Source organism: Pseudomonas sp. LFS044, assembly GCF_047978245.1.
Lineage (GTDB): Bacteria > Pseudomonadota > Gammaproteobacteria > Pseudomonadales > Pseudomonadaceae > Aquipseudomonas.
Genome location: NZ_JBFPFX010000029.1, coordinates 1 through 53,495 on the forward strand (window position 1 = coordinate 1; position 53,495 = coordinate 53,495).

Annotated in this window: 59 protein-coding genes and 3 tRNA genes (1 of these 62 running past the window's edge); 34 read left to right on the forward strand and 28 right to left on the reverse strand. The window is 62.5% G+C overall.

What is annotated here, in order from left to right:
- Nucleotides 1-86: 86 nt before the first annotated feature.
- The 7 genes from ahpF to ACNQPL_RS21220 all read right to left on the reverse strand — a co-directional run bounded on the left by ahpF (nucleotide 87) and on the right by ACNQPL_RS21220 (nucleotide 7,141).
- Nucleotides 87-1,649: an alkyl hydroperoxide reductase subunit F gene (ahpF, locus tag ACNQPL_RS21190; protein WP_416467830.1), complete on the reverse strand. Its 1,563-nt coding sequence runs from the start codon at nucleotides 1,647-1,649 to the stop codon at nucleotides 87-89.
- 124 nt (nucleotides 1,650-1,773) lie between these two features.
- Complete coding sequence (ahpC, locus tag ACNQPL_RS21195) at nucleotides 1,774-2,337, reverse strand: alkyl hydroperoxide reductase subunit C (protein ID WP_033696855.1); 564 nt, start codon at nucleotides 2,335-2,337, stop codon at nucleotides 1,774-1,776.
- Between the two features lie 269 nt (nucleotides 2,338-2,606).
- Entirely contained in the window at nucleotides 2,607-3,962 is a 1,356-nt protein-coding gene (gorA, locus tag ACNQPL_RS21200) for a glutathione-disulfide reductase (protein WP_416467831.1), read from the reverse strand.
- 98 nt (nucleotides 3,963-4,060) lie between these two features.
- Nucleotides 4,061-4,900: a UTP--glucose-1-phosphate uridylyltransferase GalU gene (galU, locus tag ACNQPL_RS21205; protein WP_012315035.1), complete on the reverse strand. Its 840-nt coding sequence runs from the start codon at nucleotides 4,898-4,900 to the stop codon at nucleotides 4,061-4,063.
- A 174-nt stretch (nucleotides 4,901-5,074) separates the two neighbouring features.
- A complete protein-coding gene (locus tag ACNQPL_RS21210; protein WP_416467832.1) occupies nucleotides 5,075-5,989 on the reverse strand; it encodes a c-type cytochrome in 915 nt (304 codons plus the stop codon).
- Nucleotides 5,986-6,636 (reverse strand): c-type cytochrome, encoded by a 651-nt coding sequence (locus ACNQPL_RS21215; RefSeq protein ID WP_416467833.1) that lies wholly within the window; start codon nucleotides 6,634-6,636, stop codon nucleotides 5,986-5,988. Before ACNQPL_RS21215 ends, ACNQPL_RS21210 begins: the two co-directional genes overlap by 4 nt.
- A gap of 145 nt (nucleotides 6,637-6,781) precedes the next feature.
- Nucleotides 6,782-7,141, reverse strand: coding sequence for a hypothetical protein (locus tag ACNQPL_RS21220; protein ID WP_346612170.1), 360 nt, complete (start codon nucleotides 7,139-7,141; stop codon nucleotides 6,782-6,784).
- Nucleotides 7,142-7,301: 160 nt separating this feature from the next.
- Here ACNQPL_RS21220 and ACNQPL_RS21225 point away from each other — a divergent pair, with 160 nt between their 5' ends.
- The 8 genes from ACNQPL_RS21225 to csrA all read left to right on the forward strand — a co-directional run bounded on the left by ACNQPL_RS21225 (nucleotide 7,302) and on the right by csrA (nucleotide 13,030).
- The gene (locus tag ACNQPL_RS21225) at nucleotides 7,302-7,604 is read left to right on the forward strand and encodes a DUF1883 domain-containing protein (RefSeq protein ID WP_016487931.1); all 303 of its coding nucleotides are present in this window, start codon (nucleotides 7,302-7,304) and stop codon (nucleotides 7,602-7,604) included.
- Nucleotides 7,605-7,611: 7 nt separating this feature from the next.
- On the forward strand, nucleotides 7,612-7,782 hold the full coding sequence (locus tag ACNQPL_RS21230; protein WP_095115567.1) for a hypothetical protein: 171 nt from the start codon (nucleotides 7,612-7,614) through the stop codon (nucleotides 7,780-7,782).
- A gap of 23 nt (nucleotides 7,783-7,805) precedes the next feature.
- A complete protein-coding gene (locus ACNQPL_RS21235; protein ID WP_346612169.1) occupies nucleotides 7,806-8,882 on the forward strand; it encodes a nitronate monooxygenase in 1,077 nt (358 codons plus the stop codon).
- A gap of 88 nt (nucleotides 8,883-8,970) precedes the next feature.
- A complete protein-coding gene (gene modA / locus ACNQPL_RS21240; RefSeq protein ID WP_416467834.1) occupies nucleotides 8,971-9,729 on the forward strand; it encodes a molybdate ABC transporter substrate-binding protein in 759 nt (252 codons plus the stop codon).
- Nucleotides 9,729-10,409 (forward strand): molybdate ABC transporter permease subunit, encoded by a 681-nt coding sequence (gene modB, locus ACNQPL_RS21245; RefSeq protein ID WP_346612167.1) that lies wholly within the window; start codon nucleotides 9,729-9,731, stop codon nucleotides 10,407-10,409. Before modA ends, modB begins: the two co-directional genes overlap by 1 nt.
- Before the next feature lies 1 nt (nucleotide 10,410).
- The gene (modC, locus tag ACNQPL_RS21250; RefSeq protein ID WP_416467835.1) at nucleotides 10,411-11,502 is read left to right on the forward strand and encodes a molybdenum ABC transporter ATP-binding protein; all 1,092 of its coding nucleotides are present in this window, start codon (nucleotides 10,411-10,413) and stop codon (nucleotides 11,500-11,502) included.
- 56 nt (nucleotides 11,503-11,558) lie between these two features.
- Nucleotides 11,559-12,581, forward strand: a complete 1,023-nt coding sequence (locus ACNQPL_RS21255; RefSeq protein ID WP_416467836.1) for a DNA topoisomerase IB — start codon at nucleotides 11,559-11,561, stop codon at nucleotides 12,579-12,581.
- Nucleotides 12,582-12,832: 251 nt separating this feature from the next.
- Nucleotides 12,833-13,030, forward strand: a complete 198-nt coding sequence (csrA, locus tag ACNQPL_RS21260; protein ID WP_012315047.1) for a carbon storage regulator CsrA — start codon at nucleotides 12,833-12,835, stop codon at nucleotides 13,028-13,030.
- 65 nt (nucleotides 13,031-13,095) lie between these two features.
- Here the strand turns inward: csrA and ACNQPL_RS21265 are convergent, their stop codons facing one another.
- From ACNQPL_RS21265 to ACNQPL_RS21280, 4 genes are all read right to left on the reverse strand, one after another.
- Nucleotides 13,096-13,449 (reverse strand): response regulator, encoded by a 354-nt coding sequence (locus tag ACNQPL_RS21265; protein ID WP_346612164.1) that lies wholly within the window; start codon nucleotides 13,447-13,449, stop codon nucleotides 13,096-13,098.
- A gap of 12 nt (nucleotides 13,450-13,461) precedes the next feature.
- Nucleotides 13,462-14,907, reverse strand: a complete 1,446-nt coding sequence (locus ACNQPL_RS21270) for an ATPase domain-containing protein (protein ID WP_416467837.1) — start codon at nucleotides 14,905-14,907, stop codon at nucleotides 13,462-13,464.
- A gap of 5 nt (nucleotides 14,908-14,912) precedes the next feature.
- The gene (locus ACNQPL_RS21275; RefSeq protein ID WP_416467838.1) at nucleotides 14,913-16,073 is read right to left on the reverse strand and encodes a two-component system sensor histidine kinase NtrB; all 1,161 of its coding nucleotides are present in this window, start codon (nucleotides 16,071-16,073) and stop codon (nucleotides 14,913-14,915) included.
- A gap of 83 nt (nucleotides 16,074-16,156) precedes the next feature.
- Nucleotides 16,157-16,441, reverse strand: coding sequence for a hypothetical protein (locus ACNQPL_RS21280; RefSeq protein ID WP_346612161.1), 285 nt, complete (start codon nucleotides 16,439-16,441; stop codon nucleotides 16,157-16,159).
- 203 nt (nucleotides 16,442-16,644) lie between these two features.
- Between ACNQPL_RS21280 and ACNQPL_RS21285 the strand changes: the two genes are divergently transcribed.
- Both ACNQPL_RS21285 and ACNQPL_RS21290 read left to right on the forward strand, forming a co-directional pair.
- A tRNA-Leu gene (locus tag ACNQPL_RS21285) sits at nucleotides 16,645-16,729 on the forward strand.
- Nucleotides 16,730-16,832: 103 nt separating this feature from the next.
- A complete protein-coding gene (locus ACNQPL_RS21290) occupies nucleotides 16,833-17,246 on the forward strand; it encodes a DoxX family protein (RefSeq protein WP_416467839.1) in 414 nt (137 codons plus the stop codon).
- Between the two features lies 1 nt (nucleotide 17,247).
- Here ACNQPL_RS21290 and ACNQPL_RS21295 read toward each other — a convergent pair whose 3' ends face one another.
- Entirely contained in the window at nucleotides 17,248-17,442 is a 195-nt protein-coding gene (locus tag ACNQPL_RS21295) for a hypothetical protein (protein WP_416467840.1), read from the reverse strand.
- Nucleotides 17,443-17,856: 414 nt separating this feature from the next.
- On the opposite strand from ACNQPL_RS21295, the gene ACNQPL_RS21300 reads away from it, so the two are divergent.
- The gene (locus ACNQPL_RS21300; protein ID WP_416467841.1) at nucleotides 17,857-18,582 is read left to right on the forward strand and encodes a hypothetical protein; all 726 of its coding nucleotides are present in this window, start codon (nucleotides 17,857-17,859) and stop codon (nucleotides 18,580-18,582) included.
- A gap of 255 nt (nucleotides 18,583-18,837) precedes the next feature.
- On the opposite strand, the gene ACNQPL_RS21305 is transcribed toward ACNQPL_RS21300, so the two are convergent.
- Together ACNQPL_RS21305 and sohB are read right to left on the reverse strand one after the other, a co-directional pair.
- A tRNA-Cys gene (locus ACNQPL_RS21305) sits at nucleotides 18,838-18,911 on the reverse strand.
- Between the two features lie 152 nt (nucleotides 18,912-19,063).
- A complete protein-coding gene (gene sohB, locus ACNQPL_RS21310) occupies nucleotides 19,064-20,083 on the reverse strand; it encodes a protease SohB (RefSeq protein WP_346612157.1) in 1,020 nt (339 codons plus the stop codon).
- Nucleotides 20,084-20,281: 198 nt separating this feature from the next.
- On the opposite strand from sohB, the gene ACNQPL_RS21315 reads away from it, so the two are divergent.
- From ACNQPL_RS21315 to ACNQPL_RS21330, 4 genes are all read left to right on the forward strand, one after another.
- Nucleotides 20,282-20,992 carry a histidine phosphatase family protein gene (locus tag ACNQPL_RS21315; RefSeq protein ID WP_416467842.1) on the forward strand — a complete coding sequence of 237 codons (711 nt, stop codon included), beginning with the start codon at nucleotides 20,282-20,284 and terminating at the stop codon, nucleotides 20,990-20,992.
- Nucleotides 20,993-21,048: 56 nt separating this feature from the next.
- Nucleotides 21,049-21,366 (forward strand): SCP2 sterol-binding domain-containing protein, encoded by a 318-nt coding sequence (locus tag ACNQPL_RS21320; protein ID WP_346612155.1) that lies wholly within the window; start codon nucleotides 21,049-21,051, stop codon nucleotides 21,364-21,366.
- A gap of 192 nt (nucleotides 21,367-21,558) precedes the next feature.
- Nucleotides 21,559-22,626, forward strand: coding sequence for a phosphotransferase family protein (locus tag ACNQPL_RS21325; protein WP_346612154.1), 1,068 nt, complete (start codon nucleotides 21,559-21,561; stop codon nucleotides 22,624-22,626).
- A gap of 23 nt (nucleotides 22,627-22,649) precedes the next feature.
- Nucleotides 22,650-23,417 (forward strand): SDR family oxidoreductase, encoded by a 768-nt coding sequence (locus ACNQPL_RS21330; RefSeq protein ID WP_416467843.1) that lies wholly within the window; start codon nucleotides 22,650-22,652, stop codon nucleotides 23,415-23,417.
- A gap of 97 nt (nucleotides 23,418-23,514) precedes the next feature.
- On the opposite strand, the gene ACNQPL_RS21335 is transcribed toward ACNQPL_RS21330, so the two are convergent.
- Nucleotides 23,515-23,865 carry a hypothetical protein gene (locus tag ACNQPL_RS21335; RefSeq protein WP_416467844.1) on the reverse strand — a complete coding sequence of 117 codons (351 nt, stop codon included), beginning with the start codon at nucleotides 23,863-23,865 and terminating at the stop codon, nucleotides 23,515-23,517.
- 113 nt (nucleotides 23,866-23,978) lie between these two features.
- Here ACNQPL_RS21335 and ACNQPL_RS21340 point away from each other — a divergent pair, with 113 nt between their 5' ends.
- Complete coding sequence (locus ACNQPL_RS21340; protein WP_416467845.1) at nucleotides 23,979-24,281, forward strand: RcnB family protein; 303 nt, start codon at nucleotides 23,979-23,981, stop codon at nucleotides 24,279-24,281.
- A gap of 1 nt (nucleotide 24,282) precedes the next feature.
- Here ACNQPL_RS21340 and ACNQPL_RS21345 read toward each other — a convergent pair whose 3' ends face one another.
- Nucleotides 24,283-25,443 carry a GGDEF domain-containing protein gene (locus ACNQPL_RS21345; protein ID WP_416467867.1) on the reverse strand — a complete coding sequence of 387 codons (1,161 nt, stop codon included), beginning with the start codon at nucleotides 25,441-25,443 and terminating at the stop codon, nucleotides 24,283-24,285.
- A 224-nt stretch (nucleotides 25,444-25,667) separates the two neighbouring features.
- Between ACNQPL_RS21345 and ACNQPL_RS21350 the strand changes: the two genes are divergently transcribed.
- The 4 genes from ACNQPL_RS21350 (at nucleotide 25,668) to ACNQPL_RS21365 (ending at nucleotide 29,827) form a co-directional block, all read left to right on the forward strand.
- A complete protein-coding gene (locus ACNQPL_RS21350) occupies nucleotides 25,668-25,847 on the forward strand; it encodes a hypothetical protein (RefSeq protein ID WP_416467846.1) in 180 nt (59 codons plus the stop codon).
- Nucleotides 25,848-25,898: 51 nt separating this feature from the next.
- Complete coding sequence (locus ACNQPL_RS21355) at nucleotides 25,899-26,285, forward strand: glycine zipper domain-containing protein (protein WP_346612149.1); 387 nt, start codon at nucleotides 25,899-25,901, stop codon at nucleotides 26,283-26,285.
- A 149-nt stretch (nucleotides 26,286-26,434) separates the two neighbouring features.
- The gene (locus ACNQPL_RS21360) at nucleotides 26,435-28,264 is read left to right on the forward strand and encodes an SLC13 family permease (RefSeq protein ID WP_416467847.1); all 1,830 of its coding nucleotides are present in this window, start codon (nucleotides 26,435-26,437) and stop codon (nucleotides 28,262-28,264) included.
- A 138-nt stretch (nucleotides 28,265-28,402) separates the two neighbouring features.
- Complete coding sequence (locus ACNQPL_RS21365; RefSeq protein WP_416467848.1) at nucleotides 28,403-29,827, forward strand: diguanylate cyclase; 1,425 nt, start codon at nucleotides 28,403-28,405, stop codon at nucleotides 29,825-29,827.
- Between the two features lies 1 nt (nucleotide 29,828).
- On the opposite strand, the gene ACNQPL_RS21370 is transcribed toward ACNQPL_RS21365, so the two are convergent.
- On the reverse strand, nucleotides 29,829-30,590 hold the full coding sequence (locus tag ACNQPL_RS21370; RefSeq protein ID WP_346612146.1) for a sulfite exporter TauE/SafE family protein: 762 nt from the start codon (nucleotides 30,588-30,590) through the stop codon (nucleotides 29,829-29,831).
- A 99-nt stretch (nucleotides 30,591-30,689) separates the two neighbouring features.
- Here ACNQPL_RS21370 and ACNQPL_RS21375 point away from each other — a divergent pair, with 99 nt between their 5' ends.
- Entirely contained in the window at nucleotides 30,690-31,610 is a 921-nt protein-coding gene (locus ACNQPL_RS21375) for a LysR substrate-binding domain-containing protein (RefSeq protein WP_416467849.1), read from the forward strand.
- A gap of 116 nt (nucleotides 31,611-31,726) precedes the next feature.
- On the opposite strand, the gene ACNQPL_RS21380 is transcribed toward ACNQPL_RS21375, so the two are convergent.
- Together ACNQPL_RS21380 and ACNQPL_RS21385 are read right to left on the reverse strand one after the other, a co-directional pair.
- A complete protein-coding gene (locus ACNQPL_RS21380) occupies nucleotides 31,727-31,921 on the reverse strand; it encodes a hypothetical protein (protein WP_346612144.1) in 195 nt (64 codons plus the stop codon).
- A gap of 382 nt (nucleotides 31,922-32,303) precedes the next feature.
- Nucleotides 32,304-32,657 carry an SH3 domain-containing protein gene (locus ACNQPL_RS21385; protein WP_346612143.1) on the reverse strand — a complete coding sequence of 118 codons (354 nt, stop codon included), beginning with the start codon at nucleotides 32,655-32,657 and terminating at the stop codon, nucleotides 32,304-32,306.
- A gap of 462 nt (nucleotides 32,658-33,119) precedes the next feature.
- On the opposite strand from ACNQPL_RS21385, the gene ACNQPL_RS21390 reads away from it, so the two are divergent.
- Nucleotides 33,120-33,305, forward strand: a complete 186-nt coding sequence (locus ACNQPL_RS21390) for a hypothetical protein (protein WP_346612142.1) — start codon at nucleotides 33,120-33,122, stop codon at nucleotides 33,303-33,305.
- A gap of 27 nt (nucleotides 33,306-33,332) precedes the next feature.
- Here ACNQPL_RS21390 and ACNQPL_RS21395 read toward each other — a convergent pair whose 3' ends face one another.
- The gene (locus tag ACNQPL_RS21395; RefSeq protein WP_416467850.1) at nucleotides 33,333-34,487 is read right to left on the reverse strand and encodes an MFS transporter; all 1,155 of its coding nucleotides are present in this window, start codon (nucleotides 34,485-34,487) and stop codon (nucleotides 33,333-33,335) included.
- Nucleotides 34,488-34,752: 265 nt separating this feature from the next.
- Between ACNQPL_RS21395 and ACNQPL_RS21400 the strand changes: the two genes are divergently transcribed.
- The gene (locus ACNQPL_RS21400) at nucleotides 34,753-35,970 is read left to right on the forward strand and encodes an amidohydrolase family protein (protein WP_416467851.1); all 1,218 of its coding nucleotides are present in this window, start codon (nucleotides 34,753-34,755) and stop codon (nucleotides 35,968-35,970) included.
- Between the two features lie 153 nt (nucleotides 35,971-36,123).
- Here the strand turns inward: ACNQPL_RS21400 and ACNQPL_RS21405 are convergent, their stop codons facing one another.
- Together ACNQPL_RS21405 and ACNQPL_RS21410 are read right to left on the reverse strand one after the other, a co-directional pair.
- Nucleotides 36,124-37,002, reverse strand: a complete 879-nt coding sequence (locus ACNQPL_RS21405; RefSeq protein WP_416467852.1) for a LysR substrate-binding domain-containing protein — start codon at nucleotides 37,000-37,002, stop codon at nucleotides 36,124-36,126.
- Nucleotides 37,003-37,298: 296 nt separating this feature from the next.
- Nucleotides 37,299-37,386: transfer RNA gene (locus ACNQPL_RS21410), tRNA-Ser, on the reverse strand.
- A gap of 134 nt (nucleotides 37,387-37,520) precedes the next feature.
- On the opposite strand from ACNQPL_RS21410, the gene ACNQPL_RS21415 reads away from it, so the two are divergent.
- The 8 genes from ACNQPL_RS21415 to ACNQPL_RS21450 all read left to right on the forward strand — a co-directional run bounded on the left by ACNQPL_RS21415 (nucleotide 37,521) and on the right by ACNQPL_RS21450 (nucleotide 43,616).
- Entirely contained in the window at nucleotides 37,521-38,192 is a 672-nt protein-coding gene (locus tag ACNQPL_RS21415) for a Bax inhibitor-1/YccA family protein (RefSeq protein WP_346612138.1), read from the forward strand.
- A 399-nt stretch (nucleotides 38,193-38,591) separates the two neighbouring features.
- On the forward strand, nucleotides 38,592-39,971 hold the full coding sequence (locus ACNQPL_RS21420) for a nucleobase:cation symporter-2 family protein (protein ID WP_346612137.1): 1,380 nt from the start codon (nucleotides 38,592-38,594) through the stop codon (nucleotides 39,969-39,971).
- A gap of 210 nt (nucleotides 39,972-40,181) precedes the next feature.
- Nucleotides 40,182-40,574, forward strand: coding sequence for a sulfurtransferase complex subunit TusD (gene tusD, locus ACNQPL_RS21425; protein ID WP_346612136.1), 393 nt, complete (start codon nucleotides 40,182-40,184; stop codon nucleotides 40,572-40,574).
- Between the two features lies 1 nt (nucleotide 40,575).
- Nucleotides 40,576-40,935, forward strand: a complete 360-nt coding sequence (gene tusC / locus ACNQPL_RS21430; protein ID WP_416467853.1) for a sulfurtransferase complex subunit TusC — start codon at nucleotides 40,576-40,578, stop codon at nucleotides 40,933-40,935.
- Nucleotides 40,935-41,231 carry a sulfurtransferase complex subunit TusB gene (gene tusB / locus ACNQPL_RS21435; protein ID WP_346612134.1) on the forward strand — a complete coding sequence of 99 codons (297 nt, stop codon included), beginning with the start codon at nucleotides 40,935-40,937 and terminating at the stop codon, nucleotides 41,229-41,231. The genes tusC and tusB overlap by 1 nt, the downstream gene beginning before the upstream one ends.
- Nucleotides 41,228-41,563 carry a TusE/DsrC/DsvC family sulfur relay protein gene (locus tag ACNQPL_RS21440; protein ID WP_346612133.1) on the forward strand — a complete coding sequence of 112 codons (336 nt, stop codon included), beginning with the start codon at nucleotides 41,228-41,230 and terminating at the stop codon, nucleotides 41,561-41,563. Before tusB ends, ACNQPL_RS21440 begins: the two co-directional genes overlap by 4 nt.
- A gap of 14 nt (nucleotides 41,564-41,577) precedes the next feature.
- On the forward strand, nucleotides 41,578-42,564 hold the full coding sequence (locus ACNQPL_RS21445) for a glycosyl transferase family protein (RefSeq protein ID WP_346612525.1): 987 nt from the start codon (nucleotides 41,578-41,580) through the stop codon (nucleotides 42,562-42,564).
- A 92-nt stretch (nucleotides 42,565-42,656) separates the two neighbouring features.
- The gene (locus ACNQPL_RS21450; protein WP_346612132.1) at nucleotides 42,657-43,616 is read left to right on the forward strand and encodes a glutathione S-transferase family protein; all 960 of its coding nucleotides are present in this window, start codon (nucleotides 42,657-42,659) and stop codon (nucleotides 43,614-43,616) included.
- 255 nt (nucleotides 43,617-43,871) lie between these two features.
- On the opposite strand, the gene cysG is transcribed toward ACNQPL_RS21450, so the two are convergent.
- The 6 genes from cysG to ACNQPL_RS21480 all read right to left on the reverse strand — a co-directional run bounded on the left by cysG (nucleotide 43,872) and on the right by ACNQPL_RS21480 (nucleotide 51,425).
- Nucleotides 43,872-45,263 carry a siroheme synthase CysG gene (gene cysG / locus ACNQPL_RS21455; RefSeq protein WP_387526586.1) on the reverse strand — a complete coding sequence of 464 codons (1,392 nt, stop codon included), beginning with the start codon at nucleotides 45,261-45,263 and terminating at the stop codon, nucleotides 43,872-43,874.
- Nucleotides 45,264-46,544, reverse strand: a complete 1,281-nt coding sequence (gene serS, locus ACNQPL_RS21460; RefSeq protein ID WP_346612130.1) for a serine--tRNA ligase — start codon at nucleotides 46,542-46,544, stop codon at nucleotides 45,264-45,266.
- Nucleotides 46,545-46,574: 30 nt separating this feature from the next.
- Nucleotides 46,575-46,949, reverse strand: coding sequence for a fluoride efflux transporter CrcB (gene crcB, locus ACNQPL_RS21465; RefSeq protein ID WP_416467854.1), 375 nt, complete (start codon nucleotides 46,947-46,949; stop codon nucleotides 46,575-46,577).
- Nucleotides 46,946-48,271: a replication-associated recombination protein A gene (locus ACNQPL_RS21470; protein WP_346612128.1), complete on the reverse strand. Its 1,326-nt coding sequence runs from the start codon at nucleotides 48,269-48,271 to the stop codon at nucleotides 46,946-46,948. Before ACNQPL_RS21470 ends, crcB begins: the two co-directional genes overlap by 4 nt.
- A gap of 12 nt (nucleotides 48,272-48,283) precedes the next feature.
- A complete protein-coding gene (gene lolA, locus ACNQPL_RS21475; RefSeq protein ID WP_346612127.1) occupies nucleotides 48,284-48,907 on the reverse strand; it encodes an outer membrane lipoprotein chaperone LolA in 624 nt (207 codons plus the stop codon).
- A gap of 61 nt (nucleotides 48,908-48,968) precedes the next feature.
- Nucleotides 48,969-51,425: a DNA translocase FtsK gene (locus ACNQPL_RS21480; protein ID WP_416467855.1), complete on the reverse strand. Its 2,457-nt coding sequence runs from the start codon at nucleotides 51,423-51,425 to the stop codon at nucleotides 48,969-48,971.
- 383 nt (nucleotides 51,426-51,808) lie between these two features.
- Here ACNQPL_RS21480 and aat point away from each other — a divergent pair, with 383 nt between their 5' ends.
- From aat to infA, 3 genes are all read left to right on the forward strand, one after another.
- Nucleotides 51,809-52,489 carry a leucyl/phenylalanyl-tRNA--protein transferase gene (gene aat / locus ACNQPL_RS21485; protein ID WP_416467856.1) on the forward strand — a complete coding sequence of 227 codons (681 nt, stop codon included), beginning with the start codon at nucleotides 51,809-51,811 and terminating at the stop codon, nucleotides 52,487-52,489.
- Between the two features lie 56 nt (nucleotides 52,490-52,545).
- Nucleotides 52,546-53,253 carry an arginyltransferase gene (locus ACNQPL_RS21490; protein WP_416467857.1) on the forward strand — a complete coding sequence of 236 codons (708 nt, stop codon included), beginning with the start codon at nucleotides 52,546-52,548 and terminating at the stop codon, nucleotides 53,251-53,253.
- 102 nt (nucleotides 53,254-53,355) lie between these two features.
- Nucleotides 53,356-53,495, forward strand: partial view of a translation initiation factor IF-1 gene (infA, locus tag ACNQPL_RS21495; RefSeq protein ID WP_002553999.1) — the 5' portion only. It continues 79 nt past the right edge of the window; 140 of the gene's 219 nt are visible here — the first part of the coding sequence; the start codon lies at nucleotides 53,356-53,358; its stop codon lies off the right edge, out of view.

A 53,495-nucleotide genomic window follows, 5' to 3' on the forward strand; every position in this document is an offset into this window, starting at 1 on the left:
AGCCCGCTCCTACACGTACGATACGGTACCTGTAGGAGCGGGCTTGCCCGCGATGAGGCCGGTCCAGCTTACGCAGCTTACGCAGCTTACGCCGGCGCCGAGGTGCGGATGAGGTGGTCGAAGGCCGACAGCGAGGCCTTGGCGCCCTCGCCCACGGCAATGACGATCTGCTTGTACGGCACCGTGGTCACATCACCAGCCGCGAACACGCCCGGCACATTGGTCGCGCCCTTGGCGTCGACGATGATCTCGCCACGCGGTGACAACTCGACCGTACCCTTGAGCCAATCGGTGTTCGGCAGCAGGCCGATCTGCACGAAGATGCCTTCCAGCGCCAGGTCATGCAGCTCGTCGCTGGTGCGGTCCTTGTAGCGCAGGCCGGTGACTTTTTCGCCGTTGCCCAGCACTTCGGTGGTCAGCGCACTGGTGATCACCTTGACGTTCGGCAGGCTGTGCAACTTGCGCTGCAGCACGGCGTCGGCGCGCAGCTGGCTGTCGAACTCGATAAGCGTCACCTGGGCGACGATGCCGGCCAGGTCGATAGCCGCTTCCACGCCCGAGTTGCCGCCACCGATTACCGCCACGCGCTTGCCCTTGAACAGCGGGCCGTCGCAGTGCGGGCAGTAGGCCACGCCACGGGAACGGTACTCCTGCTCGCCTGGCACGTTCATTTCGCGCCAGCGGGCACCGGTGGCGAGGATCACGGTCTTGGCCTTGAGCGAGGCGCCGCCGGCCAGGCGCACTTCATGCAGGCCGCCGTCGGTGGCCGGGATCAGCGCTTCGCCGCGCTGCAGGTTCATGATGTCGACGTCGTACTGCTTGACGTGCTCTTCCAGCGCTGTGGCCAGCTTCGGCCCTTCGGTTTCCTGCACCGAGATGAAGTTCTCGATGGCCAGGGTATCGAGCACCTGGCCGCCAAAGCGCTCGGCGGCGACACCGGTGCGGATGCCTTTGCGCGCGGCATAGATGGCCGCCGATGCACCGGCCGGGCCACCGCCGACCACCAGCACGTCGAAGGCGTCCTTGGCGTTGATCTTCTCGGCCTGACGGGCGCCAGCGCTGGTGTCGATCTTGCCGAGGATTTCTTCCAGACCCATGCGGCCCTGGCCGAACACTTCACCGTTCAGGTAGATGCTCGGTACCGCCATGACCTTGCGCGACTCGACTTCATCCTGGAACAGCGCACCATCGATGGCCACGTGGCGCACGTTAGGGTTGAGCACCGCCATCAGGTTCAGCGCCTGCACCACGTCAGGGCAGTTCTGGCACGACAGCGAAAAGTAGGTTTCGAAGGTGAACTCGCCTTCCAGCGCCTGGATCTGTTCGATCACTTCGGCACTGGCCTTGGACGGATGGCCGCCGACTTGCAGCAGTGCCAGCACCAGGGAAGTGAATTCGTGGCCCATGGGGATGCCGGCAAACCGCAGGCTGATGTCCGCCCCCGGGCGATTGAGCGAGAATGAAGGGCGACGGCTGTCGGTGCCGTCCGCGCTCAAGGTAATAAGGTTCGACAGGCCGGCGATTTCCACCAGCAGGTCGTGCAATTCGCGGGACTTCGCGCCGTCGTCGAGGGAAGCTACGATCTCGATCGGCTGGGTGACCCGCTCCAGGTAGGTTTTCAGTTGCGATTTAAGCGTGGCGTCCAACATACGGGCGATTCCTTATTCAAACTTCGGATACAAAAACGCCCAGGCAATAGCGCCCGGGCGTTTGGCGGGGCAGTGAGAAGGTCAGCTTTGGCGGCTGCTCACCGCCCACGATTGACGCATGGCCTTAGATCTTGCCGACCAGGTCCAGCGATGGCGCCAGAGTGGCTTCGCCTTCTTTCCACTTGGCCGGGCAGACTTCGCCTGGGTGAGCGGCAACGTACTGGGCAGCTTTGACCTTGCGCAGCAGCTCGCTGGCGTCACGGCCTACACCACCGTCGTTGATTTCGACGATCTTGATCTGGCCTTCCGGGTTGATCACGAAGGTACCGCGATCGGCCAGGCCGGCTTCTTCGATCAGCACGTCGAAGTTGCGCGAGATGACGTGGGTTGGGTCACCGATCAGCGGGTACTTGATCTTGCCGATGGTTTCCGAAGTGTCGTGCCAGGCTTTGTGGGTGAAGTGGGTGTCGGTGGACACGCCGTAGATTTCCACGCCCAGCTTCTGGAACTCGGCGTAGTTGTCAGCAAGGTCACCCAGCTCGGTCGGGCAAACGAAGGTGAAGTCGGCCGGGTAGAAGAACACGACAGACCACTTGCCTTTCAGGTCGGCTTCGCTTACCTGAACGAATTCGCCGTTATGGAAGGCGGTGGCGTTGAACGGTTTGACCTGGCTGTTGATGATAGGCATGAGAGACGCTCCTTCATGGGGTTGGAATCAGTTGATGGATAGAATCCTAACTAATCATTGCGCTGAAGGCTCATTGGCAAAGCTCATGCTTGCGATTGGTTTTGGCTATAAGCAGGGTTTATTAATAGAAGGGATTGGGCTGAGCAAAGGATTGCGCTGGATTCATTGGCCCCATCGCCGGCAAGCCAGCTCCCACAGGTACAGCGCAGGCCCATGGACTTGTCCAATACCTGTGGGAGCCGGCTTGCCGGCGATAGGGCCGGTGAGGTTTAACGCGTGACGGTGCGCATGGTGACGAACTCTTCGGCGGCCGTCGGGTGCACGCCGATCGTGTCGTCGAACTGCTGCTTGGTGGCGCCTGCTTTCAGCGCGATACCCAGGCCCTGAATGATCTCGCCGGCGTCAGGGCCGACCATATGGCAGCCGAGTACTTTGTCGGTTTCGGCATCCACCACCAGCTTCATCAGGGTCTTTTCCTGAATATCGGTGAGGGTGAGCTTCATGGCGCGGAAGCGGCTTTCGAAGATCTGCACCTTGTGCCCGGCCTCCAGCGCCTGTTCCTCGGTCAGGCCCACGGTGCCGATCGGTGGCTGGCTGAACACCGCCGTTGGGATGTTCTGGTAATCCACCGGGCGGTACTGCTCGGGTTTGAACAGGCGACGTGCAACCGCCATGCCTTCGGCCAGGGCAACAGGGGTGAGCTGCACCCGGCCGATTACGTCGCCGATGGCGAGGATCGACGGCGCGGTGGTCTGGTACTGCTCGTCAACGCGGATGAAGCCCCGTGGGTCAAGCTCCACGCCGGTGTTTTCCAGGCCCAGATTGTCGAGCATCGGGCGCCGGCCGGTGGCGTAGAACACGCAGTCGGCTAGCAGCTCGCGGCCGTCCTTGAGGGTGGCCTTGAGGCTGCCGTCTTCGAGCTTGTCGATACGCTGGATATCAGCGTTGAACTGCAGGTCCAGGCCACGCTTTTGCAGTTCTTCCTTCAGGTGGGTCCGCACCGAACCGTCGAACCCGCGCAAGAACAGGTCGCCGCGATACAGCAGCGTGGTGTCGGCGCCCAGGCCCTGGAAGATGCCGGCAAACTCCACCGCGATGTACCCACCGCCCACTACCAGCACGCGGCGGGGCAGCTGCTTGAGGTAGAACGCTTCGTTGGAGGTGATGGCCAGTTCCTTGCCCGGAATGTCCGGCACCTGTGGCCAGCCGCCGGTCGCGATGAGGATGTGCCTGGCGCTGTAGCGCTGGCCTTCCACTTCCACTTCGTTGGCACCGGTGATGCGCGCATGGCCTTGCAGCAAGGTCACACCGCTGTTGACCAGCAGGTTGCGATAGATGCCGTTGAGGCGCTCGATCTCGCGGTTCTTGTTGGCGATCAGGGTGCCCCAATCGAAATGGCCCTCTTCCAGGGTCCAGCCGAAGCCTGCGGCTTGCTCCAGCTCATCGGCGACGTGGGCGCCATACACCAGCAGCTTTTTCGGCACGCAGCCAACGTTGACGCAGGTACCGCCCAGGTAGCGGCTTTCGGCTACCGCCACCTTCGCGCCAAAGCCCGCAGCAAAGCGCGCCGCGCGCACACCGCCGGAACCGGCGCCAATCACGAACAGATCAAAATCGTAGGCCATGTATTCAGTCTCCTTGGCTGGCGCTCAGCATACCGCCGTTGGCCGCCACAAACAAAAAAGCCACCCCGAAGGGTGGCTTGTCGACCTGCAGGGGCGAATCAGTACGCCTTGCCGGTCTTGTAGTAGTTTTCGAAGCAGAAGTTGGTCGCGTCGATGTAGCCTTCGGCGCCGCCGCAGTCGAAGCGCTGGCCTTTGAACTTGTAGGCAATCACGCAGCCGTTCTGCGCCTGCTGCATCAGAGCGTCAGTGATCTGGATCTCGCCACCTTTGCCCGGCGGGGTGTTGCGGATGATGTCGAAGATGTCCGGGGTGAGGATGTAACGGCCGATGATCGCCAGGTTCGACGGGGCGTCTTCCGGGGCGGGTTTCTCGACCATGTTGGTCACACGGAAGATGTCGTCGCGGATCATGTCGCCGGCGATGACGCCGTACTTGTTGGTTTCCTGCGGGTCGACTTCCTGGATGGCGATGATCGAGCAGCGGAACTGGTTGTACAGCTTGACCATCTGGGTCAGTACGCCGTCGCCTTCAGGGTTGACACACAGGTCGTCCGCCAGCACTACGGCGAACGGCTCGTCACCGATCAGCGGCTGGCCGGTCAGGATGGCGTGGCCCAGGCCTTTCATTTCGGTCTGGCGGGTATAGGAGAACGAGCACTCGTTCAGCAGGCGGCGGATACCGACCAGGTATTTTTCCTTGTCGGTGCCCTTGATCTGGTTTTCCAGCTCGTAGCTGATGTCGAAGTGGTCTTCCAGGGCGCGCTTGCCACGGCCGGTGACGATGGAAATCTCGTTCAGGCCAGCGTCCAGGGCCTCTTCAACGCCATACTGGATCAGTGGCTTGTTGACCACCGGCAGCATTTCCTTGGGCATGGCTTTGGTAGCAGGCAGGAAGCGAGTGCCGTAACCGGCTGCCGGGAACAAGCATTTCTTGATCATATACGTCCTTAAAATAAGGCAGACACTGTGGAATTCGGCGCAGTCTAATCAGGCGGAAGACACCTTACAATGCCCCGCCTGCAGACGACCAATGGGATCATAGAGATAACCCAGTGTAGATAGTTCCGAGGGTTCGTAAATATTACGACCCTCGACGACTGTCGGCATGCACCATCAACCACCCGTCCCCTGCCCGATCACCACACCCTCGACCTTCTGCCCATACAGGTTGACCCCATCATTGGCATGGAACTTCAGCCGGGTCTTCTCGACCGAGCCCTCCACCAGCCGAGGGTCTTGCGGGCGCTCATGGCGGTTGATCCAGGCCGCCACATCCCAGGCCTGTTGGTCACTCAAGCTGCCCGACTTGCCCAGCGGCATGTTGTGCTTGATGAAGGAAGCCGCAGTGTTGATACGGTGCATACCGGCGCCCCAATTGTAGGAATCCTTGCCCCACAACGGCGGCATCACATATTCACCGGCTACTTTCTGGCCTTCACCCTTGTCGCCGTGGCAGATGGCGCACTGTTCGCGGTAAACCTGTTGGCCACGCTTGAAGTCATAGCCACCCTGCGGCTGAGGCACGTCGGGGTACCCGCGCCCGGCAAGCTCCACGCCTGTAGGCGCCTTGGTCGACAGCCAGTAGGCGTATGCCGACAGCGCCGTCATCTGCGGGCTATCGGCCGCTGGCGGCTTGCCGTTCATGCTGAACTGGAAGCAGCCCTGAATGCGGTCGGCATAGGTGTTGACCTTGTCGTTTTTCTTGCGATAAGCCGGGTACATCGGGTAAGCACCCCACATCGGCGCAGAATGGGCCATGCGCCCCTGGTCCAGGTGGCAGTTGCTGCAGTTCATGCCGTTGCCCACGGCGTCTGGCATCAAGCGGCGGGTATCGACGAACAACGCATGGCCTTCGCGAACCAGCTTGCCGAAGGCGTTGTCCGGCAGTTCGCCTTCGGCCGGCGGGGCGAATTGCGCCGGGGCCTGGGCGGGCGGAACGGTCAATTGCGACTGGTCTTCCATGGTGATGGGCGCAGCGAGGGCACTGCCCACCGCTAAAAGCAGCAAAGTCGGCATCCAGGCTTTCATGGCTTGACCTCCGGGCTGGCGGGGTTGGCGAAGAACTCGGCGATCGCCACGACTTCATCGTCGGTCATGGCCTTGGCCACACCGACCATCAGCTGGTTGGGGTCGTTGCTGCGGCTGCCGTCGCGCCAGCCGTTGAGCTGTGCCACCAGGTAACTGGCAGGCTGCCCAGCCAATGGTGGGAAGTACTCACCGACACCGCTGCCACCTGGGCCATGGCACTGCACACAACCGGGTATTTGCCGGCTCCAGTCACCGTACAGGGCCAGGCGCGTGGTGGGGTCGTTGGCGATCTGCTGACGACGCACGGTGGGTGCAGGGTCGCCCGGCAGGCCGGCCAGGTAGCTGCTGACCGCCTTGATTTCGTCGTCTGTCAGCGCTTTGGCCAGCGGTTCCATCACCAGCTGCTTGCGGCTGCCCGTGCGCCAGTCATGCAATTGTTTGCTCAGGTAGCCGGCCGGCAAGCCCGCCAGGCGCGGGAAGCCAGCGGCGGCGATACCTTTGCCATCCGGGCCATGGCAGCCAAGGCAAGCCATGGCGGCGGGGTTGCTCCCGCCCTGGGTAAAAACCTTCTGGCCATCAGCGGCGTGCGCGATGGGCCAGGCCAGGATCAGCGCGCTGCCGATCACGACTCGACTCAACAGGGTCATCACGAATCTCCATTTCTTTTGTTATAAGCTTAGGCTTAAAAAACATAAGCAAATGGATACTAGCCGTGTAAGGCAATTCGCAACAACGCCAACCCCGACCAAGGGATGGCAAAAGGCCTGTTAACCGCGTTTTACTTGCGCCAGATCAACTGCCGGAGATGCATTTGGTCGCCGCCGTGCGTACATCACCCAGGCGCAGGGGGAAGTTGTTCAGGCGCTCGTGCAGCTTGATGCTGCTGCCGCTGCCGCGCTTGTCGATGTCCACCAGTGCCGCCGGCCCGGCGCCAGCTGTCAGCTTTTGCGGCACGATCAGGCGCAGCCCGTCGTCACGCTGTTCTTCGACCAGCGGGTCGCGGGTATCGGCCAGTTCATTCTTGACGCAGTCGGCATACTCGCGCGGCGTCTTGCCAGAGATCACATCCAGCGTTTCATGCGACTGCTCAAGCTCCGAAACGCTGACACATCCACCCAGCGCCAGGGACAACGCCGCTACCATCCACTTCATTTGCCGCACCTCAGCTGTCAAGAATGCATAGGACCACCGCCAGGCCATTTTGCTCCGTGAACTGGCAGATTTATCTAGCCCCTTGCCATCAGGCGCGGCAGCGAAACCCGACATCGTGTTATCGTTTGCGTTTGCAGAACCAGACCTTGTGGAGCACTCCATGAAATTCGTACACCAGCGCGAGCACCTCAACGAGGACGACATCGTCGTCATCGAGTGTTCTCAGCGCTGCAACATCCGCCTGATGAACGACGCCAACTTCCGCAGCTTCAAAAATGGCGGTCGCCACACCTACCACGGCGGCCAGTTCGTTGACTTCCCGGCCAAGATCACGGTACCCAGCACCGGTTTCTGGAACATCACCATCGACACCGTGACCACCCGCCCGATCTCGGTAACGCGCAAGCCAACCTTGAGCCACAAGATCAAGATCATCCGTCGCTCGTCGTCGAAACTCAGATAAGACTGCCATGACCCAGAACATCAAGTACGTCATCAAATACAAGCTCGACGGCGAGCGCCGCTGGGATTTCGCCGTCATGCCCGACGCCTCGCAAGAGCAGGCCCTCGATGCCTTGCGCAAGATCCACGGCGACGACGCCGACAAGATCAGCGACATTCAGGTGAGCAAGGCACTGTAAGGCTGCGCGCCCAGGAGAACTGCATGAGCAACTGGCCCGACCGTCGTATCCTCGATCTGCTGGGCATCGAGTTGCCCATCCTCCAGGCGCCCATGGCCGGGGCCAGCGGTTCGGCCATGGCCATCGCCGTGGCCACCGCCGGGGGCCTTGGCGCCCTGCCCTGCGCCATGCTCACCGGCGATCAGGTGCGTGGAGAGATCGCCGCCTTTCGCAGCGCTTGCCCGGGCCGCCCGCTGAACCTCAATTTCTTCTGCCACCAGCCGCCCGCCCCGGACAGCGACCGCGACGCGCGGTGGAAACAGGCGCTCAAGCCCTATTACGACGAAGTCGGCGCCGACTTCCAGGCCCCCACCCCCGTCTCCAACCGCGCACCTTTCGATGAGCAAAGCTGCCAGCTGGTCGAGCAATTGCGCCCAGAGGTGGTGAGCTTTCACTTTGGCCTGCCAGAGGCGGCATTGCTGCAACGGGTAAAGGCCACCGGTGCCAAGGTGCTGTCCAGCGCCACCACGGTGGAGGAAGCACTGTGGCTCGAGGCCAACGGCTGCGACGCAATCATTGCAATGGGCTATGAGGCCGGCGGCCATCGCGGCATGTTCCTAAGCGAAGACATCACCAGCCAGATCGGCACGTTTGCCCTGGTACCGCAAATCGCCGACGCGGTGGGCCTGCCGGTGATCGCCGCAGGCGGCATCGCCGACCATCGCGGCCTGGTCGCGGCGCTGGCCCTGGGTGCCAGCGCCGTGCAGATCGGCACCGCTTACCTGTTCTGCCCCGAGGCCAAGGTATCTTCAGCCCACCGCCATGCGCTGGACAGCGCATCGGCCAGCGATACAGCCCTGACCAACCTGTTCACCGGGCGGCCGGCACGCGGTATCAATAACCGCATCATGCGGGATCTTGGGCCAATGAGTGAGCTGGCACCGCGCTTCCCGCTGGCCGGCGGTGCGCTGATGCCGCTGCGGGCAATCACTGACCCACAGGGCATTAGCGACTACAGCAATTTGTGGTCGGGCCAGGCGTTGCGGCTGGGCAAGCATGCCCCTGCACAGCAGCTGACCGAAGAGATTGCCGCTAGCGCATTGGCGCTTATAACGCGCTGAAAAGATCCAGCCTGTGCAGCCCCTTCCCGGCCAATGGCCTATCGCTATATAGTTGGCGCTATAACGATAACCTCAAGGAGCTGTGTTCATGCGCATCCGTCTGCCCCACCTGGCCACCACCGCCTTCGTCAGCCTGATTTCCCTCAACAGCGCCTGGGCCGACGAGGTGCAGGTCGCGGTCGCCGCCAACTTCACCGCGCCGATCCAGGCCATTGCCAAAGACTTCGAGAAAGACACCGGCCACAAGCTGGTCGCAGCCTACGGCGCCACCGGGCAGTTCTACGCGCAGATCAAGAACGGCGCCCCGTTCGAGGTGTTCCTTGCCGCTGACGACAGCACCCCGAAGAAGCTTGAAGATGAAAAGGAAATCGTCCCCGGTTCGCGCTTCACCTACGCCATCGGCACCTTGGCCCTGTGGTCGGCCAAAGCAGGCTACGTAGATGCCAAGGGCGAAGTCCTGAAGAAGAACGACTTCAAGCACCTGTCCATCGCCAACCCTAAAGCCGCCCCTTACGGCCTTGCCGCCACGCAGGTATTGGACAAGTTGAAACTGACCGAAGCCACCAAGGGCAAGATCGTGGAAGGCCAGAACATCACCCAGGCCTTCCAGTTCGTTTCCACCGGCAACGCCGAGCTGGGCTTCGTTGCCCTGTCGCAGATCTACAAGGACGGCAAGGTCACCAACGGCTCGGCCTGGATCGTGCCATCCAACCTGCACGACCCCATCCGCCAGGACGCCGTGATCCTCAATAAAGGCAAGGACAACGCGGCTGCCAAAGCCCTGGTGGAATACCTCAAAGGCCCGAAAGCCGCTGCAGTGATCAAATCTTACGGCTATGAACTCTGATGCCACTGGACGCCGGTGACCTGGGTGCGATCTGGCTGACCGTCAAACTGGCCAGCCTGACCACCTTGATTCTGCTGGTCATCGGCACCCCCATCGCCTGGTGGCTGGCGCGCACGCGTTCCTGGCTGCGCGGGCCGGTGGGCGCAGTGGTGGCGTTGCCGCTGGTGCTGCCCCCTACGGTGATCGGCTTTTACCTGCTGATCGCCCTTGGCCCGCACGGCTGGCTGGGCCAGGCTACCCAGGCACTGGGCCTGGGCAGCGTGGTGTTCAGCTTCACCGGCCTAGTGATCGGATCGACGGTGTACTCCATGCCGTTCGTGGTACAGCCCCTGCAGAATGCTTTCGGCGCGATCGGCCAGCGCCCGCTGGAAGTCGCCGCCACCCTGCGCGCCAGCCCGTGGGACACATTCGTCCATGTGGTGCTGCCGCTGGCACGCCCCGGCTTCGTCACCGCCAGCATCCTCGGCTTCGCCCATACCGTGGGTGAATTCGGCGTGGTGCTGATGATCGGTGGCAATATCCCAGACAAGACCCGCGTGGTTTCGGTGCAGATCTTCGATCACGTCGAGGCCATGGAATATTCTCAAGCCCACTGGCTGGCCGGTGCCATGCTGGTGTTCTCGTTCCTGGTGCTGCTCCTGCTGTACGCCGGGCGCCGCGACAAGGCTGGCTGGAGCTGAAATGACTGGATCAATTGTGGCGCGCCTGAAACTGGCGCGCGACGACTTCACCCTGGATGTCGACCTGCAGTTACCCGGCCGCGGCATCAGCGCATTGTTCGGCCATTCAGGCTCGGGCAAAACCTCCTGCCTGCGCTGCCTGGCCGGGCTGGAGCGGGCTGGCAGCGCCTACGTCGAAGTCAATGGCGAGGTGTGGGAGGACAGTGCGCGTGGCTATTTCCAGGCACCGCACCTGCGCCCTGTGGGCTACGTGTTTCAGGAGGCCAGCCTGTTTGCGCACCTTTCTGTGCGTGGCAACCTGGAGTTCGGCTGGCGGCGGATTGCGCCAGGCGCGCGCAAGGTCAGCCTCGACCAGGCCTGCCAGTTGCTGGGCATCGGCCACCTGCTCGAACGCCGGCCGGCTACCTTGTCCGGCGGCGAGGCCCAGCGCGTCGGCATCGCCAGGGCGCTGCTCAGCAGCCCGCGCCTGCTGTTGATGGATGAGCCACTCGCCGCCCTCGACGGGCCACGCAAACGGGAAATCCTGCCTTACCTCGAGCGCCTGCACGACGAGCTGGATATCCCGCTGGTGTATGTAAGCCATGCCCAGGACGAAGTGGCGCGGCTGGCCGACCACCTGGTATTGCTGGAGCAAGGCAAGGCCATGGCCAGCGGGCCGATTGGCGAGACGCTTGCACGGCTGGACCTGTCGCTGGCCCAGGGCGAGGATGCCGGCGTTGTGTTCGAGGGCATAGTGGTTGGCCATGACCCTTGTTACGACCTGCTCGACCTGCGCCTGCCCGGTGACGACGCACCGTTGCTGCGCATCGCCCACCCTGCGCACAGCATGGGCAGCACCTTGCGGGTAAAGGTCCAGGCCCGCGATGTGAGCCTGACGCTGGCGGCAGACAGCGCCTCGAGCATCCTCAACCGGCTGGCGGTACGGGTGCGTGAAACACGCCCGGCGGACAACCCGGCACATGTGCTGGTCAGCCTGGACGTCGGCGGCAACGCCTTGCTGGCACGCATCACCCGCTTCTCGGCAGACCAGCTTGGCCTGCACCCGGGCCAGGCCTTGTACGCACAGATCAAATCGGTCGCGCTGTTGGGCTGAGCATCGGCCGTGCGGCCGTTGTCCATTGATCAGAAACCTGATCGAGGCCCACCGCAATGCTCGACTGCACCCTGCCGCCCAGCCTGCATTACGTTGAAGACAGCCAGCCCGGCCTGACCCGGCGGCGCTGGCGCGACCGCTTCATCTACCTTGATGCGCAAGGCCAACGCGTGCGCGACAGCGACACCTTGGCGCGCATTGCCGCCCTGGTGATCCCGCCGGCCTACACCGATGTGTGGATTTGCGCCGACCCGCAAGGCCACCTGCAAGCCACCGGGCTCGACGCCCGCGGCCGCAAGCAGTACCGCTATCACGCCCAGTGGCGTGAACTGCGCGACCAGCACAAGTACGGGCGCATGCTGGCCTTTGCCCAGGCCTTGCCCAAGCTGCGTGCGCAGCTGGAAGCTCACCTGGCGCGCCCGGGGCTGGACCGGGAAAAAGTCATGGCGCTGGTGGTCAGCCTGCTGGACCACACGCTAATCCGCATCGGCAACCAACGCTACCTGCGTGACAACAAGTCCTATGGCCTGACCACCCTGCGCAACCGGCATGTCAAGGTCGAGGGCAGTACCATCCGCTTCCAGTTCCGCGGCAAGCGTGGGGTGGAACACAACGTCACCCTGCGCGACCGGCGCCTGGCCAACCTGCTCAAGCGCTGCATGGAGTTGCCCGGGCAGGCGCTGTTCCAGTACCTGGACGAGGACGGCCAGCGGCACAGCGTGGGCTCCAGCGAGGTCAATCAGTTTCTCCAGCAACTGACCGGCGCCGATTTTACCGCAAAGGACTACCGCACCTGGGCGGGCAGCAGCCTGGCGCTGAGCCTTCTCAGGCCCTTGGCCTGGGAGCCGGAAACCGAAGCCAAGCGCCAGGTTGCAACCATCGTCAAGCAGGTTGCCGCGCGCTTGGGCAACACACCGGCAGTGTGCAGGCGCTGCTACATTCATCCCGCCGTGCTTGAGCATTACGCATTAGGCCGCCTGGCCGCCCTGCCAGGGCGCCGCGTACGCAAAGGGCTGGACACCGAAGAAGTGGCGTTGCTGTTGTTTCTCCAGGCCCTTGAAAACACCGATGATGATTGACCCCGACTATCTACCCAATCATGCAGAGAAATTTCCCATAAAGGCCGAAGCGCCCTATCCTTGCCACCGACCACCTCCGCCGACACGCCAGGCGCGTTTAAATCGGCACCTGCAACTAAAGACACACAACAGAATTTGTCTTACGGGGAATTAATATCCGCCGAAAGCGTCTTTAATGAGAGGAAGAGGGACAGGCTCCCACCGCTATGGCACCTGGCCAAGCGGATTTCTACATCACCAAGGAGAATTACATGCTGATACTCACCCGTAAGGTTGGCGAAAGCATCGTCATCAACGATGACATCAAAGTCACCATTCTGGGCGTCAAAGGGATGCAGGTGAGGATTGGCATCGATGCACCGAAAGATGTTCAGGTGCACCGCGAAGAAATCTTCAAGCGTATCCAGGCTGGCAGCCCGGCCCCGGAAAAACACGACGACCAACACTGAGTGCCTCGCTTCAAGCCGCACGGACGCGCTTGATCGAATGCTTGGCATTGGCTGCAGCCTGAACCTCAGGCTTCCAGCAGCTCACGCACCTTGGCGATCATCTTGTCCATGTCGAACGGCTTGTCGAACACTGCGGCGAACAGCTCCGGACGTCCTTGGCTGGCCTGGGCGCCGCTCATCAGGATCACCGGCAGGTCAGGCAACTGCAGCTCCTTGCGTATTGCCAGTACCAGCTCTTCACCATTGAGCACCGGCATCATGTAGTCGGTGATCACCAGCTCCACGCGCTTGTCCGTCAGCGCTTCCAAGGCCTTGCGCCCATTGCTCGCCTTTTCTACCAGAAAGCCTTCATCCTCCAGGGCAAAGCCCAGGATATCGGCAATCAGGTATTCGTCATCGACGATCAGGATGGTGCTCATCGGTTGGCTCCGTCACCCGTTTCCTTGCGGCAACGGGGTACCCGAGAGCACGCCGCAGGCGCCCTCGAAGGCCTTGCGCAGGGTGATCCCTTGCGGCCCTATGTTCAGCTCGTGCAACGCGGGGTCATGGTGGCTGTCGCGCACCTTGAGGATCGACAGCATGCGCCGCAGCTGCGAGTCGAGCTCCACAAAACGCATCAGTATGAGGTTGTCGACGATGCTCGACAGGTCGGGCGCCGGCGCGGTGATTTCCGAACCGAAAAGGTCACGCATCTCCCACGTGAGCATCACGCTGACATTACGTGCCCGCAGCTCACCCATCAATGCCCGGAAAAACGCATTGAGGCGCGTAGGGTCGACCGCCAGGCGGCTGAACGCACCCAGGCTGTCGATCAGCACACGCTTGCTGCCCTGCTGCTCGACGTATTCCAACAGGCGTGCCCCGACCTGGTCCAGCAAACCCTCGGTGGTGGGCTGCCAGCACAACTGCAGGGTGCCCTGGCGCTCCAGCGCGGCAAAATCGTGACCCAGCGCCGCCGCCTTGAGGCGAAGCCTTGCAGGGGGTTCATAGAAGCCGAAGTGCAAGGCAGGCGCCTCGGCGGTGGCCGCGCCAAGGAAGGCAAGGCCCAAGGAAGTCTTGCCGATGCCCGAAGGCCCCATCAGCAGGCTGACAGACCCTGTGGTCAGGCCGCCACCGAGCATTTCATCCAGCCCCGTAACACCCGTCGTGACCCGGCTCAACTCGGCACAACCCAGCTGGCTGGGATGGCCGTACAACGCCTCCAGGCGCGGGTAGACATGCATCCCAGCCTCGTCGATCAGGCACTCGTGGCGCCCCGACAGCGCCCCACTGCCGCGTGTCTTGCGCAGCTGTACATGGCGCACGGCGCGGCTGCCCAGCAGTTGTTCGCCCAGTTCGATCACGCCATCGACCATGGTGTGCTCCGGGCTGCCTTCATCCAGCCGTGCGCTGGTCAGCAGCAACACGGTGCAGCCTGCGAAGGCAGCGTGGCCCTGCAGCTCGGAAACGAACTTTTTGGTGTCCAGGGTCGTTTCGGCGCGCACCCGGGCATTGAGCACGCCATCGACGATCAGCAGGCTAGCCTGCTGCCGGCCGATTTCCTGGCGCAGCAGTTTGACCACCGCATCGAGCCCCTCCTGCTCCAGGGTATCGAAGGCGCTGACGAACTGGATCTGATCACCCACCAGGCTCGGGTCGAAGAAATCCAGGGTCGCCAGGTACTGGAACAACCGCTCATGAGACTCACTGAGCAAGGTCGCCACCAGCACCCGCCCCCCTTCCCGCACATGGCCGCAGGCCAACTGGTTGGCGAGAATGGTCTTGCCCGCGCCGGGCGGGCCTTGAATGATGTACGAGGCGCCCGCCACCAAGCCGCCCTTGAGCAGCGCGTCGAGCCCTTCGATCCCCGTCAACAGCCGCTTGAGTGCCTTAACCATGGTGGCTACCTGTTGAGTTTAGCGTGCCCAGCCTGGACAGACGCCGGCAGATACAGGCGCATGCACGTGCCCTTGCCAAGTGTACTGTCCACGGTAATTGCGCCATTGCTCTGCTTGGCAAAGCCGTAGGCCTGGCTGAGCCCAAGGCCTGTACCCTTGCCAAACGGCTTGGTGGTGAAGAACGGCTCGAAAATACGCTGCAATACCTGGGGGTCGATGCCGGCCCCGCTGTCGCGCACTTCAAAACACACGAACGGGCCGAGCAACCCTTCCACCTCACCATTGAGTTCGACAGCCTCGATCGCGATGCAGATGGTGCCGCGCTCGCCGATCGCGTCACGGGCGTTGAACAAAAGGTTGAGCAGCACCATCTGCAACTGCCCGGCATCCACCTCGATCATGGGCAAACCGGGCTGCAGACGCTGCAGCAGCTCGATATCGCGCGGCAACGCATGCTCCAGCAAGCTACGGGTAGACACCATCAGCGTGGCAGGCTCGATCAGCGAAACATCCAACTGCCGATGCCGGGCGAACGCAAGCAATTGCTGCGTCAGCTCGGTACCACGCTGGCCGGCATCGATGATGTGCTCGAGCATGCGCTGCACGCGGGCCGGGTCCTGGCTGGCCAACGCCAGCTTGGCCGACGTCAGGATGATGGTCAGCAGGTTGTTGAAATCGTGCGCCAACCCGCCCGTCAGCTGGCCGAGCGCCTCGAGCTTCTGAGCCTGGAACAGCTGTGCTCTGACAGCATCGAGCTGCAACGCCGTCTCACGACGATCGGTGATGTCCCGGGTGACCTTGGCTAGGCCGATGATCTGCCCCAGGTCATCACGAATCACATCGAGGGCGGCCAGCGCCCAGAATTGCGTGCCGTCCTTGCGCACTCGCCAACCTTCGTCCTGGGCCACGCCCTGCTCCAAGGCTTGGTTGAGCAGGTAATCGGGGCGCCCGTCGAGGCAATCTTGGGGGGTGAAAAACAGCGAGAAATGCCGGCCAATGACTTCGTCGGCGCGATAGCCTTTGATCCGCTCGGCACCTGCGTTCCAGGACACCACCCGGCCAGAGGGGTCGAGCATGTAGATGGCGTAGTCCACCACCGACTGCACCAACTGCTCATAGCGGTTGGCGGTCATGACAGGTTGATCGATGCAGTCAGCTGAAACCATGCAAACTCCACAGGCACAGCGGGAGGGACGAAGTTAACTTAGCCAATAGTACTCGCTTGAGTCCGCCTGCGTGGCAACTGAATTCAGCGCTGCGACTCGATGAGCACCGGGGTGATTCGCCGAGGCATCGCCACCTTCAGCAGCCACAGGCCCACCAGCAGGATCAGGGCACCACCGCCCACTGCCATCAGGCGCTGCCGCAGAGGGTATTCAACGTCGAACCCCTGGATCACCAAGTAGCCACCGAGGCACACAAGGCAGAGGTAAAGAAAGCCTCCCAGCATTACCACCAGCAGCAACAACAGGCGCCAGAGGAGCCTTGGGCGAACAACGCGTCCGCTGACATTGGACGAACTGGCCTGTGACATGACGTGAACCCATTGGATCCAACCAAAGAGGGGCACAGTGGCCTAATGACAGCAAGGTGTCAATTGCCCTTTTGCTTGACCCTTCGATCCTTTGATCATAGGTGCTGTAGTTGACTCAACTATAACAATGGGTTATAAAGCGGCCTTGATTGCATGGCCCTTCTGCCTGGAAGCGCGCCGGTCTACATGACCCTTTCAAGCGTGCGAGTGTGGTGGAATTGGTATACACAGCAGACTTAAAATCTGTCGGCGTGAGCCTTGCGGGTTCGAGTCCCGCCACTCGCACCATATTTCTGTAGAAAAGGCGCCCCTTGGGGCGCCTTTTTGCTGCGCAGCGGAAATTCACGCAACTGCTAGAGTGGAGCTTGTCACCGTCCACTGGAATGCCGCCATGCGCTACTCCCTGTTCGCTGGTCAACGCGACGCCATTATCCTGATTGCCCGCGTGCTGTTGATGATCCTTTTCGTGATATCCGGCTGGGCCAAGCTGACCGGCTTCGAAGGCACGGTCAGCTACATGACTTCACTGGGCGCCCCTGCGCCCATGCTCGCCGCAGCGGTTGCCGTGATCATGGAGTTCTTCGTGGCCATCATCCTGATCCTGGGCTTCTATACCCGCCCACTGGCCTTCCTGTTCGCACTGTTCGTGCTGGGCACTGCGCTGATCGGCCACCCGTTCTGGAACATGGTCGACCCTGAACGCGCCGCCAACATGACCCAGTTCCTGAAGAACCTGAGCATTGTCGGCGGCCTGCTGATGCTGGCTGTGAGCGGACCGGGGCGCTTCTCGCTGGACGGGCGCTGAGTCAGTCGTCCACGTCGTCATGCCAGGCTGGATGATCGTCCTCGTCGTCATCGAGGTCATCCAGCTGTTCATCGTCTTCTTCGAGATCGTCTTCGGCGCCTTGGGCATCCGCCTCGGGCTCGAAGCCGTCATGAAGAAATTCATGGTCGAGCAGGTGATCGTGCTCGGGCTCGTGCAGGTCGTCTTCGTCGCGCATGGTGGCTCCTGGGAAAATGGCACGCCTGTATAGGCGCATCGCCCGCCACGGTCAATGCCCTACGGTTAATGCTGACTTAACCTACGGGCCCCAGCCTACAGACTTTCCCTTCAAACGCTCCTTGCCCGCCTTCATGGCGGGCTTTTTTATGCTTCACGAAACCCGAGCAAACAGGACAACCTGACCACAGTTTATTCACGAATTTACGACAAGTGCTTCGGCATACTGACACTGCTTCGTACGTTCTTTAGGCCCGCCACTTGTTGGCGGGTTTTTCTTTTTCTGGGCTCGCCTCTGTGCGCCGGTTCAACACCCCGGCCGCAAAAGTCGCTTGCACCGAACGTTTATGGCAATCTGCCACGGCTTTCGATACCGCACGCCCAAGAAAAAGACATAAACCTCAAGAATACGACCATGTCAGAAATTTCTGCCGATAACGCCAGCCTGATTCATACCATTGCAACGGCCACCGCCATCATTGCTGCACTGATCTCGGCCTGTGCGGTCATCCTGGCGCAGCTGACATCCGAGGTGCAAACCAAGCACTCGGACCAGTCGATGGAAAACGCCAGCCAACTCATCGCCAGCGCCAACCAGTCCGCCGCGCAATCGCAGCTGAAAATCGACGCGCTCACTCAGCAGAACCTGGAGTTGACGGCGCGCCTGCGTGCAGCAGAGCACGCGGCACAACAGGCCCGAGCGCAAGCCCAAGCGCACCTGCAGCCACGCAAGCTGACGGTGCAGGCACAGGCCGCATTCACGGCATTGGCGGCGGAATTGGCTAAAGCCAAGGCAACCCCGACCGTGCTGCTCAATATCGTTAAAAATGACGACGAAGCCCTGGCCTTCTCCAAGCAGATCGCTGTAGCCCTGACGAAAGCTGGCGTCCGGGTTCAGATCAAGCAATTGATGCTTACCAAAGAGGCCACGGGCACCCATGTGGTGGTGTACAACAGCCCGGGCAGCCAGCAGATTGAACACGCCTTGAAGGCGGCCAATATTGCCTCGCAGCTAAGCCGATCGTCTCAAACGCCGAAGATCAATATCGATGATCAGGACACGGCCGCGATCAGCGCGTTCATTAGCGTGTATCCGAAGGGGGTTTCGCTGGCGGAGGCATCAGAGCCATCTGCTGGCTGATAGGCAATAAGGGCGGGGCCGCTTCGCGCCCCATCGCCGGCAAGCGCGGCTCCCACGGGTACTGCGCGAGCCCGGAGACTGATGATTTTTCTGTGGGAGCCGGCTTGCCGGCGATGAGGCCGGTACTGACTACATAGCGTTGGAGCGGTGTCCGCTATGGGCTTGGCAGCCACTCTAAGATCGTTACGATCCCGGTCTTTTTCAGACGCGCAAATAAAAACCCCGCAGACGTTAATCTGCGGGGCTTTTGAATGGTGGAGGCCGAGGTCGGAATCGAACCGGCGTAGACGGATTTGCAATCCGGAGCATAACCACTTTGCTACTCGGCCTCAAAGTTCGGATCTAGTTGCTTACGCTTCTATCTCCTTGAAACACTGAACCTTTTTCAAAGTTTCCTGCGTTTCGATGGGCGCCATTATGTCTTCATTCATCCAACCTTGCAACCCCCTGAAGATAAAAAATATTCAAGGGGGTCAAGGTGTTAGCGCAAGCGGCCGAGTTTGCTCCACAAACCCACCACGGTGTTCTCCACCGTACCGCTAGCGGCCATGCCGATGCGCTCTTGCAGGCTCTTGCGCTCGGCGTAGTGCAGGTGGAACAGGTTGGCGTGGCGGGCGCGGTCGCTGAGGTACTCGTCGCTGGTCTGCAACTGGTCCACCAGCTGGCGATTCAGGGCTGCGACGCCCAACCAGACTTCGCCGGTGGCCACTTCGTCGATGTGCAGTTGCGGGCGGTAGCGGGAAACGAAGTCCTTGAACAGCTGGTGAGTGATGTCCAAGTCTTCCTGAAACTTCTCCCGGCCCTTCTCGGTGTTCTCGCCGAACACGGTCAGGGTGCGCTTGTACTCGCCAGCGGTCAGCACCTCGAAGTCGATGTCGTGCTTTTTCAACAGGCGGTTGATGTTGGGCAGCTGCGCGACCACGCCAATCGAACCCAGAACGGCAAAGGGTGCGCTGACGATCTTCTCGCCAATGCAGGCCATCATGTAACCACCGCTGGCAGCGACCTTGTCGATGCACACCGTCAGCGGGATGCCGGCCTGGCGGATACGCGCCAGTTGCGAGGCAGCCAGGCCGTAGCTATGCACCAGGCCACCGCCGCTTTCAAGGCGCAGCACCACTTCATCGCGCGAGGTGGCGAGGGTGAGCAGTGCAGTGATCTCGTTGCGCAGGCCTTCGGTGGCGGACGCTTTTATGTCGCCATCGAAGTCGAGCACGAAAACTCGGCTTTTCTCTTCGGCCTTGCCTTTTTTCTGCTGTTTTTCCGCCTTGGCCTGCTGCTTGCGCAAGGCCTTGAGCTGGGCCTTGTCGAGCAGGCCCGACTCCAGGCGCTCACGCAGCTCTTTATAGAACTCGTTGAGGCGGGTGACCTGCAGCTGCCCGCCGGCCTTGCGCCGCCCCTTGCCGCGCAAGCCGGCGATGGCGGACAACACCACCAGGATGGCAATCACCAGGGTGGCGGTTTTAGCGAGAAAGCTTGCGTATTCGGCAAGAAACTCCACGTTGACTCCTTTATGAACTTGCGCTTGAAACGCGCGAAACTGTTGCAAGCATACCGGTGCGCCGGTGGCGCTGCCAGCGGCGGTAAACGCTGGCAACACAGTTCAAACAACCTTTTCAAACGCTTGTATGTTTTTTCGTTGACAGCCCGTACGGCGCATCCTAACCTCGCATCAACCTTCAAGCGGCCGGACAACTTCGTGGGCAACCTCTACCTTATCCGACATGGCCAAGCCTCCTTTGGTGCCGACAATTATGACGTGCTGTCACCCGTGGGCATCCGGCAGAGCCAGGCGCTGGGCGAACACCTGGCTCAGCTTGGCCTGCGCCTGGACCGCTGCGTGGCGGGTGACTTGCGGCGCCAGCAGGACACTGCCCGGCTGGCGCTGGAAACCTTGAAAGGTAATGGCCATGCCGTCCCGGCCATCGAGACCGACCCGGCGTTCAACGAGTTCGATGCCGACGGCGTTATCCGCGCCCTGCTGCCGGGCCTGATGGCCGATGAGCCGAACGCCGTGCATATCCTGCGTAATGGCGTGCAGAACCGTAGCGAGTTCCAGCGCCTGTTCGCCCTGATGGTGCAGCGCTGGCACGCCGGCGAACACGAGGGCGACGGCCTGGAGACCTGGCCGGCGTTCACCGCACGGGTCAACGCCGGCCTGCAGCGGGTGCTGGACACGGCTGGCAGTGGCGACAACATCGCCGTGTTCACCTCCGGTGGCACCATCGCCGCCCTGCTCCACCTGGTTAGCGGTATTACCCCCAGTCAGGCCTTCGCGCTGAACTGGCAGATCATCAACACGTCGCTCAGCCAGCTGAAGTTTCGCGGCCGCGACGTGGCACTGGCTTCTTTCAACAGCCAAGCCCACGTGCAGCTGTTGAAGGTGCCGGAGCTCATCACCTACCGATGAGCCCGGCCTGTTGTGTCCCTGCGGGGACGTGTAAATCACTCTATAAGGAATGCACCATGACCTCCGTAGCTGATGCCGTGAAAAAGATGCAAGAGAAGTTCAACCCGTCCGCAGCCGAAGGCCTGGACCTGGTGTTCGGCTTCAACATCACCGACGAAGACAAGCACTACGCATTGATCGTCAAGAACGGCACCTGCGACCTGCAGGAAGGTGAAAACCCAGATGCCAACTGCACCCTGGTAATGGACAGCGAAACCCTCAAGGGCATCGTCAGCGGTGAAACCGACGGCATGCAGGCGTTCATGGGTGGCAAACTGCGCGTTGAAGGCGACATGATGCTGTCGATGAAACTCAGCGAGCTGTTCCCTTCCTGAGTGACGGGTGCGCCGAGCGATGCGAAAACCGAAGCCTGACCGGCTTCGGTTTTTTTTTGCCCGGTGCAAGGCATTCGGAACAGTGATCGGCCTGCAACACCCTCACCTATATGGCGCCTGGCACGCTTGTTCCAACACGCCAAGGCCATTAGATTAACCAATAATCCTTGCGATCGATAATAAGGCAAACGCATGACGCTCACCGACCAGTCCACCCAGGTACGCCCCGGCGAAGAACTCGACGCGGCCGTCATCGATCCTTACCTCAAGGCCCACATCACAGGCCTTGAAGGCACACCACAGATCAGCCAGTTCCCAGGCGGCGCTTCCAACCTCACTTACCTGGTCGCCTACCCCAGCCAAGAGTTCGTGCTGCGCCGCCCGCCATTCGGCCAGAAGGCCAAGTCGGCCCACGACATGGGCCGCGAGTTCCGCATCCTCAACCAGCTCAACAGCGGTTTTCCGTACTGCCCCAAGGCCTATGCCCACTGCACCGATGAAACGCTGATCGGCGGTGAGTTCTATGTAATGGAGCGGGTCAAAGGCATCATCCTGCGTTCGGACATCCCCAGCGAACTGAACCTGGATGCCACGCGTACCGAGGCATTGTGCAAAAGCTTCATAGACCGACTGGTAGAGCTGCATCAGGTCGATTATCAAGCCTGCGGGCTGGCTGACCTGGGCAAACCGGAAGGCTATGTACAACGCCAGATCGAAGGCTGGACCAGCCGCTACGAAAAGGCCCTGACGCCGGATGCCCCGCGCTGGGAGCAGGTGATGGCCTGGCTGCGCGAGAAGATGCCAGCGGACCACCCCCGCCCAGGCATCGTGCACAACGACTACCGCTTCGACAACGTCATCCTCGATGCCGAAAACCCGATGCGCATCATTGGCGTGCTCGACTGGGAAATGACCACCCTCGGCGACCCGCTGATGGATCTGGGCAACAGCCTCGCCTACTGGATCGAGGCCAGCGACCCGGCACCGGTGCAGCTGATGCGCCGCCAACCGAGCAACGCCCCCGGCATGCTTACCCGCCGCCAGTTTGTCGATTACTACGCCGAGCGCGCGGGCATCAGCCTGGACAACTTCGATTACTACTATTGCTATGGCCTGTTCCGCCTGGCGGGCATCGTCCAGCAGATCTACTACCGCTTCTATCACGGCCAGACCCAGGACAAACGCTTCGCCCAGTTCATTCACATGAACCGGTTGCTGGAGCAGATGAGCTTGCAGGTCATCGCCAAGTCCACGCTCTGACGGCAGACAACAAGGAAAACAGCATGTCCAAGACCCACCTGTTCGACCTCGATGGCAAGATTGCATTCGTCTCCGGCGCCAGCCGTGGCATCGGCGAAGCCATCGCCCACTTGCTGGCCCAGCAGGGCGCCCATGTGATCGTCTCCAGCCGCAAGCTCGAAGGCTGCCAGCAGGTGGCCGATGCGATCACCGCGGCAGGCGGCAAGGCCACTGCGGTGGCCTGCCATATCGGTGAACTTGAACAGATCCAGCAGGTGTTCGCCGGCATCCGTGAACAGTTCGGGCGCCTGGATGTGCTGGTCAACAACGCCGCCACCAACCCACAGTTCTGCAACGTGCTGGACACGGACGTGAGCGCCTTCCAGAAAACGGTCGACGTGAACATCCGTGGCTACTTCTTCATGTCGGTGGAAGCCGGCAAGCTGATGCGCGAAAACGGTGGCGGCAGCATCATCAACGTAGCCTCGATCAACGGGGTTTCGCCTGGCCATTTCCAGGGTATCTACTCGGTGACCAAGGCCGCAGTGATCAACATGACCAAGGTGTTCGCCAAGGAGTGCGCGCAGTTCGGCATCCGCTGCAACGCCCTGCTGCCGGGCCTGACCGACACCAAGTTCGCCTCGGCACTGGTGAAGAACGACGCCATCCTCAACGCCGCACTGCAACAGATCCCGCTAAAGCGTGTGGCCGACCCCAAGGAAATGGCCGGCGCGGTGCTGTACCTGGCCAGCGATGCCTCCAGCTACACCACCGGTACCTCGCTCAACGTGGACGGTGGTTACCTGTCGTGATCAGGTCTTGATGGCCTGCAGGGTGTAAGTCAGCGGCAGGCGGTCGGGCTGTTGGCGTAGGCGCCACTCGCCGCCTGCGCCTTTGTCCATGAGCGCACTACAAGCAAGTTGCCGCCGCCGCACGACGCTGCAACGCCATGCTGTCGTTCTTCTGCGCGTAATAATCCACCCGCGTGCCGCTACCCTGGGGATACACATCCACAAACGATTCCGCCTCACGGGTATACACCGTCAGCCCGCCCTGCTTGCGCGGCTCCAGGTAGCCACTGGCATCGTCCCCGAACACGTCCTCTTTCTGCCAGCTGAACTGGATGCACTGGGCCACCAGCTCAGGCGCCTTGCGCGAATCGAGCTGCACGGTCGGCTTGCCGCTGCGCGCCGTATCCATGGTCGCTGAAGCGCAACCGACCAATACCAGCGCCGCAGCCATCGGCAGAATTGCTCGCATGTTCCATCCTCGGGGCAAAAAAGAAAGCGACTCTAGCATTGCCGGGCATCCAGAGTGAATTGTCCGGCCATCGCCGCTGTCGCAGATAGGGTATGCCCCCAAAGGAGATCGTCATGAATGCACCCCGTCTGTTGCCTGCCCTGCTGTTTGCTGCCCTTCCCTGCCTGCCCATGGCCGCTTCGGCTGCACCTTCGGCCGAAGAAAGCATCACCGCCCCGGAGACACACAACCGTGAACTCAAAGTTGGCGACAAGGCCCCCGACCAATACAAGCGCGACGACCAGACGTTGACGGACTGGAAAGCCAAGGGCCTGCCGGCGCCCGAGAAGGAAAGCCACTGGGTGCGCATGGGTGACCACTATGTGCTGGTGCAGATCACCAATGGCGTGGTGCTCGCCATCCACCCGGCCAAGTGACTCAACCGGCCCCGAGCAGCGCCGCCATGTGCACCGTGTTACGCCCAGCCGCCTTGGCCTGGTACAGCGCGGCGTCCGCCTGGGCAAGCAGGCCCGCAGTGCTGTCATGCGGGCCCGGCACAGCGCACCACAGCCCGACGCTGAAACGCAGTGCAATTTCGTTACCGGCGAAAAGCGCCGGGCTGCGGGCAATGGCCTCACGCAAGCCCTGCAACGCTGCCATGGCCCCGTCACGAGTGGTGTGTGGCAACAGCAGCAAAAACTCTTCACCGCCATAACGGCCAAGGCTGTCGCCCTGGCGCAGGCGTTGCTGCAACTGGCGAACGCAATGGCACAGCACTTCGTCACCCGCCAAGTGGCCGTACAGGTCGTTGATGCGCTTGAAATGGTCAATGTCGATCATCGCCACGGCCAGGCTGTGCTGCTCGCCGCGGGCGCTGTCCAGCTCCAAGGCAAAGCGCTCGAGAATCGCCCGGCGGTTGTAGGTCCCCGTGAGCACATCGCGCAGGGCCAGGTGCTGCAGGCGTGACTCGCTGCGCTCCTTGGCCATCAGCACCAGGCCAATCGAATACATCATCACCGTGACCGTGCCGATGGCCACGGAAATGCTTTGTTTGAGGTTGCTGGTGTCGTAGCGCATCTCCACAGCGCTGCCATTGATGACCGCCAGCGCACGCATGCCCAGCCCGATCAGGCTGATCAAGGCGCCTATCTCCAGCAACAGGTGCGCCCTGCCCGGCCGCTCGACGTGACGCCGAGCCCAGTAGAAGATCAGCGAGCATTGCAGCATCAACACCAGGGTCGCCAGCAGCATGCGCGGCTCCAGGGTGTCGAGCAGCAGCATCAGCGCTACCAGCATGAACGCCGGGATACTGAACACCAATCGCCAGGGCACACGTTGCTCACGCACGCGGAACAGGCTCGCCGAATAGAACGCCAAGGCCAGTGACAACAGGCTGTTGCCGACGCCATAGCTGAGCCAGAGCGGCGCGTGGCCGTAAACGGTGTAGCAGACATAAGCCAGGGCGTGGGCAAGCAAGCCGCAGCCGGTGAGCAGCAGGTTGTCGCGGCGGTTGAACTGGCCAACCAGCAACAGGCAGAACGCCATGATGGTCGCGACCAGGGCAACAGCGGCGAACAATGTGGGCGTGTGGGCGATCATCATGATTCACCGTGTGGCAGGTGGCCATCTTTGCTGTGGCCTGTGCTGAAGTCTATGCCCGGTGCCGCGGGCGAGCCATGACCGAGCGGGACAGAACAGCAGCCGGCAAGCACGCCACCCATCGCCGGCAGGGCAAAAAATTACCCGCTCAGGAAACCAAATGGATCGATCGCAGTCTTAGAAAGTGCCCCGTAAACCTATGCGGATCAAGGACCTATATCGTGATGACCCGCCTTGCAAGCTTCTCGTTGATCGCCGCCTTCCTGTTGGTTGCCGGCTGCCACCACCATCATTACCGCGATGACGATGGCGGATGGCGCGATGGCGATCGCGGCGACCGCCACCACCAGCGGCATGATCGCGACGATGATGATCGTCGCTACCGTGACCGCAATTACCGTTGATACGTCTTTTCACTCCACACCTAACCTGATGATTCTTCCGAGGCTCCTATCATGCGTCTGACTTTGCCTTCCCTTGCTCTTGGCCTGCTGCTGTGCCAAGGCGCTTTCGCCGGTGACGGCACTGCCGCCATTGGCGGCGGCCTGGGCGGTGCCCTGGGTAACATTGTCGGCAAACAGATGGGCGGCAGCACCGGCGCGGCCATCGGTGCCGGCCTGGGTGGCGCAGCAGGCAGCGCCGTTGGCGCGCGCAAGGGCAACCGTACCGAAGCCGCCATCGGCGGTGGCCTGGGCTCGGCCGGCGGCTCGCTGCTGGGCGGCAAGGTCGGCGGTTCGTCTGGCTCCACCATCGGTGCCGGCCTGGGTGGCGCGGCCGGTGGCGCCATCGGCAACCACCTGGGCGACAACAACGGCAAGAAGCATCGCCGTCACCGCCACTGAGTCATGCAACACCGGGCCGCATCAGCGGCCCTTTTTTGTTTCACCACGCGCGCAAACCCTGCAACACATCAACACCGCCTTCTGCACAAGCTGCCACACTGACTGCTACTGTCTTTCGTGCCCCTTGAGTGAAGGAACACCCCCGCCCCATGAACCAGGAACTGCTCTGGGTCCTCGGCCTGCTGGCTGTCGTCGTCGTCCTCTTCGTCATCAACCGCCCGCGCATGGACGTGGTCGCCCTGATGGTGATCCTCGCCCTGCCCTTGTCGGGCATCCTCACCGTGGAGCAGGCCCTGGCCGGCTTCAGCGACCCCAACGTGGTACTGATCGCTGCCCTGTTCGTGATCGGCGAGGGGCTGGTGCGCACCGGCATTGCCTACCGCATCGGCGAATGGATGAGCGAGCGGGCCGGCAACAGCGAGGCGCGCCTGCTGGTGTTGCTGATGGTATCGGTGGCCGGGCTGGGGTCGGTGATGAGCTCCACCGGGGTGGTCGCGATCTTCATCCCGGTGGTGTTGAGCATCGCCGCACGCCTGCAGATTTCGCCCAGCCGCCTGATGATGCCGCTGAGCTTTGCGGGCCTGATCAGCGGCATGCTCAGCCTGGTCGCCACACCGCCCAACGTGGTGGTGCACAGCGAACTGGTGCGGCACGGTGAACAGGGTTTCAGCTTTTTCAGCTTTACCCCGTTCGGCCTGGTGATACTGGTACTGGGCGTCGGCTACATGCTGCTGACGCGCAACTGGCTCAATGGCGAAGTGCGCAAGGACGGCCGTGTGGAAAGCCGCCGCACCTTGCTCGACCTGGTGCTCGACTACAAGCTCAATGGCCGCGAGCGACGCCTGCGCATTCGCCCGACATCGCCGTTGATCGGCCATACCCTCGGCGAGCTGGAGTTACGCACCCGGCATGGCGCCAACGTGATCGGCATCGAGCGCCAGCACAAGTTCACCACCCGCGTGATCGCCGCCGACTCCAACACCGTGCTGCACCCGGGCGATGTACTGCTGCTCGACCTGTTCGCCAACCGCGACGACCTGCGCAACCTGTGCCAGACCATGCAGCTGGAACCGCTGCACTTCAAGGCCGCTTACTTCATCGACCAGTCCCAGGAGCTGGGCATGGCCGAAGTGTCGCTGCCGCCAGGCTCGCAACTGATCGGCAAAAGCATCCTGGATATGGCCTTTCGCACCCGCTATGGCCTTAACGTGGTCGGTTTGCGCCGCGAGCAGGCGGCCATCGACGAGCGCCTGGTGGAAGAACCGCTGAAACTGGGCGACACGCTGCTGGTGGTCGGCCCGTGGAAGGCGGTGCGTCAGTTGCAAGGCCAACCCAAGGACTTCCTGGTGCTGAGCCTGCCCGCCGAGATCGACCAGGTGGCGCCGGCCCGCACCCGCGCACCGTATGCCTTGATCAGCCTGGCGGTGATGGTCGGGCTGATGGTCAGTGGTGCGGTGCCCAACGTGATCGCCGCGCTGATCGGCTGCCTGCTGATGGGCGCCGGGCGCTGCATCGACATGAACAGCGCGTATCGGGCAATCCACTGGCAAAGCCTGGTGTTGATCGTCGGCATGCTGCCGTTCGCCCAAGCCTTGCAGAAAACCGGCGGCATCGACCTGGCGGTCGGCGGGCTGGTCAGCCTGCTGGGTGGCGCCGGGCCCATCGCCATGCTCGCCTGCCTGTTCATGGTCACGGCGGTAATCGGCCTGTTCATCTCCAACACCGCCACCGCCGTGCTGATGGCCCCCGTGGCGATCAGCACCGCAACCCAGCTGGGCCTGTCACCCTACCCGTTCGCCATGATCGTGGCCCTGGCAGCCTCGGCGGCGTTCATGACGCCAGTGTCCTCGCCGGTGAACACCTTGGTGCTCGGCCCTGGCCAGTACCGCTTCGCCGACTTCGTCAAGGTGGGCGTACCTTTCACCGTACTGGTGATGCTGGTGGCAGTGCTCATGGTGCCCTGGTTCTACGGTTTGTGACGAACTCGGCACACAATGGAGGCTAATCGGCATTAGCCGGTGCGATTGGGGCAGATTGACACCAACCGGTGGGTGGAAACACACTGACGCGATATTGCCCCAGGTGCCTACAGCCGTTGTCCTGGATTTCGTCTCCGCTTGTCGGTCGATTCTATGGTTTTTCCAGCCCAATCGCGCTTGATGCCCTACGTCGCTCTGTTCGGCCTGACCTTCGCCCTGACCCTGGGTGGCATCCTGGCCCGGCCAATCGAATCCCTGTCACTGTTCTGGCCCGTGAATGCGGTTCTGGCTGGCGTGTTGCTGCGTTACCCGCGCCAGGCCGGGCTGATCGGTTTTACCCTGGTCTGGCTGGCGATGGTCGCTGCCGACCTGGCCTGTGGCAGCGAGTGGGCCCCGGCCCTGTGGTTGAACCTGAGCAACCTGGGTGCGGTGGCGACGGTGTGGCTGCTGCTGTCACGCCTGCCGCGCCTGCACCGGCGCATGCGCAGCCCGCATGGCGTGCTTAGTGTATTCGGCGCCTGCGCGGCAGGTGCAGCGGTGGCCGCCAGCCTGGCCTGCGTGATGGCCGCGCCGTGGTTCGAACAATCGCTGCGCTCAACCTGGTTGGCGTGGTTCAGCGAGCAGTTCTCGACCAGCGTAATGGTCCTGCCAGTGTTGCTCACCGCGCCTTCGGCCCGGGCGCTGGTGCGCAGCGGTGCCCAGGCCATCCGCCTGGCGCCCTTGCTGATGCTGCTGGCATCGCTGGCCTTGAGCATTGCCTTTGGCGGGCCGGGTGCCATTGCCTTCCCGATCGCAGCGTTGCTGTGGTGTGCCTGGACCTACTCGCCGTTTCTGGTTTCACTGCTGACGCTCACGACGGGCAGCACGCTGATCGTCGCCGTGGCGCAAAACCTCATGCATTTCAGCGTGCCGCAGAGCGAAACCGGGGTCACCACGTTGATGTCGGCGCGTCTGGGCATTGCCATGCTGGTGCTCGGGCCGTTGGTAGTGGCCTGTGTCAGCCAGGCCAATCGCAGCCTGCTGGCGCGCCTGGCCCATCAGGCCACCATTGATCACCTCACCGGCGTGCTGACCCGCAGCGCCTTCACCCGCCGCGCCAACGCCCTGCTCGACAGCCGCCAAAAGCATGCCCAGGCCCTGCCGCTGACCTTGATGATGCTCGACATCGATCATTTCAAATCGATCAATGACCGCCACGGCCACGCCGTCGGCGACCAAGTCTTGCGTCAGTTTGCCCGCACCCTGCAGGACCAGTTAAACGACGGTGAGCTGCTGGCGCGCATGGGTGGCGAAGAGTTCGTGGTCATGCTTGCGGGCCTTGCGCCTGAGCGCGCCACGCTCATCGCCGAGCGCCTGCGCCGCGCGGTGCAGGACTTGCACCTTGCCCAGCGCGATGCGCGCCTGCAGATTACCGTGAGCATTGGCCTGGACGGCTGCGCCGCGGACAGTGCCGCGCCGAGCCTTGATGAACTGATGGCACGGGCTGACGAGGCGCTGTACCGCGCCAAGGCGCACGGCCGCAACCGCGTCGAACAGGCGCACGCGCGGCGGGAGGTGAGCTGACTCAACCGGCCAGCAGGTCCCAGGACAGCTTGGCGATCAGCACGCACAGCAGGATCAGGAACAGCCCGCGCACGAACCCTGCACCCTTGCGCACCGCCAGCCAGGTGCCAGTCAGCGCGCCAAGGATATTGCACACCGCCATCGGCAAGGCAATCGCGTACAGCACGTTGCCAGTGGGCACGAAGAACACCAGCGCCGCCAGGTTGGTGGCGATGTTGACTACTTTGGCCGAGGCCGAGGCATGCAGGAAATCCAAGGCGAAGAAGCGGATGAACAGGAAGATCAGGAAGCTGCCGGTGCCTGGCCCGAACAGGCCGTCGTAGAACCCGATGGCACCGCCAATCAGTACCGCCAGGCACTGCTCCTTACGGCCGATCTTCGCCGGTTTGTGCAGAGTGCCAAAATCTTTCTTGCAGAAGGTGTAGATCGCCATCAGCACGATCAGCACCAGCACCGCCGGGCGCATCACGCTGGGCGGCACCAGCGACACCGTCGCGGCGCCGGCGAATGACATGACGAATGCGCTGAGTGCCGCCGGCACGATCAGCCCCCAATCCAGGGTCACCTTGCGAATGAACGAACGTGCGGCGAAGGCCGTGCCGCACACCGACGCCAGCTTGTTGCTGCCCAGCAGTGCCGCCGGTTGCGCGGTGGGCAGCACGTTGAACAGCGCCGGGATCTGAATCAGCCCTCCGCCCCCCACGGCGGCGTCGATCAGCCCAGCGGCAAAGGCAAACAGGGAAAGTACGGCGATATCCATCATGACGCGGTTCCAGGCAGTAAATGCAGACTGCAAGGCTAATCAAAGCGGCGCGTGTGTGTTGAAATGCCATATTGCAAAAACTGCAACAAGGAGCACTTCATGGCGTTGGACATGCTTCGCGAAATCCAGGCCTTCGTCAGCGTCGCGCACAAGCGCAGCTTCGTCGCCGCGGCCCGCGCCCTGGGGCGCTCGCCCAGCGCTGTCACCCGCGCAGTGCAGATGCTGGAAGACAATACCGGGTGCAAGCTGCTTAACCGCAACGCCAATGCAGTGACCCTCACCGACGCCGGTGAGCGCCTGCTGCCGCATGCGGAGCGCTTGCTGGATGTGCAACGGGATGCCACCGACGAGCTGGCAGCGCTCAGGGGTAGTACGCAAGGCTGGATCCGCTTCGGGGTGCCGCAATTACTGGGCGAGCACGTGTTGCCCGAGGTACTGGCGGCGTTTTCCCAACATCACCCCCAGGTGACCCTGGATGTGCACTATGGCGATGAGGCCACCGACCCGCTGTTGAACAAGCTCGATTTCGTGGTCCGCGGTGCTTTTCCGCAGTCGAGCGAGCTGATTGGCTATCCGCTGTGGCGTTATCAACGCCATCTGTATGCCAGCCCGGATTACCTGGCCCGTCACGGCACCCCTCGGCAGCCAGAGGAGTTGGCCAACCACTCACTGATCCTGCACACCGCCCCGCGCATCCTCAAGGCATGGCACTTCTGCCGCGATGACCGCATCACCAGCCTGCGCCCCCACCCACGACTGCGCTTGAGTTCGGGCGATGCTGTGTACCACAGCACGCTGGCGGGTGCCGGTATCGCCCGCCTGGCTGACTGGGTCGGCGAAGCGCAAGTGAAGGCGGGGCGGTTGGTGCGGGTATGCCCCGATTACCGGCTGACGTCGAGCACCGGCCAGGACCCACAGATGCATGCGGTCTACCCTGCTGGCGAGCTGCCGGCGCGGGTCCGTGAACTGCTGTTGGCACTACGCCAGGCGGGTGAAGCGGGTTTGCAAAGGGCCCGCTAAGGGCTGTTCAAAATCTGCTCAATTTAACAGAAGCCTTTACCGGCTTGGCTTACAGCGTTTTATCCACAGACCTACCCACGATTTTTGTGGACAGATTTCCCCTTGCAAAGAAGGACTTATCGCACGCGCAGCAGTGCCACATTGGCAGCCTTGACCAGCTCGATCCATTCAACTGCGTTGATCACACCTGATTGCTCCAGTGCTTCGGCGCTGCGCAACGCCTGATCGTATTCTTCCTCGTCGAGGGTGCCTGCGGTGAGAAAACGGCTACGCCACTCCAGCACGGCTGAAGTGCCCTTCTTGCATTCCACTATGTATTGACTCCAAGGCAAAAGATCGGCCCGCACTGCGACCCATTATGACGCGAGCGGGAGAGTACACGAGCGCTTTGCACTTGAGAACGACTTGCAGCTACCGCTAGTCCAGCGGTATACCAACAACCCTGTCGAGATGGCAGGAAGCTGGCCCGCCTGGCGAATGAGACGGGCCGGAGGGTCGGCGGAATGTCAGCTTGGCGGGATAGTACCCAGCAGGCCTATCAGAATGGTCAACAGCAGAAAGCCACCCAGAAACAGCGCGAGCTTGCCCATCGGAACCTCTTCAAATGTGTGTAGGGATGAAGAGCATTATCGGTTTCGGGCTGATACGGTTACAGCTTCAGGTTGGCGTAAAAAAAGCGTATCAGATGGTTTTTCAGCGCTCGAGTTTCAGCTTTTCCAGCGGCAGCCAGCCCAGTTCGCCATTGCTCAGGCGCCTGCACCACATCCAGCCGTTAAGCTGCCGCAGCCTGTATACCCGCTGACCCGGATCGGCATCGAGCTCATGCGCCGAATAGTGTTCAAGCGCCCTGCCCTGCCCCACACCGAGCCGCTCGATCACCTGCGCCGGCACCCAACCCGGCAGCTGCCCGTCACAGCGACACAGGTACCAGTCCTGCCAGCCTGGTTCCCCCTCGTAGCGCTGCCCCACCTCCAGCAACGTGCCTTTGGCGAAGCGCAAAGGCTTGGGGTATGCACTGCGATGGGGTGCGATGACAACGTATTCCACGGGCCGGTCCTTGGCTGAAAGGCGTGAATCGTAGCAGAGCTGATACGCCGGGCCGATAAAAGGAACCGGCAAGTACCAAGATCGGCCGATCTGCGGAGGTACCGGGCACAAGCTGCCGCAGGGGTTCGCCAAGGCGGCGGTGGATGCCGATCGCCTGTAAATACGAGCACGCAATTGCAACCTGAGGTTTCAGCCCGAGCAACAACGGCCTGGCAGCCGTGTGCGGTGCAACTGCACACGCTAACTGCCGACAACCCAACAAATCCGGGTGCTGCGCCCAAGTCCCAGCTACACGATTAGAAACAGGTGCAGCACAGATTTGTAGGACGTTTTACCTCATGCGGTAGGTAATATCCTGACTCCGAGCATTCGCTGTATGAAACCTCAGTTTTCGCAGGATTATCGAGCTGCTACGGTCCATTTTTCCTACAACGGCACGGAGGCCCTTAGCGTGAGAAACAAATGGACCCGTTCAATAAGTCCGGCATGGCACTGCAAAAAAACCTGCTTGCATTGCGCAAGGAGCGAGACCGTCTGAAGGCCTTGGGCAAAGAAGAGGAAGCACAACGGCTTGCGCGGAAAATCGCGCGGATGGAAGCGGTAGTGGCCGGGTTGCCACAAGGGATGAAGCCGCCGACGCTGCAGTGACGGCGACGTCCCCCAGCGCGCTGTTGCTCAGCAAGCAGCCCTGTTGCGCGCACGCCTGGGCATTGCCCCAAGGCACGTCACGGCAAAGGCAAGCACCAGCGCCCCGGTCCCCAGCAGGAAGATCAGTTGCTGGTTGGAGCCCTCCACCAGCAGGGCGATCAGCGCTGGCGTCACCGCTGCGGCCCCCATCAAGGTAATGCTGACCAGGGGCGTGAGTTTGCCGGTCGGGTCGTTGGTGGTGATCAGTGCCATGTAGTACGACAGTGACAGCACCCAGCCGAAGTTGAGCAATAGCAGCGCAACACATAGTTGTATCGGCGTGCGGGTATGGCCGGTGAGCATGGCAATGGAAATGAACACCGCCACCAGCCCCACGGCGATCATCAGCTGGCGGTTGACCCGGGCGCCCAGCAGGCTTGGCAGTGCAGCCCCGGGCAGCCCGCCAATGGCCGACAGGCCAAATGCCCAGCCAATATCAACGCCACCGATACCCTGGTCACGTGCCAGTTGGTCAATGAACCCCCAGACGCAGTAAATGGCGACCTGCATGAACAGCATGCCCACCAGCGCGCTGCGCCCGGTGCGCGCCGAACCACCCTGGGCCGGGGTGCCCTCGCCACTTTCAAGCGCGGCCGCCGGGCGACGCGGCAACACCAGGCTGGCGGCGCAAATCAGCAGGTACCACAGGCCGAACGAGCACAAGGCCGTCACAGCCCCGCTCTGCGCGGCAAGCAATGGCAGGGCTGCGGAAAACAACGAGTACTCCGGTGTCTGCAACAACAGCATCAAACCAAAAGAGCGGTCCTGGTCGGGCAAACGCCCCAGCGTCGTCACCGCATAGGCATAGACAAGCCCCGCGCAGGCACCGGCCGCCATCCGTACCACCAACAACATCATGCTGGTCGTGGCAAAGGCAGTGGCGATGCTCAAGGCCACGCACAGCATCCCGACGCACAGGCACAGGCTGCGCCCGCCGTGGCGCTTCATCAGCAGCGGGCACAGCAAGGTGCCCAGGGTCATGCCGATCATCTCGACCGACACCACCCAGCCTTGCAGGTCGAGTGGCAGGCTCAACCGCTCGGTGATCAAGCCCATGAAGATGGGTTGCACCCCGCAGACAATGAAGGAAGTACAGGCAATGAAAATGAGGGCGGCACGCAGTAGCTTGGAATCTTTGATCATGAGGACCCCGACACGGCATTTGTTTTTATTGTTGGTGATGACCCGCCCGCAAGCGCCGCAGCAAACGGCCGGCAGGGCACGCGCCCAATGCTGGGCCGAGTGCACGGGCTTGGAAAGTTAATTATCGGCATCGACCCCAGTGGGCTTTTTAATGCAGGCCTGCATCCATAAATGCACTGCACTCGATCCCGATAATTAATTTGAGCCGTGCCCGCATCATCCCTACCGTATGACGTCACCCAAGCCTCGGAAAAAAGGCCCGACCATGAACGACCGTGAGTTCATCAACGCCATCGACCAGGATGGCCTGCCCCTGCACATCGCCGTCACCAACGGGCGCATCACCCACATCGGCCCGCAACGCGCCGCCGAAGCGGCCCGCGAAACCATCGACCTGGAAGGCCTGCTGGCACTGCCAGGCTTTGTCGATGGCCACATTCACCTGGACAAGAGTTTCGTTGGTGACCGCTGGCGCCCACATCAACCGGTGGCCACCTTGCGTGAGCGCCTGGCCGTGGAAAAACGCGAGCTCGCCAGCGCCCCGCCCATCGTCGAGCGCGCCGACGCGCTGATCCGCCAGGCCGCCTCCTTCGGCACAATCGCCATGCGCTGCCACGTGGACGTGGACGCCACAACCGGTCTCACCCACCTGCACGCCATCCTCGAAGCCCGCGAAAAGTGGAAAGGCCTGGTCGACATCGAGCTGGTGGCCTTCCCCCAGGCCGGCGTAGTCACTTGCCCCGGTACCGCCGACGTGATGGACGCGGCCGTGCGCGAAGGCGTCCAGGTGGTGGGCGGTATCGACCCGACCACCTTGGACGGCGACGCCGACGCCCAGCTGGATATCGTCTTCGGCATCGCCGACAGGCATGGCGTCAAGGCTGATATCCACCTGCACGAGCCAGGCGACATCTGCATCGCGCAGCTCGAACGCATCGCGGCCCGCACCCAGGCACTGGGCATGCAAGGCCTGGTGGCGGTCAGCCATGCCTATGGCCTGGGCGATGTGTCCGACAGTGTGGTCGACCGCACTGCCGAAGTGCTGGCCCGGGCCGGCATTTCGATCATGACCAACGCCCCCGGCGAGCACGCCTTCCCACCGGTGCTGCGCCTGCGTGCCGGCGGCGTGCGGGTGTTTACTGGCAACGACAACATCCAGGACGCCTGGTGGCCCTACGGCAACGGCGACATGCTGCAACGGGCCATGCTGGTCAGCTACCGCTCGGGGTTAAACACCGACGAGGAATTGCGCGTAGCGCTGGAGATGGCGACCGTCGCCAGTGCCGGGGTGATGGGTAAGCAGGACTATGGGCTGAAGGTCGGCAATGAAGCGAGCTTTGTGCTGTTCAAAGCGCCAAATGCAGCCGCCGCCGTGGCTGCCGCCATCCACGAGCGGGTGATCGTGCGCCACGGCGCGTTCTGGGGCGGGCCTGCGCAGTTGCAATTGAAGGCGGCGCAGTTTGCTACAGAAATTCGTCGATAATGCGTGAATGGGGCCGCCTTGCGGCCCATCGCCGGCAAGCCAGCGCCTACAGGCACTGCGCAAGTATTCAGATTTGCGCTGTACCTGTAGGAGCTGGCTTGCCTGCGATGGGCTGCAAAGCAGCCCCAACTGACGTTCAGCAGCCTTGAACCCTTACTCAGCTTCCACCCGCAGAATTCCCTCAAGTATCTCAGCCAACGCCCTGACCATCGGATCCGCCGTGGGCCGATGAAATATCGCCGCCTCGAACACCCTGATCGGCGTGAACCCCTCGTGCGCCCCCAGTATCCGATGCGCTGGCGTCACCACCCGGTGCGGCAGCAGGCTGACGCCCAACCCCTGGGCCACCGCTTCCTGAATGCCGGCCAGGCTCGAACTGGTAAAGCCGATACGCCAATTGCGGCCCATGGCCTCGATCGCGCTGATCATGTCGTCACGGTAAAGCCCACGCGGCGGGAAGGCCACCAGCGGGATCGGGTCCAGGGCGAAACACGGATACTGCGCACTGTCGAACCAGTCGATACGCTCCGGCTGACAGGCAACCGCTTCGCGGCTGTTACGGCGCTGCTTGACCAGCACCAGGTCCAGCTCGCCACGGTCGTAGGTGCTCATCAGATCGCGGCTCAAGCCGCCAGTGATCTCCAGCTTGACCTTGGGGTGCTTGCGGTTGAAGGCCGCCAGCGCCTGCATGGTCTTGCCGGCGACGAAGTCATCCGGCAGGCCGATGCGCACGGTGACTGTGACACCGCCTGCCATTGCTTCGGTCAGCTGGTGGCTCACTGCAAGCAAATGACGTGCGTAGCCCAGCAGGGTCTCACCCGCGTCGGTCGGGTGAACCTCGCGGTTGCTGCGGTCGAGCAACTGCTGGCCGACCATTTCCTCAAGGCGGCGGACCTTCTGGCTGACGGTCGACTGGGTGGAATGCAGACGCGCGGCGGCGGTGGTGAAGCTGCCGCAATCGGCGACCATGACCAGGGTGCGGAGCATGTCCAGGTCATAGATGGCACGGTTGGGTTTGGGGGAGTCTGGCATTTGGCGGGTTCAGCTTTTGGAGGGGTGCTTGGAGCATGATGCATGAAGCGAGGGTGCAAAGGGCTGTGCCTGAGTGCGAGAGCTCTTTGTACGCGTGCATTCTCTGCTTGCCTCAATGTGCCGCTGTGGCGCGGACGCTGCATTGGGACTGGAAATGATTGGTTGGCTGATCTGGCCTGATCGCGGGCAAGCCCGCTCCTACAGGTACAGCGCACGCTTGTGGCCGGTGGGGACCTTGTGCCAAACCTCAGAAACACAAAAGCCCCGAATAGTCGGGGCTTTTGTTGAAAAAATAGTGGCGGAAGCGTAGAGATTCGAACTCTAGGATAGTTGCCCATCGACGGTTTTCAAGACCGTTGCCTTAAACCACTCGGCCACGCTTCCAGCTCGTTTTGCGGCCGCCATAATACCGTAATGAAACACGCTGTCAAACTCTCTATGTCGCCGGTTGCAGGAGCTCTGATAGACTCCTAGCATCTGAACGTTCCAAAACCACAGGTTTACCAAGGAGTGTCGCCATGCGCGAACAGGATTATGCCGTACACAGCGGCCAACAGGTCGAGCAGCGCGAGGTCAGCAAGGTCCTGCGCAACACCTACAGCCTGCTGGCACTCACCCTCGCCTTCAGTGGTGTCATGGCTTTCGTTGCCCAGCAGATGCGTGTCGGCTACCCGAACGTATTCGTCGTGCTGATCGGCTTCTACGGCCTGTTCTTCCTCACCAACAAGCTGCGTGATTCGGCCTGGGGCCTGGTGTCCACCTTCGCCCTCACCGGCTTCATGGGCTTCATCCTCGGCCCGATCCTGAACCGTTACCTGGGCATGGCCGGTGGCGCTGAAGTGGTCAGCTCGGCGTTTGCCATGACTGCGCTGGTGTTCGGCGGCCTGTCGGCCTACGTGCTGATCACCCGCAAGGACATGAGCTTCCTCAGTGGCTTCATCACTGCCGGCTTCTTTGTCCTGCTGGGCGCCGTGGTTGCCAGCTTCTTCTTCCAGATCAGCGGCCTGCAACTGGCGATCAGCGCTGGCTTCGTGCTGTTCTCGTCGGTCTGCATCCTGTTCCAGACCAGCGCGATCATCCACGGTGGCGAGCGTAACTACATCATGGCGACCATCAGCCTGTATGTATCGATCTACAACCTGTTCGTCAGCCTGCTGCAGCTGTTTGGCATCATGGGCCGTGATGACTGATTGATTGCTGTGTGAGAAAGCCCGCTTCGGCGGGCTTTTTTGTGGGCCGGAGACTGCCAGCCCTTGGGGCTGCGCGGTCACGCAGATAACAGTGGTCATTGTGGGAGCGGGCTTGCCCCGCGAAGGGGCCGTGCGGTGCATGGCACCGGCTTTGCCGGTGTTCGCGGGGCAAGCCCGCTCCTACAGAGTCCCCGGCTACATTGACGAGTCAAGTTTTGTTCTCTGAAAGCAACCTTGTGCTGCTCCTACAGGGAACGTGGCGCACGCCAATAATTGACTAAAAAGTCAGATAATCAGGCAAATGCTCGCCGATCATGCCGCCATCGTGCTTTTCTCTACCGCAATCCTTCATCACCCCGTAGAATGCGCTCCTTTTTTCTTCCGGGGCGGCTTTCAGCAATGAGCTCACACGAACACAGCCCAGGCGCAGCGGCGCCTGCCAATGAACTGGTGCTTGGCCTGGAGGACAAACCACGGCTACTGATCGGCCTGCTGGCTGCCCTGCAGCATCTGCTGGCGATCATCGTGCCGATCGTCACCCCTGGCCTGCTGATCTGCCAGGCGCTGGGCGTTTCGGCGCGTGATACCAACCTGATCGTCTCCATGTCGCTGGTGATCTCGGGTATCGCCACCTTCGTGCAGTGCAAACGCTTTGGCCCATTCGGCGCCGGGCTGTTGATCGTGCAGGGCACCAGCTTCAACTTCGTCGGGCCGCTGATTGCCGGTGGCGCGCTGATGGTCAAGCAAGGCACGCCGGTTGAAGGCGTGATGGCGGCTATCTTTGGTGTGGTAATCGCCGGCTCGTTCGTCGAGATGGGCGTGTCGCGCATCCTGCCGTTCGTCAAACGCCTGATCACCCCGTTGGTGACCGGTATCGTGGTGCTGATGATCGGCCTGACCCTGATCAAGGTCGGCCTGATCAGCATGGGCGGTGGCTTTGGCGCCATGGCCAATGGCACCTTTGCCAACGGCGATAACCTACTGCTGTCGGGCGTGGTGCTGGCGATCATCGTGATCCTCAATCGCGTCCCGGTGGTGTGGATGCGCAGCTGCGCCATCGTCATCGCCCTGGCGGTTGGCTATGCACTGGCCGGCTACATGGGCCGCCTGGATTTCACCGGCATGCATCAGGCCGCGCTGTTCCAGGTGCCGACGCCGCTGCACTTCGGCCTGGGCTTCTCCTGGGCGCTGTTCATTCCGATGCTGGTGATCTACCTGGTGACTTCGCTGGAAGCTATCGGTGACGTTACCGCCACCAGCAAGGTGTCGCGCCAGCCGGTTGAAGGGCCGGTGTGGATGCAGCGGATCAAGGGTGGCGTGCTGGTCAACGGTGCCAACTCGCTGCTGGCCGGCCTGTTCAATACCTTCCCTAGCTCGATCTTCGCGCAGAACAACGGCGTGATTCAGCTGACTGGCATTGCCAGCCGCCACATCGGCATCTGGATTGCCGTGATGCTGGTGTTGCTGGGCCTGTTCCCAAGCGTTGCCGGGGTGATTCAGGCAGTGCCTGAACCGGTGCTGGGCGGCGCGGCCATGGTCATGTTCGGCGCGGTCGCGGCCTCGGGCATCAACATCCTGGCCAGCACCCGCCTGGACCGCCGCGCGTTGCTGATCATCGCCGTGTCGCTGGCGCTGGGCCTGGGCGTGGCGCAGGTGCCGGAGTTCCTGGCGCATATGCCCGCGGCGATTCGCAATGTGCTGGAGTCGGGTGTGGCTACTGGGGGGATCTGTGCGCTGGTGCTGAACTGGTTCTTGCCGGAGAGCAAGGAGCAGGCTTGAGCCTTGTGCCCTTCTGGCTGGGCCAAGGGGCCGCTGCGCGGCCCATCGCCGGCAAGCCAGCCCCTACACCGACCGCATCGGGCTCAAGCCATGCGAAGCACCTGTGGGATCGCACAGACCTGGGGTTTGATAGAAAGCTCGCGCCGCTTGCACAAGCGGGCGCGGGCTTTTTTGCTTTATCATGGCGGCATTCTTTTGCACGAGTTATCCATGAAATTCGCTATCGCGGTTTTTTCCCCGGCCCATGCGCCCTCTTCGCGGCGCGCCTTGCGCTTCGCCGAGGCGGTGCTGGCTGGCGGGCATGAGATTGCCCGGCTGTTCTTCTATCAGGATGGCGTGCACAGCGCCTCGGCCAACGTCGTCGCGCCCCAGGATGAACAGGACATCGCCGCCCAGTGGCGCGCCTTTATCGACAGCCACCAGCTCGACGCTGTGGTGTGCATCGCCGCAGCCCTGCGTCGCGGCGTGCTCGACGAAACCGAGGCCAGCCGCTACCAGCGCCCGGCCGTGAACCTGCCCAAGCCGTGGGAGCTGTCCGGCCTGGGCCAATTGCACGAAGCGGCGCAGCAAGCCGACCGCCTGATCTGCTTTGGAGGTGACTGAAATGGCCAAATCCATGTTGATCATCAGCCGCCAGGCACCGTGGAACGGCCCATCCGCCCGCGAAGCACTGGACATCGCCTTGGCTGGCGGTGCCTTCGATCTGCCGCTGGGTATGCTGTTTCTCGATGACGGCGTATTCCAGCTAGCGCCCCATCAGCAACCCGCCGCCGTGCAGCAAAAAAATCTTGCCGCCAACCTGCAGGCCCTGCCGATGTTTGGCGTAGAAGCACTGTTCGCCTGTCAGCACAGCCTGGCCGTGCGCGGGCTGGCCGCCGATAAGCTGGCGCTGCCGGTAGATGTGCTGGACGACGCAGCACTGAGGGCACTGATTGCCCGTTTCGACCAAGTGGTGACGCTCTGATGCCGACCTTGCACGTGATTACCCACTCCCCCTTCGGCGACGACCGCCTCGGCAGCTGCCTGCGCCTGCTCGGCAGCGAGGACGCCTTGCTGCTGTGCGGCGATGCGGTCTACGCCCTGCGCGATGGCAGCGAGACGCAGCGCTTGCTGCAAGCAGCCGGCCTGGGTCAGCGCCTGTTCGCCCTCGATGAAGACCTGCAAGCCCGCGCCATCACCGGCGGGCTGGCCAAAGCGGTGGACTACCAGGCGTTCGTTGCGCTGTCGCTGCACTACGACAAGGTCAACAGCTGGCTATGAACACCCTGACGGTAGACAACCAGGCCATTGCCCTGGACAAAGACGGCTTTCTGGTCGACCTGCAAGATTGGTCCCGCGCCGTCGCCGAGGCGCTGGCCGAGCGCGAAAGCATGGCCCTGACCGCCGACCATTGGGAGATCCTCGAACTGCTGCGCCAGTTCTACGAGGAGTACCAGCTGTCGCCTGCCACGCGCCCGTTGATCAAGTACACCGCGCTCAAGCTGGGCCCGGAAAAGGGCAACAGCCCGCACCTGAACCGCCTGTTCAATGGCACCCCCGCCAAACTCGCCGCCAAGCTGGCGGGCCTGCCCAAGCCGACCAATTGCATATGACAGAAGCTCGCCCGCTGACCCTGGAAACCCCCGCCGAACACCCCTTCGCCGAATTCGTGCGCATCCTTGGCAAAGGCAAGCGCGGCGCCCGCGGCTTGACCCGTGAGGAAGCCCGTGCGGCCATGACCCTGCTGCTGGAAGGCAAGGTCGAGGACACCCAGCTGGGTGCCTTCCTCATGCTGCTGCGGCACAAGGAAGAAAGTGCCGAGGAACTGGCCGGTTTCACCGAAGCCCTGCGCGCGCATCTGCAGGCCCCGCGCATTGCCGTCGACCTGGACTGGCCAAGCTACGCCGGCAAGAAGCGCCACCTGCCCTGGTACCTGCTGGCCGCCAAGTGCCTGGCCAACAATGGCGTGCGCATCCTCCTGCACGGCGGTGGCGCGCACACGGCCGGGCGCATGTACACCGAGCAACTGCTGGCCCTGCTGGAGATCCCCCTGTGCCGCGATTGGTCCGCCGTCGAGCAGGCACTGGACCAGCAGCGCCTGGCGTTCTTCCCGCTGCAAGACTGGGCCCCGCAGCTGCAACGGATGATCGACCTGCGCAATACCCTCGGCCTGCGCTCGCCCATCCACTCGCTGGCCCGGGTGCTCAACCCGTTGAGTGCACGCTGCGGGCTGCAGAGCATCTTCCACCCCGGCTACCAGGCCGTGCACCGCGAAGCCAGCCGCCTGCTCGGCGACCACGCCGTGGTGATCAAGGGCGATGGTGGTGAGATCGAGGTCAACCCGGACGTCATCAGCCACCTGTACGGCACCAGCGCAGGCGAAGCCTGGGACGAGGAATGGCCGGCGCTGAGTGAACGCCGCCATGTCAAACCAGCGAGCCTGCAGCCCGAACAGTTGCTGGCAGTGTGGCGCGGCGAGGCTGCAGACAGTTACGGCGAGATGGCCGTCATTGCAACCATGGCCCTTGCCCTGCGCGGTTTGGGCCAGACTCGTGACGAGGCGTTTGCAGCTGCACGCGCTTATTGGGCCGCCCGAAACCAATCGAATAAGTAGATAATAAGTGCGCAGTCTTTGCGCTATTTGTTCGAACGATTTCCTCTAGACTGGGCTCCAACGACAAACAACTTTGTTCCGAGGAGCTCACCATGGGCCTTTTGATCGACGGCCGCTGGCACGACCAGTGGTACGAAAACGGCAAGGATGGCGCCTTCAAGCGGGAGAACGCCCAGCGTCGCAATCAGTTGCCGGCCCCCGAGGCCGGTCGCTATCACCTGTATGTGTCGCTGGCTTGCCCATGGGCTCATCGCACGCTGATCGTTCGCGCCCTCAAAGGCCTGGAACCGTTGATCGATGTGTCGGTGGTCAGCTGGCTGATGCAGGAAAACGGCTGGACCTTCGACCAGCAGCAAGGCTCCACCGGGGACCACCTCGACGCCCTTGAATTCATGCACCAGCGCTACACCCAGGACGACCCGCACTACACCGGCCGCGTGACCGTGCCCGTGCTGTGGGACAAACAAGAGAAGCGCATCGTCAACAACGAGTCGGCAGAGATCATCCGCATCTTCAACAGCGCGTTCAACGAGCTGACCGGCAACCACCTGGACTTGTACCCGGAGCCGCTGCGTCCAGCCATCGAGGCGCTTAACTCACGCATCTACCCAGCAGTGAACAACGGCGTTTATCGCGCAGGCTTTGCCACCACGCAGGAAGCCTATGAGACGGCGTTCGACGAAGTGTTCAACGAACTGGATCACTTGGAAGACTTGCTGAGCCGCAATCGTTACCTGGCAGGCGAATACCTGACCGAGGCCGATGTTCGGTTGTTCACCACACTGGTGCGGTTCGATGCGGTGTATCACGGCCACTTCAAGTGCAACCTGCGCCGGCTGAGCGACTATCCGAACCTGTCCAACTGGCTGCGCGAGCTGTACCAGTGGCCGGGCGTGGCGCAAACGGTGAACATGGAGCACATCCAGAAGCACTATTACATGAGCCACAAGACCATCAACCCGAACGGCATCGTGCCCAAAGGGCCGCTGCAGGATTTCAACCTGCCGCATGACCGGGAGCGGTTGGCGGGTAAAGGGATTTGGCAAGGTTGAGCAAGACAGTTGCTCCCACAGGGACCGCGATAAGCTTGGGAATTGCGCCAGATGGCACCCGCTTTGCGGGTGTTCGCGGCTGAAGCCGCTCCTACAGAGGTCGCGTAAAGCCTGGGGCTTGCGCTGGATGGCACCCGCTTTGCGGGTGTTCGCGGCTAAAGCCGCTCCTACAGCGGTCGCGTTAAGCCTGGGGGTTGCGCGGTCCGTGTAGGAGCTGGCTTGCCTGCGATGGGCCGCGAAGCGGCCCCAACAATTTCAGCTGTTCTGCGCCCCTTCAAACCAGGCCAGCTTCTCCCGCAACTGCACCACTTCCCCGACAATCACCAGGGTCGGCGCATGCACTTCATGCTGTGCCACCAGCGCCGGCAAGTCAGCCAAGGTACCGGTGAACACCCGCTGATTACGCGTTGTCCCCTGCTGCACCAGCGCCGCAGGCGTGCTCGCCGCACGGCCGTGGCGAATCAGCTCGGCACAGATGGTCGGCAACCCCACCAGCCCCATGTAGAACACCAGAGTCTGGGCAGGCGCCACCAGGTCATTCCAAGGCAGGTTGCTGGTACCGTCCTTGAGGTGACCGGTAACGAAGCGCACCGACTGGGCATAATCGCGATGGGTCAAGGGAATGCCGCCGTAGGCGGAGCACCCACTGGCCGCGGTAATGCCGGGCACCACCTGGAACGGGATACCCTGCTCGGCCAGTTCTTCGATTTCTTCGCCACCCCGGCCGAAGATGAACGGGTCGCCGCCTTTCAGGCGCAACACACGCTTGCCCTGCTTGGCCAGGTCGACCAGCAGGCGGTTGATCTGGTCCTGCGGTACGGCATGGTCGGCGCGGCGCTTGCCCACGTAAATGCGTTCGGCATCACGCCGGCACATCTCGATGATGGCGGGTGCCACCAGGCGGTCGTATAGCACCACATCGGCCTGCTGCATCAGGCGCAAGGCGCGGAAGGTGAGCAAGTCCGGATCACCCGGCCCTGCCCCCACCAGATACACCTCGCCGCCCTGCTGCACCGGCGCGCCGTCGACCATCGCCTGCAACAAGCGCTCGGCCTCGGCGCCCTGCCCGGCCAACTGGCGCTCGGCAATGGGGCCTTGGAACACGTTTTCCCAAAAGCCACGACGCTGGTTGACGTCCGGGTAAAGCGCCTTGACCTTGTGCCGGAACCGCGCCGCCAACCCGGCCAACTCGCCATAGGCCGACGGGATCCAGGCCTCCAGCTTGGCGCGGATCAAGCGTGCCAGCACCGGGGCGTCACCGCCACTGGAAACCGCCACCACCAACGGCGAACGGTCGACGATCGCCGGGAAGATCACCGTGCACAGCGCCGGCGCATCCACCACGTTTACCGGCAGGTTGCGCGCCTGCGCATCCGCCGAGACTTGGGCATTGAGCCCAGGGTCATCGGTGGCCGCAATCACCAGGCGACAGCCGACCAGGTCGGCTGCCTGATAGCCACGCACCAAGACCTCACCGCCACCTTCACGGGCCAGCGCGGCCAGTTGGCCGTCGACCTCGGGCGCCACCACCCGCAGCGCGGCGCCGGCATCGGCCAGCAGGCGCGCCTTGCGCAAGGCGATTTCGCCGCCGCCGACGACCAGCACCCGGCCGCCCTGCAGCTTGTGGAACAGCGGCAGGTAATCCATTTAGCGGATGACCTCGACACCGCCCATGTAGGGCTTGAGCACTTCCGGCACGACGATGGAGCCGTCGGCCTGCTGGTAGTTCTCCAGCACCGCCACCAGGGTACGGCCCACTGCCAGGCCGGAGCCGTTGAGGGTGTGCACCAGCTCCGGCTTGCCGGTTTCCGGGTTGCGCCAGCGGGCCTGCATGCGGCGCGCCTGGAAGTCACCGCAGTTGGAGCAAGAGCTGATTTCGCGGTATTTGTCCTGGCTCGGCACCCACACTTCCAGGTCGTAGGTTTTCACGGCGCCGAAGCCCATGTCGCCGGTGCACAGGGCCAGCACGCGGTAAGGCAGCTCCAGCAGCTGCAGAACGCGCTCGGCGTTGGCAGTCAGGCCTTCCAGGGCTTCCATGGACTTGGACGGCTCGACCACCTGGACCATTTCGACCTTGTCGAACTGGTGCTGGCGGATCATGCCACGGGTGTCACGGCCGGACGCGCCAGCTTCACTGCGGAAGCAAGGGGTATGGGCAACCAGCTTGAGCGGCAGCTGCTTGGCGTCGATGATTTCGCCGGCCACCAGGTTGGTCAGCGACACTTCGGCCGTCGGGATCAGGTAGAAGTCAGCCTCACCTTCTCGGGTGATCTTGAACAGGTCTTCCTCGAACTTCGGCAGCTGGCCGGTACCCTGCAGCGCCGGGGCCTGGACCAGGTACGGGGTGTAGTGCTCTTCGTAGCCGTGTTCACCGGTGTGCAGGTTGATCATGAACTGCGCCAGGGCGCGGTGCAGGCGGGCAATCGGGCCGCGCAGCACGGCAAAGCGGGCGCCCGACAGCTTGGCTGCCGCTTCGAAGTCCAGGCCACCGCTGATCTCGCCCAGGGCGACGTGGTCCTTGATCTCGAAATCGAACGCTTTCGGCGTACCCCAACGGCGCACTTCGACGTTGTCGTCTTCGCTGGCACCCACCGGGACGCTGGCGTCCGGCAGGTTGGGGATGGTCAGGACGATACCGTCCAGTTCAGCCTGGATCTCGTCCAGCTCGACTTTACCAGCCGCCAGCTCACCGGCCATGCGCTCGACATCAGCCATCAGCGGCGCGATGTCCTCGCCCTTGGCCTTGGCCTGGCCGATCGATTTGGAGCGGGCGTTACGCTCGGCCTGCAGCTGCTCGGTGCGGGTCTGCACCGCCTTGCGGCGCTCTTCCAGCGATTCGATGCGCGCGACATCCAGGCTGAAGCCACGGGAGGCGAGGCGGTCAGCCACTTCCTGAAGTTGGCCGCGTAACAGTTTGGAATCGAGCATGTCGTTCTCTCGTTATGTGTATAGGTTGGTTCAGAGTCGGGTCAGGGACAGGCCGGCCCAGGTGGCCAGTAGCCCGCCCATCACGCTAATACCGGTATAGCCCACGGCCAGGGGCACTTGCCCACTTTCCATCAGGCGCACGGCATCGAGCGAAAAGGAGGAAAACGTCGTCAGCCCGCCAAGAAAGCCGACGATCAGGCCGGCGCGCAGCTCGACCGGCGCCAGCGGCTTGTGCAGGAACAGGCCGTAAAGCAAGCCGATCAGCAGGCAGCCGACCAGGTTGACGGCCAGCGTACCGAGGTAGAAATGCCGAGGCCAGTGGGCCGTGACCCAGTTCGAGGTGGCGAAGCGCAACAAGGTACCGGCGATACCGCCCGCGCTGACCGCGGCAATGAGTGCAATCACGATTTTCTCCGCTGGCGGGGGCTGTTGCGGTCAAGTTCGGCCAGATGGCGCAGTTTTTCGCCGATTTTAAGCTCCAGGCCACGAGGCACGGGCTGGTAGTACTGGCGCGGTTCTAGCTGCTCTGGGAAGTAATCTTCGCCGGCGGCGTAGGCGTCGGGTTCGTCATGGGCGTAGCGGTATTCGTCGCCATAGCCGAGTTGTTTCATCAGCTTGGTCGGGGCGTTGCGCAAGTGCAGCGGCACTTCCAGCGAGCCATGCTCGGCCGCTTCACGCAGGGCCGTCTTGAAGCCCACGTACACCGCGTTGCTCTTGGGTGCACAGGCGATGTAGGTGATGGCCTGGGCCACCGCCAGCTCGCCTTCGGGGCTGCCCAGGCGCTCCTGGACATCCCATGCCGCCAGGCACAGGCTGAGGGCGCGCGGGTCGGCGTTGCCGATGTCTTCGCTGGCCATGCGTACCACGCGGCGGGCGATGTACAGGGGGTCGCAGCCGCCGTCGAGCATGCGCGCGAACCAGTACAGCGCACCATCGGGGTTAGAGCCGCGCACCGATTTGTGCAGGGCGGAAATCTGGTCGTAGAACGCTTCGCCGCCTTTGTCGAAGCGCCGGCGGCTGTCGCCGAGCAGGCTTTGCAGCAGGTCGACACCAATCTCGCCGCCATCTTCGGCCAGGTCCGAGGCGTTTTCGAGGAAGTTGAGCATGCGCCGGCCATCACCGTCGGCGGCGGCCATGAGCATCTTAAAGGCGTCGTCACCGACGCTCAGATGACGCTTGCCCAAGCCGCGCTCTTCGCTGAGGGCTCGGTCGACCAGCTTGCGCAATGCCGGTTCATCCAGGCTCTTGAGCACATACACCCGCGCCCGCGAGAGCAAGGCGTTGTTCAGCTCGAACGACGGATTTTCGGTGGTGGCGCCAATGAAGATCAGCGTGCCGTCTTCGACAAAGGGCAGAAAAGCATCCTGCTGGGACTTGTTGAAGCGGTGCACCTCGTCCACGAACAGAATCGTGCGACGGCCATATTGAGCAGCCTGCTGCTTGGCCACCTCGACGGCCTGGCGGATCTCCTTGACCCCGGCCAGCACCGCTGAAACCGTTTCGAAGTGCGCATCGCAGAACTGCGCCAGCAGCCGCGCGAGTGTGGTCTTGCCCACCCCCGGCGGCCCCCAGAAGATCATCGAGTGCAGCGCCCCCTGTTCCAGCGCCTCACGCAGCGGTTTGCCGCGCGCCAGCAGGTGCTCCTGGCCGACGTACTCGTCCAGGTTGGACGGGCGCAGCCGGGCAGCCAGGGGCTGGGCAACAGGTTCGCTTCGAAACAGGTCCATGGTGAGCTCTGCTTACTCCTTGATGACGTCCGCGCCTTTCGGGATGTCGAACTTGAACTTGCTGTCCGGCACCGCCTGGTTGGCTTTCACGCCATTGAACAGGATGTTGGTGCGCTGGCCGACGCTGTCGATCAGCTGCATGTCATTGATCAGGCCTTTGCGGAACGACACGCGCAGCGAGTCGAACAAGGTGTCCTTGGTCTTCGGCTTGAGGGTGAAGTCCATCACTTCGCCCTGTTCCTTTGACGCGATGTCGAAGCTCTGGCTGATCTTCGACACGTCACCGGACAACAGCAGCGCAGGGGTCTGGTTCAGGCGCACATCAAGCTTCTTGATGGTGGCCTGCTCCAGGTCCGGGTCCCACAGGGTGACCATTTTGCCGTCAGACACCACGACCTGCTCCTGCGGCGCGTTGGTGTGCCAGTAGAACAGGCCCGGGCGCTTGACGGTCATCTGGCCAGCCGTTTCCTGCAGGCTGGTACCGTCGGCGCCCAACGTCAATTGAGAGAAATTGGCCTCGATGGTCTGCGACTTTTCCAGCAGCTGGGTCAGGCGTTGCACGTCCTGTTCGCCAGCGTAAGCCGCCACGGAACCCATAGCCAGGGCAGAAACCAACAGCATGCGAATCGCGCGCATGGAAATCCTCTTAGGGCAGTAAATGAGCCAGGCGCCCTGCGGGCACCTGGCAAGGTGTTCATCAGTCGCGCGGGCCGCCCGGGGCAATCACTTCCCGCGAGCCGTTGCTGTTCATCGGGGTGACCACGCCGGCCATCTCCATCGCCTCGATCATGCGCGCGGCGCGGTTGTAGCCGATCTTCAGCTTGCGCTGCACGGCCGAAATCGACGCGCGGCGGCTTTCGAGCACGAACTGCACCGCCTCATCATACAGGGCGTCGCTTTCCGAATCCTCGTCGCCACCACCACCGCCGCCGCCTTCGAAGCCACTGCCGGCCTCTTCGACGCCGTTGAGGATGTCGTCGTTGTAGTCCGGCGCACCGCGCAACTTCCAGGCTTCGACCACACGGTGCACTTCATCGTCAGAGACGAACGCGCCGTGGACACGGATCGGCAGGCTGGTGCCCGGCGGCATGTACAGCATGTCACCGTGGCCCAGCAGCTGCTCGGCGCCACCCTGGTCGATGATGGTCCGCGAGTCGATCTTGCTCGACACCTGGAACGCCATGCGGGTCGGGATGTTGGCCTTGATCAGGCCGGTGATCACGTCCACCGACGGGCGCTGGGTGGCGAGGATCAGGTGGATACCGGCAGCACGCGCCTTCTGGGCGATACGGGCGATCAGTTCTTCGACCTTCTTGCCGACGATCATCATCATGTCGGCGAACTCGTCCACCACCACCACGATGGTCGGCAGGGTGTTCAGCGTCGGTGGCTCGTCATCCATGCTCTCGCGGCGGTACAGCGGGTCGTGGACGACCTCGCCGGCCTCCTGGGCATCCTTGATCTTGCGGTTGAAGCCCGCCAGGTTACGCACGCCCATGGCGGCCATCAGCTTGTAGCGGCGCTCCATCTCGGCGACGCTCCAGCGCAGTGCGTTGGCGGCGTCTTTCATGTCGGTGACCACCGGGCATAGCAAGTGCGGGATGCCTTCATAGATCGACAGTTCGAGCATCTTCGGGTCGATCATGATCAGCCGCGCGTCTTCAGGGCCGGACTTGAACAGGATCGACAGGATCATCGCGTTCACACCCACCGACTTACCGGAACCGGTGGTACCGGCCACCAGCAGGTGAGGCATCTTGGCCAAGTCGGTGATCACCGGCTTGCCACCGATGTCGTGGCCCAGGGCCAAGGCAACCGGCGACTTGGATTCGTCGAACAGCGGCGACGACAGCACTTCGGAGAAACGCACCATCTGCCGGTTTTCGTTGGGGATCTCGATACCCACGGTGGTCTTGCCAGGGATCACCTCGACCACCCGCACACTGGTCACCGCCAGCGAACGCGCAAGGTCTTTGGCAAGGTTGGCGATACGGCTGACCTTGACCCCGGCCGCTGGCTGGATCTCATAACGGGTAATGACCGGGCCCGGGTGGATCGAGTCCACCGAGACTTCAACGCCGAATTCCTTGAGCTTGATTTCCAGCAGCTGGCCGACGCCGGCCAGTGACTCTGGCGAGTACTCGATCTTTTTTTCCTCGGCCGGGTCGAGGATGGAAATCGACGGCAAGGTGCCTTCCACAGCGCTGTCGACGAACAGCGGCGCCTGCTTCTCCTTCATCACCCGTTTGCTTGGCTCCGGCGCCTTGGCCGGCGCTGGGGGGATGATGACCGGGGCCACAGCCTGCTCGCGCGGCACGACCGTTTCGCGTGGCACCACAGGTTCGCGTGGCGCAGCAACGGGCCGGGCTGGCGGCTCGTCGCGCTCGACGATGCGCTCGCGCAGTTGGGCCTTGGCCGGCTCGCGTTTTTCAGCGGCCATCGGCGCTGCCTTGAAGCTCGGCTCGTCCACCTCGCGCAGTTGCGCTTCGAGGCGTTTGCGCTCATTGCGCGCCTCCCACCAGCGGTTGGCCGCGCCTTGCACCAGCTCGAACAGGTCGAGGGTGATCTTGCCGGTCATGTCCATCACCTTGAACCACGAAAGGTCGGTGAATACGGTCAGGCCGAACAGGAACAAGGCGATGAACATCAGCGTGCTGCCCTGCACGTTCAGCAGGTTGCGCGCCAGGTCACCCAGGCTCTCGCCCAGGGCACCGCCCGCAGAGAACGGCAGGCTCGCCGGCGGGTGGAAATGGATATGCGCCAGCGCCGCACCGGACAGCACCAGGAACACCAGGCCGATCAGGCGCCAGGAGAACAGCCAGCCGCTCCACTGCCACGGCTGGTGGCGCTCACGGAAGATCTGCCAGGTCTTGATCGCCAGCAGCAGCGGGAAGATGTAGGCGAAGTAGCCGAGCACCATGAACAGGATGTCGGAGAAGTAGGCACCGGCACGCCCGGCGGCGTTCTGCACCTGGTCGACGTTGCTGGTGTGGCTGAAGCCAGGGTCCGAGGTGTCGTAGGTCAGCAGCGCCATCCACAAGTACAGGCACAGGGCGCCGACAGCGATCAACGCACCTTCCTTGAGGCGGTAATGCAGCTGCTGCCGCCACAGGGGCACAGGCAAAGGAGCTGGAGTTGCGGTGGATTTCTTCAAAACGCGTCTATTCCTGCGCGTGCTGCGCGTCCAGTAGTGATCGGCCGGCGCCCGGCCAATGAACCACTACTTTTAACATTACTGCCCGCCGGCCGCCATGGCGGTACGCCGTATGGAACTTGGCTGGGGGCGACTTTCGTATAGGTGCAATTTGAGCATGCATTTTCTTTTGTGACAAAGGCTTATGCTGTGTTTTTGCACAGGTGTGACAGCAAATGTGCCAGATGGTGCCTACGGCCGCCGTAATGTGTAGGAATTTGCCTATTGTTTCATCTGACCAGACGCATTACGGGCAGAACGGCAAGCGGGCGGGCCAACAGCATTGACCCCACAAGCCTGCCTTGCCATGCTGCCCTCTCCCCTCCCCCACCGCACGATAGACCATGCTCACCTGGCTAACCCGCGACTCGCTGACCTTCCCACCTCTGGAAAAGGCCCTGCATGACCCCAACGGCCTGCTAGCCGCTGGCGGCGACCTGAGCCCCGAGCGCCTGGTGCAGGCTTATCGCCACGGCTGCTTCCCCTGGTACCAGGACGGCCAGCCGATTCTCTGGTGGTCGCCCGACCCGCGCACCGTGCTGCTGCCGGACGAACTGCATGTCTCGCGCTCGCTGGCAAAACTGATGCGCCAGGGCCGCTACCAGGTCAGCTTCGACACCGACTTCCCCGCCGTGATCGACGCCTGCGCGGCACCACGCGACTACGCCGACGGTACCTGGATCACAAACACCATGCGCAACGCCTACTGCGAACTGCACAAACGCGGCATCGCCCATTCTGTGGAAGTGCGCCAGGACGGCGAGTTGGTGGGCGGGCTGTACGGCCTGGCCATGGGCCAGCTGTTTTTCGGCGAATCGATGTTCAGCCGCGCCGACAACGCCTCCAAGGTCGGCTTCGTGACCCTGGTCGAGCACCTGCGCCAGGCCGGCTTCGTGCTGATCGACTGCCAGATGCCCACCAACCACCTGCACAGCCTGGGTGCCCGCGCCATCAGCCGCGCCACTTTTGCCGAGTACCTGGCCCGCCACCTCGACCAGCCCAACAGCGCCACCTGGCTCAACTAGGCGAGTTGCGAGAGCTGGCTTACACTTAAAACAAAGTCTCACCGAAGGGGTCGATCATGACAGAGTTGGCGCGGTTGAAGTTCTATGCCACTCAGCCCCACTCCTGCAGCTACCTGCCGGACGAACAGGCGACCACGCTGTTCCTCGACCCCAGCCAGCCGATGGATGTGAACGTGTACGCCGACCTGTCGGAAATGGGTTTTCGGCGCAGTGGCGACCACCTGTACCGCCCGCATTGCCAGAACTGCAATGCCTGCGTACCCGCGCGCATCCCCGCTGCGCGCTTCATCCCCAACCGCCAGCAGCGGCGTATCCTCAAGCGCAACGCCGACCTCACCGTGACCGCCGCACGCCCGGCCTTCAAGGAAGAGTACTTCGACCTGTACCGTCGCTATATCGAAACCCGCCACGCCGATGGCGACATGTACCCGCCGAGTCGCGACCAGTTTTCTACCTTCCTGGTGCGCGACCTGCCGTTCTGCTGGTTCTACGAGTTCCGCCTGGCCGGCCGCCTTCTGGCCGTCGCGGTGTGCGACCTGCTGCCCAATGGCCTGTCGGCGGTATACACCTTCTACGAGCCTGGCGAGGAAAGGCGCAGCCTGGGCCGCTTTGCCATCCTCTGGCAGATCACCGAAGCGCTGCGCCAGGACCTGGAAGCGGTGTACCTGGGCTACTGGATCAAGAACTGCAAGAAGATGAACTACAAGACCCAGTACCGCCCCATCGAACTGCTGATCAACCAGCGCTGGGTCACCCTCAACTGAAAGCATTGGCTTGACACACTATTTTCCGGCATAATCCACGCCACTTTTTTGCCCGGTGCGGTTATGCGTCGGGCCAACACTGGACACCGAGGGCTCAACTGCATGTCGAAAGAAGACAGCTTCGAAATGGAAGGTACTGTCGTCGACACCCTGCCCAACACCATGTTCCGCGTGGAGTTGGAAAACGGGCACGTCGTAACCGCGCACATCTCCGGAAAGATGCGCAAGAACTACATCCGTAT

What these genes read in the sequence shown, in the direction of transcription:
- ahpF (WP_416467830.1), bottom strand. Translation starts at nt 1,649, where the DNA reads ATGTTGGACGCCACGCTTAAATCGCAACTGAAAACCTACCTGGAGCGG.
- ahpC (WP_033696855.1), bottom strand. Translation starts at nt 2,337, where the DNA reads ATGCCTATCATCAACAGCCAGGTCAAACCGTTCAACGCCACCGCCTTC.
- gorA (WP_416467831.1), bottom strand. Translation starts at nt 3,962, where the DNA reads ATGGCCTACGATTTTGATCTGTTCGTGATTGGCGCCGGTTCCGGCGGT.
- galU (WP_012315035.1), bottom strand. Translation starts at nt 4,900, where the DNA reads ATGATCAAGAAATGCTTGTTCCCGGCAGCCGGTTACGGCACTCGCTTC.
- ACNQPL_RS21210 (WP_416467832.1), bottom strand. Translation starts at nt 5,989, where the DNA reads ATGAAAGCCTGGATGCCGACTTTGCTGCTTTTAGCGGTGGGCAGTGCC.
- ACNQPL_RS21215 (WP_416467833.1), bottom strand. Translation starts at nt 6,636, where the DNA reads ATGACCCTGTTGAGTCGAGTCGTGATCGGCAGCGCGCTGATCCTGGCC.
- ACNQPL_RS21220 (WP_346612170.1), bottom strand. Translation starts at nt 7,141, where the DNA reads ATGAAGTGGATGGTAGCGGCGTTGTCCCTGGCGCTGGGTGGATGTGTC.
- ACNQPL_RS21225 (WP_016487931.1), top strand. Translation starts at nt 7,302, where the DNA reads ATGAAATTCGTACACCAGCGCGAGCACCTCAACGAGGACGACATCGTC.
- ACNQPL_RS21230 (WP_095115567.1), top strand. Translation starts at nt 7,612, where the DNA reads ATGACCCAGAACATCAAGTACGTCATCAAATACAAGCTCGACGGCGAG.
- ACNQPL_RS21235 (WP_346612169.1), top strand. Translation starts at nt 7,806, where the DNA reads ATGAGCAACTGGCCCGACCGTCGTATCCTCGATCTGCTGGGCATCGAG.
- modA (WP_416467834.1), top strand. Translation starts at nt 8,971, where the DNA reads ATGCGCATCCGTCTGCCCCACCTGGCCACCACCGCCTTCGTCAGCCTG.
- modB (WP_346612167.1), top strand. Translation starts at nt 9,729, where the DNA reads ATGCCACTGGACGCCGGTGACCTGGGTGCGATCTGGCTGACCGTCAAA.
- modC (WP_416467835.1), top strand. Translation starts at nt 10,411, where the DNA reads ATGACTGGATCAATTGTGGCGCGCCTGAAACTGGCGCGCGACGACTTC.
- ACNQPL_RS21255 (WP_416467836.1), top strand. Translation starts at nt 11,559, where the DNA reads ATGCTCGACTGCACCCTGCCGCCCAGCCTGCATTACGTTGAAGACAGC.
- csrA (WP_012315047.1), top strand. Translation starts at nt 12,833, where the DNA reads ATGCTGATACTCACCCGTAAGGTTGGCGAAAGCATCGTCATCAACGAT.
- ACNQPL_RS21265 (WP_346612164.1), bottom strand. Translation starts at nt 13,449, where the DNA reads ATGAGCACCATCCTGATCGTCGATGACGAATACCTGATTGCCGATATC.
- ACNQPL_RS21270 (WP_416467837.1), bottom strand. Translation starts at nt 14,907, where the DNA reads ATGGTTAAGGCACTCAAGCGGCTGTTGACGGGGATCGAAGGGCTCGAC.
- ACNQPL_RS21275 (WP_416467838.1), bottom strand. Translation starts at nt 16,073, where the DNA reads ATGGTTTCAGCTGACTGCATCGATCAACCTGTCATGACCGCCAACCGC.
- ACNQPL_RS21280 (WP_346612161.1), bottom strand. Translation starts at nt 16,441, where the DNA reads ATGTCACAGGCCAGTTCGTCCAATGTCAGCGGACGCGTTGTTCGCCCA.
- ACNQPL_RS21290 (WP_416467839.1), top strand. Translation starts at nt 16,833, where the DNA reads ATGCGCTACTCCCTGTTCGCTGGTCAACGCGACGCCATTATCCTGATT.
- ACNQPL_RS21295 (WP_416467840.1), bottom strand. Translation starts at nt 17,442, where the DNA reads ATGCGCGACGAAGACGACCTGCACGAGCCCGAGCACGATCACCTGCTC.
- ACNQPL_RS21300 (WP_416467841.1), top strand. Translation starts at nt 17,857, where the DNA reads ATGTCAGAAATTTCTGCCGATAACGCCAGCCTGATTCATACCATTGCA.
- ACNQPL_RS21320 (WP_346612155.1), top strand. Translation starts at nt 21,049, where the DNA reads ATGACCTCCGTAGCTGATGCCGTGAAAAAGATGCAAGAGAAGTTCAAC.
- ACNQPL_RS21325 (WP_346612154.1), top strand. Translation starts at nt 21,559, where the DNA reads ATGACGCTCACCGACCAGTCCACCCAGGTACGCCCCGGCGAAGAACTC.
- ACNQPL_RS21330 (WP_416467843.1), top strand. Translation starts at nt 22,650, where the DNA reads ATGTCCAAGACCCACCTGTTCGACCTCGATGGCAAGATTGCATTCGTC.
- ACNQPL_RS21335 (WP_416467844.1), bottom strand. Translation starts at nt 23,865, where the DNA reads ATGCGAGCAATTCTGCCGATGGCTGCGGCGCTGGTATTGGTCGGTTGC.
- ACNQPL_RS21340 (WP_416467845.1), top strand. Translation starts at nt 23,979, where the DNA reads ATGAATGCACCCCGTCTGTTGCCTGCCCTGCTGTTTGCTGCCCTTCCC.
- ACNQPL_RS21345 (WP_416467867.1), bottom strand. Translation starts at nt 25,443, where the DNA reads ATGATCGCCCACACGCCCACATTGTTCGCCGCTGTTGCCCTGGTCGCG.
- ACNQPL_RS21350 (WP_416467846.1), top strand. Translation starts at nt 25,668, where the DNA reads ATGACCCGCCTTGCAAGCTTCTCGTTGATCGCCGCCTTCCTGTTGGTT.
- ACNQPL_RS21355 (WP_346612149.1), top strand. Translation starts at nt 25,899, where the DNA reads ATGCGTCTGACTTTGCCTTCCCTTGCTCTTGGCCTGCTGCTGTGCCAA.
- ACNQPL_RS21360 (WP_416467847.1), top strand. Translation starts at nt 26,435, where the DNA reads ATGAACCAGGAACTGCTCTGGGTCCTCGGCCTGCTGGCTGTCGTCGTC.
- ACNQPL_RS21370 (WP_346612146.1), bottom strand. Translation starts at nt 30,590, where the DNA reads ATGATGGATATCGCCGTACTTTCCCTGTTTGCCTTTGCCGCTGGGCTG.
- ACNQPL_RS21375 (WP_416467849.1), top strand. Translation starts at nt 30,690, where the DNA reads ATGGCGTTGGACATGCTTCGCGAAATCCAGGCCTTCGTCAGCGTCGCG.
- ACNQPL_RS21390 (WP_346612142.1), top strand. Translation starts at nt 33,120, where the DNA reads ATGGACCCGTTCAATAAGTCCGGCATGGCACTGCAAAAAAACCTGCTT.
- ACNQPL_RS21395 (WP_416467850.1), bottom strand. Translation starts at nt 34,487, where the DNA reads ATGATCAAAGATTCCAAGCTACTGCGTGCCGCCCTCATTTTCATTGCC.
- ACNQPL_RS21400 (WP_416467851.1), top strand. Translation starts at nt 34,753, where the DNA reads ATGAACGACCGTGAGTTCATCAACGCCATCGACCAGGATGGCCTGCCC.
- ACNQPL_RS21405 (WP_416467852.1), bottom strand. Translation starts at nt 37,002, where the DNA reads ATGCCAGACTCCCCCAAACCCAACCGTGCCATCTATGACCTGGACATG.
- ACNQPL_RS21415 (WP_346612138.1), top strand. Translation starts at nt 37,521, where the DNA reads ATGCGCGAACAGGATTATGCCGTACACAGCGGCCAACAGGTCGAGCAG.
- ACNQPL_RS21420 (WP_346612137.1), top strand. Translation starts at nt 38,592, where the DNA reads ATGAGCTCACACGAACACAGCCCAGGCGCAGCGGCGCCTGCCAATGAA.
- tusD (WP_346612136.1), top strand. Translation starts at nt 40,182, where the DNA reads ATGAAATTCGCTATCGCGGTTTTTTCCCCGGCCCATGCGCCCTCTTCG.
- tusC (WP_416467853.1), top strand. Translation starts at nt 40,576, where the DNA reads ATGGCCAAATCCATGTTGATCATCAGCCGCCAGGCACCGTGGAACGGC.
- tusB (WP_346612134.1), top strand. Translation starts at nt 40,935, where the DNA reads ATGCCGACCTTGCACGTGATTACCCACTCCCCCTTCGGCGACGACCGC.
- ACNQPL_RS21440 (WP_346612133.1), top strand. Translation starts at nt 41,228, where the DNA reads ATGAACACCCTGACGGTAGACAACCAGGCCATTGCCCTGGACAAAGAC.
- ACNQPL_RS21450 (WP_346612132.1), top strand. Translation starts at nt 42,657, where the DNA reads ATGGGCCTTTTGATCGACGGCCGCTGGCACGACCAGTGGTACGAAAAC.
- cysG (WP_387526586.1), bottom strand. Translation starts at nt 45,263, where the DNA reads ATGGATTACCTGCCGCTGTTCCACAAGCTGCAGGGCGGCCGGGTGCTG.
- serS (WP_346612130.1), bottom strand. Translation starts at nt 46,544, where the DNA reads ATGCTCGATTCCAAACTGTTACGCGGCCAACTTCAGGAAGTGGCTGAC.
- ACNQPL_RS21470 (WP_346612128.1), bottom strand. Translation starts at nt 48,271, where the DNA reads ATGGACCTGTTTCGAAGCGAACCTGTTGCCCAGCCCCTGGCTGCCCGG.
- lolA (WP_346612127.1), bottom strand. Translation starts at nt 48,907, where the DNA reads ATGCGCGCGATTCGCATGCTGTTGGTTTCTGCCCTGGCTATGGGTTCC.
- aat (WP_416467856.1), top strand. Translation starts at nt 51,809, where the DNA reads ATGCTCACCTGGCTAACCCGCGACTCGCTGACCTTCCCACCTCTGGAA.
- ACNQPL_RS21490 (WP_416467857.1), top strand. Translation starts at nt 52,546, where the DNA reads ATGACAGAGTTGGCGCGGTTGAAGTTCTATGCCACTCAGCCCCACTCC.